This is a genomic window from Rhodococcus sp. 5A-K4, assembly GCF_046097995.1.
Lineage (GTDB): Bacteria > Actinomycetota > Actinomycetes > Mycobacteriales > Mycobacteriaceae > Rhodococcus_F > Rhodococcus_F erythropolis.
On sequence record NZ_JBJURM010000022.1, the window covers coordinates 53,598 to 110,553 of the forward strand.

The window sequence follows — 56,956 nt, forward strand, 5'->3', positions numbered from 1 at the left end:
CGGCGACGGCGAAGAGTCGGCCGAGCTGTACGGCATCGCGCTCGACAAAGAGCAAGCCGGTCTGTGCTTCGACGTTGCAGCGCAAATGATTCGCCTGTCGCCGCCCCTCGCGAAGCTCATCAAGATCACGCCACACAATCGGCGCGCGAACTACATTCGCAAAAACTCGATCTATCGCGTCATCGCGTCCGACGCTGGCGGTGCGCTCGGCTCGAACCCGTCCGGTGTCGCGGCCGACGAAATTCTCGCGTGGAAAAACGGCGATATGTGGACGGCGCTACGAACCGGCATGGGTTCCGGCGCGCGTAAACAGCCGATGTTCATCGCGGCGACGACGGCCGGTAACGACTCCGAGTCGTTCGGTGGGCTGCAGCACGCCGAGATGGTCAGGATCGCCGACGACCCGACCCGGTCACCTCACATCTTCGTCTATCTGCGTAACACGCCGAAAGACGCTGACCCGTGGGATGAAAAGAACTGGTACTTCGCGAATCCGGCTCTCGGTTCGTTCCTCTCGCTCGACGGAATGCGCAAGCAGGCCAACGAAGCTCGGAACGATCCGACGAAAGAAAACGCATTCCGTCAGTTCAAGCTGAATCAGTGGGTGAATCAGGCTTTCCGGTGGATGCCGTTGCATCTCTACGACGAGAACATCGGCGACGTGTACGAGACAGCCAAGGAAGCCCGCGAAGTGTTCGCAGGCCGCGAATGCTGGCTCGGAATGGACCTCGCCGCCCGTCAAGACCTCACCGCTTGGTGCCTGATCTTCCCGATCGACGAGAACTCGTGTGATGTCCTATGGCGGTTCTGGCTGCCCGAGAGCGCATTCGAGCGACTGAATCAGCTGAACGACGGGAAACTCACCGACTGGGTCAAAAACGGGTGGCTGACCGTCACCGAGGGTGACGTACTGGACTTCGAGAAAGTCTATGAGGACATCGAAGCCGACGCCGACCTGTTCACGATCCTCGGCGGCGATGCCGATCAGTGGTCGTCCGACCCCGTCATTCAGCAGGTGCAGAACCGCACCGACATTCAAGAGATATTCACCTACAAGAACGACTTTTCACACATGTCACCCGGCATGAAACGAATTATGGATCTGGTGAAGCTCAAAGGCTTCAACCATCACGGAAACCCTGTCGCGCGTTGGTGCTTCGACTCCGTCGAGGCGAAGTCAGCAGCCTACGACCCCGACATCATCCGTCCGATGAAGCCGAACCGTCAGACACAAGCAAAACGAATCGACGGCGTACCCGCCGCGATCATGGCCGTCAACGCGTGGGAACAACGCGGCGATGAGGCGGTCTCTTACTACGAGGACAACGACCTTCTAGTTCTCTGACCGAAAGGACTCACGATGTTCGGTCGAAAGACTCTTCTGCAGCGTTCGATTCGCCGCAGATTCGCAGTCACCCTCGCGCAAGGCGAAGGCGAATTCATTGGCGTACTAGTCGAATCCGACGCAGATATGTACGTATTCGATGACTGCTACCTGATCGAACGCGAAGGCCGATCGAAGATCAGCGGCCGAGTGTACGTCGACCGAATCTCGGTCGCCTACTTACAGGAACTGGCAGGGGGCTAAGCGATGCTGCTTTCGGATGGTCGAACAACATCGCTTGCACCGCAGGCTTATTCAGAAACCTCGCCGGTCTCGAATCAGGGCTACTTCGTCGCCAAAGGCGGCCTGTCCCTCGAAATGCAGTACGCGACTTACGCTCACCTGTACAAGGTGCAGCCGTGGGTCGCCGTCGTCGTCAACAAGATCGCGAATCTGATTGCCCGACTCGGTGTCGGCGTCTGGAATGAACCTGACGAAGGCGGCAAGTCGGTCGACACTGCAGGCCCGTACGCGAAACTGATCGCGAAGCCGTGCCCGACGATGGACCCCTATTCGTTCTGGCTTTGGGTAGCAGCGACATTCGAGATCTACGGCGAAGCATTCGTACTGAAGCAGCGCGACGACAACGGACGCACGACCGGCCTGATCCCGATGCATCCCTCGCTCACCGAGATCATTCGGGACACTGACGGTCGTCTGAAGTACCGATTTATGGGTCAGCCGAACGAAACCTTCGACGAGTCCGAGGTAATCCCCTTCCGCTCATACAATCCCGACGGCTCGACTCGTGGATGGTCGCGGCTCGAACCGCTGCGCTCGACGCTGATGAACGAAGACTCGTCGCGGCGAGCTACGTCGTCGTGGTGGAAGAACATGGGCCGTCCGTCGATGGTTCTGTCGACCGACAAAAAGCTCGAAAAGCCTGCAAAGGATCGACTGAGGGAATCGTTCGACTCGGTTCACGCGGGATCAGGCAAAGTCGGCGGCACCGTCGTACTCTCCGACGGCGTCACAGCTACTCAGATGCAGCTGAACGCCGAAGAGATGCAGTACATCGAATCGCGCAAGCTGAACCGCGAAGAGGTCTGCGCCGTCTACGACATCTCGCCGTCGGCGGTTCATATCCTCGACAACGCAACGTATTCCAACATCACTGAGGGACTGCGAAGCGTCTACCGCGACACAATGATGCCGCGGCTCGAGTTCATCGAATCGGTACTCGACACGTACCTCGGGTCGGAGTTCAACGGCGCACGGTATGCCCGGTTCAACGTCGCCGCCGTCCTGCGTGGCGACTTCGAGGCTCGGGCCGTCGCGATTGCACCGCTGGTGCAGTCCGGTGTATTCAAGCCGTCCGAGGCGCGCGAACTCTTCGATCTGAACGATGCCGGTGAGGTCGCCGACCGACTGTACGCAAACGCGGCGATCCAGCCGCTCGGAAATCCGGCCGAACGACTGTCGGGAACATTCGCGGTCGGTGGCACCACAACACCCGACGGCGTGCCGATCACGCAGGTTCCGTCGACGATCCCCGGAGCCCCGCCGACGGCCGTCCCTGCAGCTCTCCCGACCGCCCTGCCGGTGCACGGCGCCCCGCTCCCTGACCCGAAGGTGCAGAAGCACATTCGGTCGCTGAACGGCGCGATCGGCAGCGGCAAGACCATGCAAGACGCCGGATTTGCGCTCGCGCAGAAGTACCCCGACGAACTCGAACAGATCCAAGCGGCCTGCCTGCAGGTTCTGGGAAGGAAACTCTGATGCCTGACATCATCCGCAAGGCGCTCGCCGAGGTCTCGCCCGTCGCCGACACCGACGACGAGCCGAACGGTTCATTCGACGTAATTCTGTCGGCGCAAACCCTCGACCGCGACGGCGACACACTCACCACCGACGGGTGGCAGCTGCCGCTACCGGATCACATCACGTTCGATTCCGACCACGGCATGTCCGTCGAGACGACCGTCGGCAGCGGTAAGCCGTTCATCAACGACGACGGCGACCTGCAGGTGCGGGGCACCTACGCATCTACCCCGCACGCGCAGAACGTGCGCACGCTCGTCAAAGAGGGACACATTCGTACGACCTCGGTTGCGTTCATGCCTGCCCCGAATACCGAGAAGGATGCAAGCCCGAAACGCGAACTGCTGAACGGCGCGTTCGTGGCGATCCCGTCGAATCGAGATGCCGTCGTTCTCTCATCGAAAGCTTTTGGCGCCCAAGGGTTCCATATAGATCAGAAGCTCGGCGCTCGGACCAACGAAGACGACGCATCAATGATTCAGGCGATCCACGATGCCGCACATCACCTCGGCGCCTCATGCGCTGGCGCGGCGCCGGCCGAAGCGGCTGCCGACGAGAAAAAGTCGTTCACCGTCGTCGCAAAAGGGTTGACCGGCAGCGTCGAAGATCTCCGCGAACGGGTCTCGTGTGCACTGCGTGCAACGACCGGCCCGAACGAATATCCGTGGATTCGCGCAACTTTCCTGACCTCCGATACGGCCGGTTCGATCGTCTATGAACTCAACGACGACAACCTGTCGCGATCGTTCACCGACGACGGCACGACCGTCACTCTCGGCGCCGAAGTCACAGCCGTTCGGCTCGTGACAAGCGTTGCCCCGGTATCGAAATCGGTCGAACCGACCGATCTGCGTACCCGCTTCGAGGACTTCCTGAAGTCCCTCGACACCACTACCACCGGCAGCACTGCCGGTCAGTCGCAAGATTCCGCGACCACTTCTGCCACGACCGCCGCCCCAACAGGGACCGCCGCCGTGACCGACGCGACCGCCGATGACGTGGCACTGCGAGCGAAAGCGCTCGAAATCCAGCTTGGCGCAACGGCGCTCGGCACACCATCGACGAAGGATCACGAATGACCACCGAAAACGAACTCAAGTCCCGCGCGCTCTCGCTGCAGGCTGAAGTGTCGGCGAAAATGGCCGACCCGAACCTGACCGGCGCACAGAAGGCCGAGTTCCTCGACAAGGCCGAGAAGGAAAACGGCGAGATCGCAACGGGGATGAAGAACCTCGAGCGTGCCCGTCACTTCGCGGCCGGTAACGACCTCACCCGAGGCGACGGCACGCCCGTCGAGACCCGCGACAACGGCGAAGCGCACTACGCGCAGCTGAACGACACCTTCGCACAGATGAAGGCGCACGCTGCAGGAAAGAAGCAGGGTAACTTCACCTTCGAGCTGAAGGCGCAGGGAACGACCGGCCTGATGGGTGAGGCCGCTGCAGGCACCACGGCGCCCGGTGCGCTCGGCGCCGGTAACTACTTCCTCGGCGGCGCAGCTGGCGCGTCGATCGCCCCGCAGTTCCTTCCCGGCATCGTCGAGCAGCAGTTCTATCAGCTGACCGTTGCGGATCTCTTCTCTTCGACTCCGGTCGATTCCCCGGTCGTGACCTACGTCCGTGAAACGGCGTGGGCGAACGGCGCGAAGGCGACCAACGAAGGCGAGACCTACGGTCAGTCGACCAACGGTGTCGGTCGCCTCACCGAGCAGGTCGGCAAGGTCACGAACTCGGCGAAGGTCACCGACGAAATGATCCAGGATGCTCCCTACTTCTGGTCGCTCGTGCAGCGTCGTCTGCCCGAGGGTCTGAAGCGTCAGGAAGAGGTGCAGCTGATCGCCGGTTCGGGCATGCCCGGTGTCAACGGCCTCCTGAACCGCACTGCTGGCTTCACACAGGGGACGGCTGGACTCACCGCAGTCACGAACGTCGCCTTCCCCGCTGCAGCGACCGCAGGGGCCGGTACCAACTCGGGCACCGTTGCGAGCCTGACGCCCGGTCGTCAGATCAAGGGCACCGGAACCACGGGCACCGCCCCGACCGGCGTACAGATCGCCGAAGGAATCTTCGCCGGTCTGAACGACATCCGGTTCAAGACGTTCTTCGAGCCTGACGCGATCCTGATGAACCCGCTCGACTGGGCGACGATCCGGCTCGCGAAGGACTCGAACGGTCAGTACCTCGGCGGTTCGTTCTTCGGCACCAACTACGGCAACTCGCAGAGCATCGCCTCGGGCGGCGCCGTCGACACCGGCCTCACCCTGTGGGGCAAGCGCGTACTGACGACTCCGGTCATCCCGCAGAGCTTCATCCTGCCCGGTGCCTTCCACACAGGTGGAACCGTCCTGCGTCGTGGTGGCCTCACCGTCAGCTCGACCAACACGAACGGCACCGAGTTCGATCAGGGCATCTGGAGCGTCAAGGCAGATGAGCGTATCGGTCTGCTCGTCGAGCGCCCGGAACTGTTCGAGCTGATCCAGCTCGCCAACTCCTGACCCGCCCCGAGGGCGCCCCCAATTCCACGGGGGCGCCCTCGGTTCGACCGAAAGGATCGACATGTACGTCAGCTATTGCAACCCGTACGACTTCGAGCGCGCGCACGGATACAAGCCCGGCGAAGAGCCGAACACAGATATCCCGCAGGCGGTCGACGACGGCACACGGCAAGTCATGACCACCGACGGCGACGGCGGCTCGAAGGTTGTCACCGCGAAGGTCGTGACTCCCGACGACACGGGCGTGAAGACGAAGTGACCGGCTTCGCGACACCGGCCGAACTCGACGAGTTCACCTCGGGATCGCCCGATGCCGCGATTGCCTGGGCGACCGGATTCATTCGGGACTACACGCACCAAACACTCACACTCGTCGAAGACGATGTTGAGATCTGTACGGCGCGGCCCGACAACACGATTCAGCTGCGAGAAATGCCCGTCGGCAATATCTCGCTCGTCGAAGCGTGGACCGTCGACGGGTACATGCCCGTCACCGGCTACCGATGGAACCCTCACGGGATGCTCGACTGCCTCGGCTGGCACGTGCACGGCAATCAATTCCGAGTGACCTACACGCACGGCTATGCCGACCTTCCCGACGGTCTGAAGCAGGTCGCCCTCGAACTCGCCGCGATCGAGCAGTCGAACCCGACTGGCCTCGCATCGCGGCGAGTAGGGGAGAAGCAACAGACCTACGTCACGCGGGGCGCAGGGATCGGACTCACTGAGTTTCAGAAAGCAGTGCTCGATCGGTACGCAATCGAGGAGGTCTCGTGAGTCGGCTCGGCGGCGACACCGTCACCGTTGTGTCCGAGCTGCCGGTGCTCGACGATGCCGGTGACCCGGTCGTCGACGGCCTCGGCATCGCCGTCACCGCCGAGCATCGTGTGCTGTACGAAAAGCGCTGCTCGTGGGAATACACGGGCGGCACCGAGACGAACTCGAACGTGAATCCGACGGAGATCGACGGCCGAGTGTTCATGCCGCCGGATGCCGTTGTAACCGAGTCGGACCGGATCGAATACCGCGGCCTGTCTCACGCGGTGCAGACACCGCCGAGGCTGTGGACGGACGAACTCGGGCGCCCTGATTATCTGCACGTGGTCGTCCGATACTCGAAGGGCTAATCATGGTTGGACTCGACCCTATGCAGGTTCGTACGCAACTCGAACTGCAGGCAGAAGGATTCCTTGCAACTTCGCTGACCACACAGGCCGCTGCGCTCGCATACGCCAAAGAGGGCGCAGAGTACGCGAAAGGCATTGCGCCGGTCGCTAAAGCACCTCACACGCTCCCATCTGGCTATGTCGACAATCCCGGCGACTATCGAGATTCGATCGAAGGTGTCGCGATGTTCAAAAACGGTCGGTGGATCGGCCGAGTCATCGCCCGCGACTACAAGGCATTTTGGATCGAGTTCGGCACGAAGCGATGGGCGAAACACGCTGTGCTGCGTCGTACCCGTGAATATGTCGACGGTCGGACGGTCTGATGACAACGCACTACGCATCAGCCGAGCAGGTTCTCGTCGCCTACCTGTCGACCGTTCCCGGTGTGGGCGGCTGCAGCGTCGAGATGCCGGCCAATCCGGCGTATCCGTTCATCCTGGTCACGAAGGTGCCGGGTACGGGAACGGACAACGGAATCACACAGTCGGCGATGGTCGACATCGAAGTGTTTCACCCCAATCGGGCTGCAGCAGAAGCATTTACCCGCCCGGTGCATCACTTCATGCTTCACCTTCGGCACACACACATAGGCGGTGTGCTGATCGACAACGTGCGCCCGAACGGTGCCGGTTTCGGCTGGCTCGACTACCAGGACGCAGACGTAAACCGCTACCTCGCGATTTACACCATCGACTCCCGCATCACCGCCCAACCACTCTGAAAGGCTTGACAATGCCCACGACACAGACATGGGATTCCATGTTCGGCGGCAACCCGCAGAACATCTTCAAAGGGCTGTACGGTTCGTTCCTGGTCAAGGATTACGACCCGAATTTCTCCCTCGCGAACTACACCCCGTTCGACTCGCTGACGGGTCAGCTGAAGTCGACGATCCTCACGACCGACGGGTGGATCGACACGGGATATCTCGACGAGAACGGCGTCGAGTTCTCGCCGAACTTCGCGACCGCCGACACGAAGGCATGGCAGTCCCGTCAGTCGCTTCGCACCGACTGCACCGACGACAGCGAATCTTGCTCGCTGACGGCCCTCGAATCGAAGCCGCTGATCGACGCGCTCGAGAACAACCTGCCGATTGCTTCGATGGGCGGTATCGGACAGGTCGGATACCAGTTCACGAAGTCTCGTGTGCCGGTCGTTCGTGATCGTCAGATCCTGTTCATCGGCGTCGATTACACACTCGGACAGCCGAACATGATCTCGAAGATCTATTCGCGTGCGCAGATGACGAAGCCTGATAAGAAGGCTTTCCAGGCGAAGACCGAGGTGCAGTCAAAGCTCATGTTCAACGCGCTGCCCGATGCACTTTCCGGCTTCGCTGTCCGCACCTTCCGTGAGGGCGCCGGTTGGCGCGCGCTCGGTGGTACCACCTCGGCACCCGGCACCCCGGTCGCAACGGCGCTCGCGGGCGCAAAGGCGACCCTCGCCTTCACGGCACCCGATTCCCCGAACGGTCCGTTCACGTACAACGTCTTCCAGAACGGTTCTGTCGTTCCCGTCGTGTCGTCGAACGTCACCGTCGGCGGCACCTCTGCCGCACCTGTCCTGACCATCTCGGGACTGACAGCGTCCACTGCCTACACGTTCACCGTGCAGGCAGTCGGCGGCAACCTGTCCGGTTCCGTCCCCTCGGCTGTGTCGAACTCCGTCACAGCCATCGCGTAACACCCTCTGAACGCCCGCTCGCGTGTCTGGGCTGGACACGCGAGCGGGATTCCAGCCCACCGGCCCAATCACATCGAAGGAAAAACCATGACTGCAGCATTGCCTACTACACCGATGTCCCTCGAAGCTCTGCGTGCGCAGGGCGTCGAATCGCTCGGCGGCGAGCCTGGCATCGAAATCCAGATCGTCGAGGGCGGCGAGATCTTCACCGTCCCGAATCCGCTTCTCGTCGACGACACCGTGCAGGAAGCTCTTCCCGACGCGAAGACTGCGATTCAGATCGCTACCGCGATCCTCGGCGAAGAGACTCACGCCCGATTCATCGCTGCCGGTGGTCATTCCAACGATGTGATGCTCGCGTGGCGCATGCTCACCGAGCACATGAATTCCCCAAAACTTCCGAGGTAGCTCATGTGCTGCGTCGAGTGTGCAACAAGCTCGAGGCAGATCTTCAGCACTATTACCCCGGTCGCCGGATAGCCGAGTATTGGCGAACGATGTTTCGCGGTACTCGCGAGATGACATCTCGTGAGCTTTGGGTCTTGTTCGACGAGCTACCCGAGGACTCTCGATCCAAGGCTGCGCTATCTGGCGACCCGTGGGGAATCGACCGGCATCTGCTGGCGACCGTTGTCGACACCATCAACGCGCACCGTTACGACGGCAGCGAAGAGTCGGCGCCGCAGATCGAACGGCCCGGTCGTACAACGGCAAAGGCTCAGGCTCGTGAAATGAGCAGGCGCGCACACGATGCCGTCATGTCGCTGCTACGCGGCGATGTTCAGCTCGAAGGTTTGGAGCTGATCGAAACAACTGAATAAGGGGTACATCTATGTCCGGTACCGGTCCCGTCTGGTTCGATATTCTGCCCCGAATCGTCGGTATGGGCGAAGCCTCGGGCAACATCGTCCGCGAATCCGTCAAGGCCGGTGAACAATCGGGCAAGGGGTTCGCTGACGCTTTCGCTCAGATGGTTACCGGCTCGACGGGTGAAGTCACGGGCGCCGCTGAAGCGCAGATCAAGTCCCTGCAGGCGGTGCTCGAAAAATCGTCGATGCAAATCGCTGCAGCGAAAGACAAAGTCGCTGCAGCATCGGGCCGAGTGCTCGTCGCCGAAACGAAAGAGGCTGAGGCGCGCGCGAAGTACGCGGCCGAATCCTCTCAGGTCGTCGCAGCGTCTGTCCGCACCGAGGAAGCGAAGCGTCGTGAGGCTGCAGCGTCTGCTGCAGTCACAGCGGCCGTCGCCGACGAGACAGCAGCGCAGGAAGCTCTCGCAACTGCGCAGACACGGGTCGCCGAAACCTCGGTGACCTCTGGCGCGAAGCTCGGCAAGGCTGCCGGTCTCATGACGGCAGGTTACGTCGTCGCGATCGGCGCAGCAGTGAACGCTGCCGGTGACTTCGAGCAGACACAGGAACGTCTCGTCACGACGGCCGGTGAGTCTCGGGACAACCTCGACATGGTTTCCGAGGGAATCCTGAACATGGCCGGTCAGGTCGGCTATTCGGCCGGTGAGATGTCGAAAGGCATGTACACGATCGAATCGGCCGGCTACCACGGCGCCGACGGTCTGAAAGTCATGCAGGCAGCTGCACAGGGCGCACGCGCTGAAGGTGCTGATCTCACCGAGGTCACCGACGCCGTCACGACCGCCCTGCACGACTACCACCTAGAGGCCGATCAATCGGGTCTCATCACATCGAAGATGGTCACCGCAGTCGGTGAGGGCAAGACGACGTTCGGCGAGTTCGCATCGTCGCTGTCGTCCGTTCAGCCTCTCGCGGGTGCGGCCGGTATCTCGATCGACGATCTGTACGGATCTCTCGCGGCTATGACCGCGTCGGGCATGTCGGCAGACCAGGCAACACAGAACATGGCTGACGCGATCCGACACCTGATGTCGCCCACGCAGACGATGACTACAGAACTCGCGCAGCTCGGCATCAACTCAGCGGATCTCTCGGCGAACCTCGGGAAGAACGGCCTCGCGGGGTCGATGCAGGAAATCTCCGAGGCGATTCTGAAGCAGATGGACCCGTCGGGTAAGGCGCTGCTCGGCACATTCAACGAGTCGAAGCAGGCAACTGAAGCCGCTACCAAGATGTTTCAGAATCTGTCACCCGAGGTGCAGAAGGTGGCGGCACAGTACCGCGACGGCTCGATCACGTCGAAGCAGTGGACCTCGGCGATTCGAGGGATGACTCAGGAAAACAAGACTCAGGCCGGTCAGTGGGCGACCACGCAGGCAAAAACCGAGTCGTTCAACAACGCCCTGAAGTCGGGATCGACTGACGCGCAGACCTTTACGCAAGCTCTGTACAAGGCAACCGGCGACAGTGCATCACTCGGTGTCGCACTGATGCTCACGGGTGAGAACGCCGAGAAGACAAACGACAACATTGCCAACGTCGCCAACACGACGACCGAAGCCGACGGCTCGGTGAAGGGCTGGCACGACACACAGGAAACCTTCAATCAGAAGCTGAACGAATTCAAAGACGGCCTCGGTGCAATCGGCATCAAGATCGGAACTGACTTCCTTCCCGCGGTTTCCGACCTCATGGGTGGACTCGTCAGCGTCGGAACGTGGCTGACGGATAACAAGTGGGCGCTCGACGCAATCGTGATCTCGATCGGCGCCATCGCAACAGGATTCGTCGCATGGAAGATCGCAAGCGGCGTCATGGCGGTCATCAATATCAGCACGCTCGCCGCATCGGCAGCGATGGGAATGTTCGCCGTCGCAGAGGAAGGCGCAACGGTCGCAGCCGACGAGCTGGCTGTCGCTATGGCAGCTACGGGATTCTCCGAGATCGTCATCGGCATCACGGCGATCATCGTCGGACTGGCGGCACTCGTCGCGGGCGTCATGTACGCCTACAACCATTGGGCATGGTTCCACGACTCGGTTCAAGCCGTGTGGGAAACCATGAAGAGCTTCGGCTCATGGGTCGCCACGACCGCATCGAATATCTGGGAAAAGCTCACGCACGCCTTCGGCAACGTCGAGCATGCGATGGGCAATGTCGGGCATGCCTTCGGCAACGTCGGGCATGCCTTCGAGAACGTCGGTCACGCGATCGGCAACGTCCTCAATTTCATCGACAAACTGATTCGTGTTGTCACGGCCGTCATTCTTACGGTGCTGATCGCGCCGATCGTCATCGCCCTTCACCTGATGGGCGATACGTGGAACTGGCTGTACGAGCACGCAGTTAAGCCGGTCATCGACCTGATTAAGCTCGAGATTCAGGCGCTCGGCGTCGTCGTCCGGTGGATCAACGACGAGATCTTCCAGCCTGTTCTACATGCGATCGGCGATATCTGGAATTGGATATGGGCGGCAATCATTCAGCCCGTCATCGACCTGATCAAGCTGGAAATTCAAGGTCTGGGCATCGTCGTTCGCTGGCTGAACGACGAGATCTTCCAGCCGGTCATACACGCGATCGGTGACATCTGGAATTGGATATGGGATCATGTCATCTCGCCCGTGATCGAGTCGATCAAGTCCGGCATTCAGTCGTGGGGCGACAAGATGAATTGGATTCACGAGCATGTGATCCAACCCGTTTCCGACGGAATTCACACGGCGATGTCGAGCATCAGTGACGCCTTCAAAAACACTGTCGATTGGATCGAAAAGCAGTGGGGGCGTGTCGAAGGGATCGTCAAGACTCCCGCAAAGTTCATCATCGACACGGTCTATAACCAAGGGATCGCGCCGGTATGGAACGGGATAGCCGGTGTCTTCGGACTCGGCGACATCAAGACGGTCGACGTGTCGAACTGGGCTGGTGGCGGTATCTACTCCGGTCCCGGCATCATCCCCGGTTACGCGCCGGGGCAGGACACCGTCAACGCGAAACTGTCGCCGGGTGAGTCGGTTCTGACTCCCGAAGCGACACGCTTACTCGGTCCCGAGTTCATTCTCGGAATCAACGGCATGTCTGGTCGGCCGGGCGGCAACATCACCAACGGTATGCCGATACATGCATCCGGTGGATTCTTCGGTGACATCGGCAATGCCGTCTCGGGTGTGTGGTCGGACTTGAAAGACATCGGCAGTGTCATGGTCAAGATCCTCAAAGATCCTGCAGCTGCGCTGAAAGATCTCTTCTCGAACGCCACCGGACAGGCTGAAGGTTCGCCGGGCGATCCGTCGCTCTGGCGAACTGCATTGGTCGATGTTCCGGGAAAGTTCGTGGATTCTGCGATTGACAAAGTCAAGTCGTGGGTTACCGGTCATTCGGGTTCCGGTAGTAAGGGTTTCGGTATTCCATACGTCGGATCTCCGGATCTTGACGCCTGGATTATGGCGGCAATTGTTGATACGGGCGTCGATCCAGATCATTGGTCGCCTGGGCTGCATACGCTCATCGGTAGGGAATCGGGTGGAAACCCGAATGCCATCAACCTGACTGATAGCAACGCGCAGGCCGGGTACCCGTCGCAGGGTCTGATGCAGACGATTCCGCAGACCTTTGAGGCATACCGAGATCCGGGACTGCCGGACAACATCACGGACCCCGTGGCGAACATCGTCGCCGGAATCAACTACATCAAGGCCACCTACGGGGACATCTCGAATGTTCAACAGGCCGATGCGAATGCGGCCCCGATGGGCTACGCGGGCGGCGTCGTCAATTACGGCTTGTACGACGGCGGCGGCACGATCGTTCCCGGGACGACACTCGTGCAGAACGACACCGGACAAAACGAGTACACGCTCGATGCCGGGGCAACTCAAGCGCTGAAGACGATCGTCGCGGCGATCACCGGCAGCTCGCAAGGGATCTCCGATCAGGTGTCGTTCTCGCCGCCGAGCATGCAGGCGCCGGGAACGCAGGCGGTCGTCGATTCGGGCGGTGCGGCGACGATCACGAAGCCTCGCACGCTCGACGACGTGAACAACGAATATGCGGGCAAGTTCGCACAGTTCTTCCAGGACAACGCGAAGGACATATTCGGTTCTGCTGCAGCAGGGTTCGGTGGTCTGTTCATCAAGGACTACCACGACAACACGGGTCGTAACGGCCTGGAAAACGCGCGCAACATCGTTCGCGAAATGAATGCTCACGCGGGAAGCGGGTCACGATGACAGAACTCGCTCTGACGGCTGCTGCGTCCGTATGGGCGCAGCAGTCGCTGCTGCATGACGGCCTCTCGGTCGTCACGTGGGTCGGGTCGGATGGGGTGCGTTGGCCGCTTTCGGGTGGCCTCGCTCCCATCCCGCCCGCCTCGGGCGTACTGCTTCAGACAATCAAAGGACTCGGTGCGCCGTTCACGCACATCGACCAACAGGGCGCACATCAGGACGGTGTCGACTATCTCGACACTGCCTTCGACAAAGCAATGATCGACATGAAGATCAGCGTGCAGGCGTCCGACCCGAAGGGCTACCGGCGTACGTTCCGTCAGTGGCTCGCCGGATGGGACCCGCACAAGCAGGGCAAGCTGTCGTGGTACACGCAAGAGTGCGGCGAATGGTGGATCAAACTGCGTGCAGCGCAGGACGTATCCGATTCGCTGTCGGCCGGTGCAGTGTCTGCAGCGGAATTCAATTGGTCTGCACGCGCCGACTTTCCGTTCTGGTCTAGCTTCGACTCGACCTCGAAGACGTTCATCGCGTCGGCATCGACCGACCAAGGATTCCTGTCACTGTGGAATCGCGGCACCGAGGACGGTTGGCCCCGGTACATCTTGCAAGGTCCGGGGATCTTCACCTTCGGCGACAACGGCGGTCCCCGAGTCCTGAAAATGACTCTGCTCGCCGGTCAGAAGGTGCTGATGACATCACTCCCGAACCGTCGCACGGTTCGCGAGCTCAACACCAACACCAACCTGTATCCGAATCTCGTCGGCAGGTTCTCGACGCCCGTGCACGCGGGCAAAGAGGTTCACGTGCCGGTCACCATTACCGGCGCAACTCCCGGTGTCTCGTCGATCGCTGCTGCTCTCACACCGCTTCGGAGGTGGCCTGAATGACAACTCTTGCACCGGATCTCACCACAACCGACCCGTGGGAAGCGTTCGTACTCGCCGATCAATTGCTCGAAGAGGAAAAGAACGCGCTCGCGTTGCCTCTCTTCAACGTGACGATGTTCAACCCGATCTATGGTGCGATCGGCGAAGCGAACGACTACGTGTCGGCGACAGTGACGTTCAAGCGCAATGCAGTCGGCACAGGGACGCTCGTGTTTAAGGGTTCCGACGATCTCGCCAACTACGCGGCGCAGAACTGTAAAGACACCGTCGTCGGCATCACCGTCGAAGCGAACGGCACCCGATGGTCCGGCCGCGTCGACACTGCCGACGATGACACAGTCGACGGCGTCAACACGATTACGTTGCAACTCGTTTCGGACTGGAACTGGTTCAACAAGATCATGGTTTGGCCGACATGGTGGGCACCTATTCAATTCCAGCCGATCAAGGAAGCGATCTACATCGGACCGGCGAAGACGGTCATCCTGACCATGATCGCCGAGCAGCTGATCCGGCTGCAAACAGGCATGTGGGAACTCGTCAACAACATCACCGACCCGACAGCATGGTTCGGAACGATGCTACAGAAAGAGGGGCTACTCACCCCGTGTGCGATAGTGCCGCCCGACTGGCTGCACGACACATCGAAATGGGTCGCGATCACCGGTCGCATGGATTCCGTTGCGGCACTGACGCAGCAGATCCTGAAAGACGAAGGTCTCGTACTCTCTGCCGAACTCTGGCTACCCGGCGACCCGCAACCGGCACCGAATCACTACACGCTCACCGAACCGACGATCGTCATGGACGTCAAGGATTACTCGACGGTCGCAGGACTGACGGGCACATTCCTCGACGGCCTGATCCACGATGTCGTCGACATCGCCGACACGGTGATCGGTGAGATCGTCGGCGCGATCAATCACGCCGACTCAGGGTCGAACCTGACCCTGTCGAGTTTGCTCGGATTCGACTCGAAACCGTCGTGGGTACTGTTCGAGGACGGTCCGAAGTCGGGCATCCGCGAATCGCACCTTTCGGCGCATCATCCGTTGGCGTACACCGTGATCGGTGGCGGCAAGAGCCCCCAATGGGTGAACAAACTGATCGACCTCAGTGTGGAATATCTACTCTCCGCGATACTGACGGCGATCGGCGGCTCGGGCATCGCGAGCACGCTACTCGACGGAATGTTCGACGACATCGTTCTAGCGTTCCAACTCGTCGAGAACTATCCGAGACGCGCCAAACTGGGCCGGTTCGGGTACCCGGAGTTCTTCGCCGCGACCGGCTCGGCGGCATACACCGTCGACGAACTCATGGCACTCGAATCGGCGATGTGGGACTCACGCGGCTATCTGGCGTATTCGCTTGTCGTACAAGACGGTTACCCGTACTCGTATGGCCGTGACTACGTCATCGGATCGGCTGTGTCGTGGATCTACAAGGGCAAGTTGTACACCGACTACTGCACCGAGGCGACACTCGTCGACGACCGCACGAACCGCATCACCTGCACGCCGAAGATCGGCGACGGTTCGGCGCAAGAGTCCCCGTTCGCGAAGCTCGCCCGCAAAGAGCAGCAGTTCGCGAACGCATTCAAAGCCGCGTCAATGCGGTCGAACTGAGAGGCCCAAAGTGGCAACGTATCTCGTCAATACCGACGGCTCGATCACGTGGACCGGAACGGTCACGTTCTCGGGCGCAACCGATGCACTGGCGACGGGTGTCGCAACACTCACGCTCACACCCTCGGGCGGTGTCTCGTCGCTGCCCGCACTGGTGACCGGCGACCCCGGTCTGCCGCCTGTATTCCGAAACGTCACAGTCACCGAGGTCGCGGCCGGGGCGGCACTACCCGCCCCGGCCTGGACTCTCGTCTCACCCGGTGGCCCCGGTGTCGCATCGGTGTACGACCTGACGGTCTCGGTGCACGCCGGGGCGAAAGGCGATCCCGGCACGAACGCGTCGATCTCTGCCGCGTCCGACGTGTCGGGCACCCTCGCCGACGGCACGGTGCTCGTGTACAACGCGAGCACATCGAAGTGGGCGGTATCGGCGCCGAAACGAACCATCGGCCCGTACACGATCGCGTCAGCATCGTTCACCGCTTACTCGGGCACAGCAGCTCGGGCGCAACTCGCCGCGATGACGATGCCTGCGCAGCCGTGGGACTGGCGCCCTCGGGTCTCAGGTCACTTCTACGCGATCGGATCGGCGTCTGCGCACATCGACGCCGAAGTACGCATCGGCGATGCAGCGACGGGCGATCTCGTCGGGTACGGCCTGGGACTCACGTCCCCGACTGCCTTCCCGATCTCGATCGACCCGCACTTCGGTTCGGCTGTCCCGTCGAGCGCGACGTACGGCAAGGTCGCGGCCGGGGCGACGGCGACGATCACACTGTCGGCGGTGCGTACGACGGCGTCGATCGACGCATGGCAGACGCTCGCGGATAACGGTCAGTTCGTCGTCGAGATCGTCCCGGTCTGATGGCACTCGATCCCCGACTCATCAAGGGTTTCAGTACCGCGATCTTCGACACCGTCCTCGCGAATCTCGGTGACACCATTACCGGCGTCTCAGGTGGACTCATCAACCTGTCTGCGTGGTCGGCGAGCTTGCGTGCCGATGCGACTGCAGCGCTGAACAACGCTGCTGCAGCGACCGCGCAAGCCGTCACCGCACAGACCACGGCGTCGACCGCGTACGGCATCGCCACATCGGCGACGACGCTCGCGACGACAGCTCAGGCGACCGGCACGAATGCGCAAGCATCGGCCGACACGGCGGCGAGCCAAGCGGCGGCGAATGAGTCAGCGATCATCGCCGCACAGAATCAGCTGTCGACGACGGCGCTCGCACTCATCACGAAGGCGAACGCGTCCGATGTCCCGAAGAACGTGCCGTCGTGGTTCAGTCTGAATCCGCTCGAAGATGTGTCGTTTCCGCGCATGGACATCGACAACGCGATCGCCAACGTCAAAGTGGGAACTTACGCGGCGGCTGGCGGCGATTTGTTCGGCGGGGCACTGCAATCCGGTGCGGGTGGTCAGGACGGTTACGACACATACATGGGTTTCTATGCCGGTGGCACGTTCACGCCGGCCTCTGGCGCTCAACAGTTCGTTTTCATCAATGCCACCCGTGACCGGATTTACAACACGGTGGGCGTACTGACCGGTGTCGGTAGCGTTGCATCGCCTGCAGCGCTTTATATCTCAGTTTTCAAGATGGACAAAGACGCAACGACGGGACTGCCGAACGGGAACCTGACTCGGCTGTATCTCTCGCCCGATCAGTCGTCGCTCGTCACCTCGGCGGCGCAGGACGTACGAATCAACCTGCCGTCCGACATCGTTGCGAAGGCAGGCGATTGGTTCGCGGTGGGAATCCTTCAGGTCACTGCCGCAGGCAAGACACTGCGATCACTCAGCTGCAAGGTGACGAAGGCCCTGTCGGCAGTGCCCGGCCTCAACCCGTCGAAGCCTGTCATGACGATCACCGGCCTGACGAGCACGCCCTCGACGGTGGCGAAGGCTTCACTCGACACATCGTCGACGACGGTGCCGTGGGTATGCCTCGGTCAGACATCGGGTCTCGTCAAGGCTGACTATCCGGATCTGTTCGATCGCGCCGACGGTGCGACTCTCGGGCCGAACTGGGCGAACTACGGTCCCGGCACAATCGGCATCAAGTCGAATGATGCCGCACCGGGCGTCAACCCGCCGTCGACTGGGGGCGGGTCGACAAACGTGTGGCCTGAAGGTGCGATCTGGTCGACACCGCTCGCAACGGATTCGATGTCGGTCGCGTCGTCGCTGGCAGGTCTCACGAACCCGCAAGCCTCGTACCTCGTCGCGCGCTGTAACGGCGCGATGACGAGCTATGTCGCGGTCGGGATCGCGCCGAGCACACTGACGATCGTCACGGGTGCCGGTATCAACGACAGCGATCGAACCGTGAGGGCGACCCTGTCGACGACAATCCTGACCGGCGATCTGATCGACCTGCACGCCGTCGGCAACACATACACCGTCTACCAGAACGGCACACCCGTTCTCACGTGGACGGACAGCGGTGGCATCGTCCCCATCGGCGCATCGAACCGATACGCCGGAATGGTCATAAACGCCGTCTGCTACGACCCCAATTTCTTTAGGCCCTACCAATATTGGTCGTCGGTCTGGTTCCGCGACTGGGAAGCGAAGGATCTGTAATGACACTCTTCGGAATTGACATCTCCAACAACAACGGCCCGAATCTGAACCTCGCGCAGGTGAAGGCCGAAGACTTCGACTTCGTGTTCTGCAAGGTCACCGAAGGCTCGTACTTCCGAGATCAGACGTGGCCCGCCTACCGCGATGCCGCGAAGTCTGCAGGGCTGATCGTCGCCGGATACCACTACCTCACAACTGATCCCATCGACGCGCAGGCCGATCTCTTTCTCGACCAGCTCGGCGACCCGAACGGCGAAGTCGGCATCATGGTCGACTTCGAGATGAACGGTGGCGGGCAAGAAAACTACTGGGCATTCGTCCGAGCGATCAACGCCCGAGGCCGCGAAGTGAACCTGTCGTACGAACCTCGGTGGTACTGGCAACGCATCGGCTCGCCGCAGCTCGGCGACCTGCCCGGACTCATCCAATCGTCATACGTCAGCGGGGGCGGCTACGCATCGGCTCTCTACCCCGGCGATGACTCGACGTACTGGGCTGGCTTCGGCGGCGACAACGTCGACATTCTGCAGTTCTCCGACCAAGGCAGCGTTGCGGGAAATTCCCTCGACGTGAACGCATTCCGTGGCACACGCGACGAACTCGCCGCACTCGTGTACGGAAAAACTGAAGGGGCGAAAGTGGCTGTACCGGAAGAACAAACACCCGTTGCGACTGAGAAATTTGTCGCTGACTTCATCAAAGGCTTCGACGGTCCGATCTACGCGACCGCAGCTGCCGTCCTGAAAGAGCTGACCGGCTCGACGATCGTCGGCGAATTCCCCGGCTTCGAGAACGAACTCGGCGGTCGCACCGTCGTCGGTTTCCTCGGCGCCCTCGGCGAAAAGCTCGGCATCGAAGGCTGCCATGACCCGAAGGCTGGTGCCTGATGGTCAAGCTCGCACCCTACGCGAAAGCAGTATCGGCCGGGGTCGGCGAAGCCGTCACCGTCGGCACGGTAGCCGTGTCGCTTATCAGCCTCGCACCGCCCAACCTCAAGCCCGTCGCCGTGGCACTGTCCGGTCTCGTGTTTCTCCTCGGAATCCTGAAGACGTTTCACATCTGGCTCGTGAAGAACGAACCCGTCATCGAATCGGCTGCAGCGGCCGTCGACGAACTGATACCCGAGATCGAAGAGAGCATCGGAAAGCACGAACGTCTCAGTGTCGAACCGATCGGCGGTAGCAGCTCGACGACTGCGACTGTCGCGACCCCATCGCAAGGCGCAGGCTTCGTCCCCGGCCCGTTCTCCCAATCGACAGTATCTGCAGTGCAGTCAGCGATCACAGCGGCGACAGGCGTCGTATCCGACGCCGAGCGGGCAGGGGCAGAGGCGGCACGGGAGTGGCGTGGATGAGCGCACAGGACATCGCGTCAGAGATCGGTGCCGGAGTCCTCATCCTCGGCGCGCTCGTCGGCGCCTACACGGCACTTACAACGAGATGGAAGGCGATGCTCGACGCGCAACGTGAAGCTTTCGAGGCGATCACCCGGCCGATGCAGGATCGACTGCACGAGTTGGAATTACAGGTAGCTGAAGTGAAAATCGAAGCGCGTACCGAGCGGCATCAGAAGCTGTCTGCGTTCGAATACATTCGCCAACTCTTCACCTGGGGTCGAAGCCTCGACCCGGCCGCGATACCACCTCCACCACCACCCATCATCGCTCAAGAACTATGACAGGGGTCGAGTCGTGACTGATGTTCTGATCGTTCAAGACCTGATCGACTCACTCGGCCGGGCATATGTCTCACAAGGGCACTTCGTCGACTCGGCTGACCTTCCGGCGTGGCTCGCACGCGGCTACAGGCTCGACCTCGGCACAGCCGTCCCGAGGCAGATCGCGCCGTACATTCTCCCTGCCGGGGGAGTGCCCCGAAACGATCTGTCGGCCGACGTGCAAGCGACTCTCGCCGCTGCCGACCACAATGCAGCAGTGTCGGTCGTGTCGGTGGCCGGCCGAATCGGCGCCGTCACCCTTGCCGTCACCGATGTCGCCGGGGCGGCACCAACGGCGTCACCGACATTCACGGGTGTCGTCACGGTCCCCGGCCTGACATTGGCCGGTGCAACACCCGCGACGGGGCAGGTACTCACTGCCGACTCATCGGGTGTCGGACGGTGGGCATCGCCTGCAGCGGCGACGACCGTGACGTTCGGCGCCGTGCAGCTGGCGGGGGATCTCGGCGGCACCGCAGCAGCGCCGACCGTCCCCGGCCTCGCGAGTAAGGCGCCGACCGCATCGCCGACATTCACCGGCACAGCGACATTCGCAGTCGTGAAGGTGACGACGGGTGCAGCGGCCGGAAAGGTGCTCACGTCCGACTCGTCGGGTGTCGCGTCGTGGGCCAACCCGGCGACTGCGACATCGTCGACACCGGGCACCGTGCAGCTGGCGGGGGATCTCGGCGGCACAGCGACGGCACCGACCGTTCCCGCGCTCGCCACGAAGGCAGATCTCGTCGGCGGCATAATCCCGCAGGCGCAGCTGCCTGCGATCGCCGTGACTGACTTCCTCGGCGCACCCGCGACACAGACTGCGATGCTTGCGCTCGTCGGACAACGCGGCGATTGGTGCACGCGCACCGACAAAGGCACCGACTGGCAAGTCATCGCCGAACCATCATCGGTCCTCGCGAACTGGCGAGAGAAGACGTACCCGGCGAGTCCGGTGTCGAGCGTGGCGGGCCGCGTCGGTGCCGTCACTCTGTCCGTCGCCGACGTATCCGGCGCCGCGCCGACCGCATCGCCGACGTTCACGGGCGTCGTCACCACCCCGGCCGTGAAGGTCACAGGCGGCACACCCGCCGTGGGCAGTGTCCTCACCTCGGACGCTTCGGGCAATGGCACGTGGACCGCACCGGCTGCCGGAACCTCCGACGCCACCACGACATCGAAGGGCGTCGTGCAGCTGGCGGGCGACCTCGGCGGCACAGCAGCAGCGCCGACCGTTCCAGGCCTCGCGGGTAAAGCGCCGACCGCATCGCCGACATTCACGGGCGTAGTCACCACCCCGGCGGTGAAGGTCACGGGCGGTACACCGGCAGTCGGCAGTGTCCTCACCTCGGACGCTTCAGGAAACGGCACGTGGGCAGCACCTTCGTTAGCTGTGCCAGTCACAAGAATTCTCGCCTACACAAACGGCGGGCAAGGGGGGAACGGGGTCTTCACCACGCCCACATCGGGCACGATCACCCAACTCGGGCTACGGCACGTCGTTCACATTCCCGTCGCAACCAATCGCTGGCGAATCAAGATTCGGAACTACTCGACCTTTGACGCTGCAGCAGGCGCGCAGCCGCTCACGGGCCAAGGGATCATTTTCGGGGATCATGCGCCCGACTCGCTCGGACAAAACACGGGGAACTTCGCCGGAAGTACCGCGAGCACGATCGTTTCGGGCACATTCACGGTCCCTAACTCGACTTCGTTTTATGTCGGGCCGTGGGTCACCGATCCGGCACTGCAGTTCACTCCTACTCGGACCGCCGTCGTCGGTTGGGGATTCACGTGTACCGCACAAACGCTGACAGGTGGCGTGGGTGAAGTCTTCCAACTCTCCACCTCCGCAGCGGGCATTAACCCGGCAACCACGGGCGGCGCCTCCGGTTCAGGCTCCAGCTACAAAGGTTGCCCGGTCGACTTTCAGATCGAATACGAATCGACCTCGACGAAAGGCGCATGGCTGGTCATCGCGGATTCAATCGGGGAGGGCGGAACCGGCGTCAAAGGGACGAGCTATTCGACGACGTGCCGTCCATGTCCACCGCACCTCACCTACCCCGCACGATGGGCGGCGAGCGCAGGCACTTTGGTGCACAACATTGCACAGTTCAACACCACGACCGCCCAATGGGCTGCCACGTCGGACGACAGATGGACGCGAACGGACATGTCGAACGCGAATTTCACGGGCGCGATCATCGCCCTCGGATCAAACGACATGGCAAACGGTTCAGGTGTTTCACTCGCGACATATCAAACGAACATGGCAACAATCGTTGCGAAGGTCCGCACGATCATCGGGTCGACGGCACCGATCTACGGCGTCAACGTCATGGGCCGAGTGTCGCTCGGTACCGCGAATCAGACACTGAGGCAGGCATACAACGATTGGTTGGGGTCAGTGCCACTCGGAATGACGGACGTAATCGACATGGATTCGGCGATGACGAACGCTGGAACGTACACACTCGATGCCAACCTGACGATGGACGGCGTGCACCCGTCGTACACGGGCATTAGCGCTATGGCGTCGAAGCTCCGATCGGTGATCCAAACCTGACCGACCGACGGCGCAAATAGATTCCCCCACACTCATTCGTGAGTGTGGGGGAATTTTCTCGTTTACGGGGTAAGAACAGGCGCCCCACCTTCCTGCGAGTGACCAGCGAGCCGATGGGCGCCTGTCCTGCGACTCACCCGAACCGTTCGCCGCGCACTGTTCATACCTCGGCGGCGACGGCGCCAAACATCAGTCAGCCGAGAGCGGCTCGGTTCACTTCCTTGCAGAACTCTTGAACCGTGCGTACGTGCGAATCCGAGTACCCGGCGAGCACTGTGCCGTCGGCGAGCGTCACCGTCACGACATAGCCTTTCGAGTTCGGCATGCCGACGATCGCCGCGACGGGGCCAACCGGCAAAACGATCGCCCCGGCCCTCGCGCGCGCAACTGGCACGTAGGTCGCATGAGCGCCGCGCACGTCATGCACAGTCGGGCGCATGTAGTCAGCTTTTTGCTCGGCAGTGACCAGCACGGCATAGTCGGGCGAAGCGGCCGATCGGTGCGTCGTCAGCACGCCGTCTGTGATGCGTAGGCCGGTCACTCGGCGGTTCCGGCTGACCGCTTTCACATTGCTGAAGAATCCCATCGCACCATCATCGCACCGCGCCGACCGTGTGACCAGGGGAGACCTGACCATGTGTATTGCGGATTAAGCAGTAGAGCCAGCCCATCACGAAGCCGGCCCACTCGCCGATCCCCAGGCGCGCGTAGTGAGAGAAGGAACCGCTCGCCGGGATCGCAGCTCCCATCTCACCGAGCATGCGCATCACGAACACCACGACGGCGCCCGCAAGGATGTAGGAGATCAGGACGGCCGGGCCGGCCTTGGCGATACCGACGCCGGTTCCGAGGAACAGGCCGGCGCCGATGGCCGAGCCCAGGCCCATCATCGTCAGATGGCGGACCTTGAGACCGTGGCCGAGAGCAGTGGTTGTTCCGTCGGAGACGTCGGTGTCAGTCATCAGTCGTTGGCGTGCAAAGCAGCGTTCAGTTCGACGCCGGTGCCCTTCCACGGCACGACCTCGACGGCACCCGAGACCGAGTTACGACGGAAGAGAAGGTTCGACTTGCCGCTGAGTTCCTTGGCCTTGACGACGGTGCCGTCCGGGCCGGTGACCTTGGTGCCCGCGGTGACATAGAGGCCCGCTTCGAGGACGCAGTCGTCGCCGAGCGAAATGCCGAGGCCGGCGTTTGCGCCGAGGAGGCAGCGCTTGCCGAGGGAGATGGTTTCCTTGCCGCCGCCGGAGAGGGTGCCCATGATCGAGGCGCCGCCGCCAACATCGGATCCGTCGTCGACGACGACGCCCGCGGAGATGCGGCCTTCGACCATGGAGTTACCGAGGGTGCCGGCGTTGAAGTTGACGAAGCCTTCGTGCATGACGGTCGTTCCGCTGGCGAGGTGCGCACCGAGTCGGACACGGTCCGCGTCACCGATACGCACTCCGGACGGCACGACGTAGTCGACCATGCGGGGGAACTTGTCGACGCTGAACACGGTCACGACGCCGCGGATGCGCAGACGTGAGCGAACTTGCTCGAAGCCTTCGACGGCGCACGGGCCGAAGTTGGTCCACACGACGTTGCTGAGCAGGCCGAACTGGCCGTCGAGGTTGACGCCGTGGGGTGCGACGAGACGGTGCGAGAGGAGGTGGAGGCGCAGGTAGACGTCGTGTGCGTCGACCGGTGCCTTGGAGAGATCGGCGATGGTGGTGCGGACGACGACCTGCGAGACCTCGCGAGCGTCGTCAGTGCCTGCCAGCAGTGCAAGATCGGAAGGAATGTCTGTTCCCTCGACGTTCTCGGTACCGGTCTTGTCGAATGTTCCCAGCTCCGGTGCCGGGAACCAGGTGTCGAGGACGGTTCCGTCCGCGGTCACGTTGGCGATACCTACTGCTGTTGCTCCCTGTGCGCTCACGGGACTAGAGATTACTGGGTGGTGGGTGCACCGGCCTAGGCTGGTGCGTGTGAGCATCCTCGATCTTGCTTCGGACCCCATCGACTTGACGGCCGCCCTGGTCGACATCCCCAGCGTCTCGCACGACGAATCCGTCATCGCGCAGGCCGTCGAGGATGCGCTGCGTGAGCAGACTTCGGGCTTCGAGATCATCCGCAACGGCAATGCCGTGTTGGCGCGTACGTCGCGTGGTTTGCCCAGTCGCGTCATGCTCGCCGGACATCTGGATACGGTGCCCATCGCGGACAACGTTCCTTCGCGGCGTGACGGCGACATCCTGCACGGCTGCGGGACCGTCGACATGAAGTCGGGCGATGCGGTCTTTCTGCACCTGGCGGCCACCATCGAGAACCTGGCCCACGATCTGACCCTGGTTTTCTACGACTGCGAAGAGATCGCCGCAACCTTCAACGGCCTGGGACGGATCGAACGCGAGATCCCGGAATGGCTCGCGGCCGACGTCGCAATTCTCGGTGAGCCGACGGCCGGTTTCATCGAGGCCGGGTGCCAGGGCACGATGCGGGTTCGGTTGACGGCTTCGGGAACTCGCGCACATTCGGCCAGGTCCTGGCTGGGGGACAACGCCATTCACAAGTTCGGCGGTGCGTTGGAGCGGTTGTCGAGTTACCAGCCGCGCTCGGTCGACATCGACGGTTGCGGCTACCGCGAAGGTTTGTCGGCGGTGCGGATTTCTGGCGGGGTCGCCGGAAACGTCGTCCCGGACGAAGCCGAGATGGACGTCAACTTCCGATTCGCGCCCGATCGCAGCGAGGCGCAAGCCGAGGCGCATGTGCGCGAAGTGTTCGACGGTCTGGGCCTCGGATTCGAGGTCACCGACTCCTCACCCGGCGCGCTGCCTGGCTTGGCGAACCCGTCCGCTGCCGCCCTGATCGAGGCGGCCGGTGGTCAGTTCCGCGCGAAGTACGGGTGGACCGACGTGTCCAGGTTCTCGGCGCTCGGCATTCCTGCCGTGAACTACGGACCGGGTGATCCGAACCTCGCACACAAGCGCGACGAGCACGTTCCGGTGCAGCAGATCACCGACGTCGCGGCCGTGCTGAGGAAGTATCTGTCGGCCTGACCGTTAGCCTTGCCGCATGGCACCAGAGAAGAATTCGGCTTCGAAGAAGCAGAGCTCGTCGATCAAGCACCGCGGGCCCGTTCAGCTTCGACGCAAGCGCAAAGACGAGAAGACCACGACCGATCAGCGCTTGCTCGACAAGCGCGGACCCACGGACTGGGTACACACCGATCCGTGGCGTGTGCTGCGTATCCAGAGCGAATTCATCGAAGGTTTCGGCGCACTCGCCGAGGTTCCGCGTGCGGTGACAGTGTTCGGTTCGGCACGCACCACGGTCGATCATCCCGAGTACCAATCCGGCCGTGAGCTGGGAACGGCGTTGGCCGAAGCCGGATACGCCGTCATCACCGGCGGTGGACCGGGAGTCATGGAAGCTGCCAACCGCGGTTGCAGCGAGGCCGGCGGATACTCGATCGGTCTCGGCATCGAGCTGCCGTTCGAGCAGGGTCTCAACGAGTGGGTGGATCTCGGAATCAACTTCCGGTACTTCTTCGCACGCAAGACGATGTTCGTGAAGTACTCCCAGGCATTCATCTGCCTGCCGGGTGGCTTCGGAACACTCGACGAGCTGTTCGAGGCACTGACCCTGGTGCAGACCCACAAGGTCACGCGCTTCCCGATCGTCCTGTTCGGTACCGAGTACTGGTCCGGACTCGTCGACTGGATTCGCGGCACCCTCGAGCGTGACGGCAAGATTTCCGAGGGCGACGTGAACTTGCTGCACGTCACCGACAGTGTGGAAGAAGCAGTACGAATCGTCCTCAACGCCGACAAGGGCGTCGACGAGGCCGCAGATCTGGGGAAAGAAGAAGAATGGTGACCGATTCCGACAAGAAGTACTCGATCTGCGTCTACTGCGCGTCGGGTCCGGTGGACGAATCGTTCCTGGCATTGGCTGCCGAGGTGGGAACCGCGATCGGTCGACGCGGATGGCAGTTGGTCTCGGGCGGTGGCAACGTCTCGATGATGGGCGCTGTCGCCGAGTCCGCTCGCGCGGCGGGCGCCTGGACCGTCGGCGTCATTCCGAAGGCCCTGGTGCACAAGGAAGTAGCCGACGTCGATGCCGACGAGCTGATCGTCACGGACACCATGCGCGAGCGCAAGAAGCTGATGGAAGATCACGCCGACGCGTTCATCACGCTGCCGGGCGGAATCGGGACGCTGGAGGAGCTGTTCGAGACGTGGACCGCCGGCTACCTCGGAATGCACGAGAAGCCAGTGGTGATGCTCGATCCCGTCGGGCACTTCACCGGCCTGCTCGAGTGGTTGAACAAGCTCGACGGGACCGGCTTCGTCGGGCGTCAGGCTTTGGACACTCTGTTGGTGCGGACGGACGTCGAGGCTGCGCTCGACGCGTGCGTCAGATCCTGATCAGACGCCTGCGTGAAACCCTGACCTGGGGCATGGCGGGCTTTATTACCGTGCAGTAAGGTGGCCGCAGACTGGGCGGCCGAATGGGCGCCGGATACGTGTTAGGGGAGCCATGAGTTCGGAAGCCCGTTCGACCGTCGGCCTGCTGGATCTGGCGGCAAAACTGCCGTCGATGATCACCGAGGTGCCGATCCTGGCGCGGGGGGCCGCCGGGCTCACCCGCAAGCCTTCGGCCAAGGAATCGATCGGGTTGATCTTCCAGAAGGCCGCGCACGCGCACCCGTCGCGCCCGTTCATCCGGTTCGAGGGCCACGCGACCAGTTACGCGGAGGCCAACGAACTGGTGAACCGCTACGCCGACGTCCTCCGCGGACGAGGAGTCGATCGCGGAGACGTCGTCGGAGTGCTGGCAAAGAACACCCCCGAAGCCCTGCTGATCGCGTTGGCCGCCGTCAAACTCGGCGCGGCTGCGGGCATGTTGAACTACAACCAGCGCGACGACGTTCTGGCACACAGCCTTACGCTGCTCGACGCGCGCGTCCTGGTGGTCGCCGACGAGTGCGAAGAGGCCCTCGAATCCTTGCCGGCGGGGTTTACCGGACCGAAGCAACTTCTCGTCAGTGAACTCGCGGATCTGGCGAAGACGGCTGATGCCGCCAACCCCGCGGTCACCGCCGAGGTGCTCGCGAAGGAGAAGGCGTTCTACATCTTCACCTCGGGTACCACGGGAATGCCCAAGGCCAGCTTGATGACTCACTTCCGTTGGCTGAAGTCGATGTCGGGCCTCGGGTTGATGGGCGTGCGCTTGCGCGGCTCGGACACTCTGTACTGCTGCCTGCCGCTCTACCACAACAACGCGTTGACGGTCTCGTTGTCCTCGGTGCTCGCGTCCGGTGCGACAATCGCGATCGGACGTCAGTTCTCCGCCTCGCGGTTCTGGGACGACATCGCACTCAACAAGGCGACCGCGTTCACCTACATCGGCGAACTGTGCCGCTATCTGCTCAACCAACCGGTCAAGCCGACCGACAGCGACAATGCTGTTCGGCTGATGGTGGGTAACGGTCTGCGCCCGGAGATCTGGGCCGAATTCACCCAGCGCTTCGGCATTCCCCGCGTCGCCGAGTTCTACGGTGCGAGCGAATGCAACATCGCGTTCGTCAACGCACTCAACGTCGACAAGACGGCCGGCATCTGTCCGTTGCCGCACGCCGTCGTGGAGTTCGACGAGGACACCGGAAAAGCGTTGCGTGGAGCCGACGGTCGCCTTCGCAAGGTGTCCACGGGTCAGGTCGGGCTCCTGCTGTCGAAGGTCACCGACCGAGCGCCTTTCGACGGTTACACCGACGAAGCCGCGAGCAACAGCAAGCTGGTGCGCGGCGGATTCAAGGACGACGACACCTGGTTCGATACCGGAGACCTGGTGCGCAAGCAGGGATGGGGCCACGTCGCCTTCGTCGACCGTCTCGGCGACACCTTCCGTTGGAAGGGCGAGAACGTTGCCACCACGGAGGTCGAGGGCGCGCTGAGTTCGCACCCGGCCGTCGAGGAAGCAGTTGTCTACGGCGTCGAGATCCCGGGCACCGACGGTCGCGCGGGAATGGCGGCGGTCAAGCTGCGGGACGGGCAGAGCTTCGAGGGAAGCGAAGTTGCAGCTCACCTCTACGGCAAGCTCCCCAACTACGCGGTCCCGCTGTTCATCCGCATCGTCGACTCACTCGAACACACCAGCACTTTCAAGTCGCGCAAGGTGGAATTGCGCAACGAGGGTTACGACGTCGGCGCCGACACTCTGCACGTTCTCGAAGGCCGCGAGGGTGGTTACGTGGACTCGTACGACGAATACGTCGGAAAGGTCGCGGCGGGCTCGGTACCCAAGGGCTAGACCGAGTTCCGTCATGCCAGTATGAGTGGCATGTCTTCACTCTCCGGTTCGACCGCGCAGCCAGGTCCGGCGCCCACCCTGTGTGGGCGTCCGGTCGCGGTCGACCGTGCATTGGTGATGGCGATCGTCAACCGCACTCCCGATTCCTTCTACGACCAGGGCGCGACGTTCTCGGATTCGGCAGCGATGGCCGCCGTCGACAGGGCCGTCGACGAGGGCGCCGATCTGGTGGACATCGGGGGAGTGAAAGCCGGGCCAGGTGACCTCGTCGACGCCGACGAAGAGGTCAGGCGGGTGGTTCCGTTTGTCGCCGCGATCAGAGCCAAGTACCCCGAGCTGATCATCAGCGTCGACACCTGGCGGAGCGGCGTCGCGCGGTTGGCACGCGGCGAAGGCGCCGACCTGATCAACGACACGTGGGCGGGTGCGGATCCCGACCTCGTTGTGGTTGCCGCCGAGACTGGTGCCGGCATCGTCTGCTCGCACACGGGTGGCGCGGTTCCGCGCACCCGCCCGCACCGTGTCCGCTACGACGACGTCGTCGCAGATGTGGTCACCGAGGTCGTGTCGGCGGCAGAACGCGCCCTGGCACTCGGAGTGCCGCGTGACGCGATTCTGATCGATCCCACTCACGATTTCGGTAAGAACACCTTCCACGGGCTCGAGTTGTTGCGAAAAGTGGACGTTCTTGTAAACACCGGGTGGCCAGTGCTGATGGCGCTGAGCAATAAGGACTTCATCGGGGAGACTCTTGGTGTGGAGCTTTCCGAGAGGTTGGAGGGAACATTGGCAGCGACAGCAATGGCCGCGGCTGGCGGCGCCCGGGTGTTCCGTGTTCACGAGGTGGCGTCCACCCGTCGAGTAATCGACATGGTGGCCGCGATCCAAGGACGCCGTGCCCCGGTACGTACGGTTCGAGGTCTGGCATGAGCATCACCGGTGCGGGCCCGACCCGCGTATGGGCAGAAGCCAACAGTTGGGACCATCCGAGTTGGACGGTCGCCGAACTCGAACGGGCGAAGGGTGGCCGAACCGTCTCGGTGGTGTTGCCCGCGCTCAACGAAGAGGACACCGTTGCTGCGGTGGTCGACACCATTCATCCGTTGCTCGGTGGTTTGGTCGACGAGTTGATCGTTCTCGATTCCGGTTCGACCGACCGTACCGCCGAGCGTGCTCGCGCGGCGGGGGCGACGGTGATCAGTCGTGAGAGCGCAGTCCCGTCCATCCCGCCGACCGCGGGCAAGGGTGAGGTGCTGTGGCGTTCGGTCGCCGCAACGACCGGCGATCTGATCGCATTCGTCGACTCCGATCTCATCAATCCCGATCCGGCGTTCGTGCCCAAACTGCTGGGGCCGCTGCTCACGGTGGACGGCATCCATCTGGTGAAGGGCTACTACCGCCGTCCGCTGCGCGTGAGCGGCACGGAGGACGCCAACGGCGGCGGACGAGTCACGGAATTGGTTGCGCGGCCCATGTTGGCTGCGCTGCGGCCCGAACTCACGTCGGTACTGCAACCATTGGGCGGTGAATACGCGGGCACCCGTGAGCTGCTGTCGGCTGTTCCGTTTGCGCCCGGCTACGGCGTCGAGATCGGCCTTCTGCTCGACACGTACGACACGTTGGGGCTGGCGGCGATCGGTCAGGTCAATCTCGGTGTGCGCAAGCATCGCAACCGGCCGCTCGCCGACCTCGGCGTGATGAGCCGGCAGATCATCGGAACGATGCTCCGGCGGTGCGGGATCGAGGATTCGGGTGCCGGGTTGACCCAATTCCTGGTCGACGGCGATTCTTTCGTGCCCGAGACCACTGAGGTTTCGCTACTCGATCGACCCCCGATGAATTCGATAGTGCGCACCGCGGGGGTCTGACCGCTCACACTCGGGTATGGGAGTATCGGTTCATGATGACGATCCTCCTGTACCTGATTGTCATGGCACTGGTCGGCGCGATGATCTTCCTCGCCGCCAGCGCTGTGTTCGGGCGCTCGGAAGAGCTGCCGCCGCTGCCTCCTGGCACGACGGCGACCGTACTCCCGGCAGAGGACGTCACCGGGGCGGATGTCGACGCTCTGCGTTTTCAGCAGGTGTTGCGTGGATACAAGGCGAGTGAAGTGGATTGGGCCCTGCATCGCCTCGGGTTGGAAATCGATTCTCTGCGTGCGCAACTGGGCCGTGACGAGAAGTCCGAGGTTCTGGTGAAGGCGGATGCTCCGGCCAAGGCCGAAGCAACGCAGGAGGCGCCTGAGACCGAATCCGAAGCGAAGGATTCCCAGGGCTGATGGCAGACGGACTGGTTCGGTGCGGCTGGGTGGTCGAGACGCCCGGTGACTCGCTGTACCGCGACTATCACGACGAGGAGTGGGGGCGTCCGCTGCACGGGCGCGACGAACTGTTCGAGCGGCTCGCCCTCGAAGCATTCCAATCGGGGCTTTCTTGGATCACGATTCTGCGCAAACGCGAGGCGTTCCGCGAAGCCTTCGACGGGTTCGATCCGGACAAGGTCGCAGCGTACGGAGTTGCGGATGTGGAGAGATTGCTCTCCGATGCCGCGATCGTCCGCAATCGCGCGAAGATCGAGGCGACGATTTCCAACGCCCGAGTGCTCGTGAATTCACCCGATCTGGACCTCGATTCGTTACTCTGGTCGTTCTCGCCGCCTCGACGCACCAGACGACTGACATCAATTGCAGAGGTTCCGGCGGTCACTCCCGAGTCGACTGCCATGGCTAAGGAACTCAAGCGACGCGGGTTCAAGTTTGTGGGTCCTACCACGGCTTATGCGCTCATGCAGGCTACCGGAATGGTCGACGATCACGTGGCTGATTGCTGGGTTCCGGCGCAGGTGTGACGGTCGACTGAACACCCCTAAATGTGACTCAGATTCCCGGTTCCTGCATCCATAGGGAACAATGGAGGGTACGAGCCTCGCTGATTGTTGGCGGGGCGCACCGTTAGTCGAGGCGCAGAGCAATGCAGCGCAGATCTGGAGGGAGCAGAGGATGGCGGCCATGAAGCCCCGGACCGGGGACGGTCCCCTCGAAGCAACCAAAGAGGGACGAGGAATCGTCATGCGGGTTCCACTCGAGGGTGGCGGACGCCTCGTCGTCGAGCTGACCCCGGATGAAGCTGCAGCGCTCGGTGTGGAACTCACGAACGTCACCAGCTAGTCGGGTCCAGGTTGTAGCAGTACGAACAACAGCACGTGATTGCACGCAGGCTCCGTATCCGTTTCGGTACGGGGCCTGAAGTGTGCGCACCGCCGGTAGCCGAAAGGACGGATCAATGCTTGCCGCCGTGGTCGATCTACTGTCCTGCCCGCAGTGCGCCGCAGAGCTGGAATTGGTGGACGGCGCCGCCGAGTGCGATCGCGGACATCGATTCGACGTCGCTCGCCAGGGTTACGTGAGCCTGATCAGTGGCGGTGCCACGAAGTTCACCGGCGACAGTGCCGAGATGATCGCCGCGCGTGCACGACTTCTCGGCGCCGGCCACTTCGGCCCGCTGATGGATGCCGTTTCCCGGGCCTGCGCGACGACGGCAGGGGCGGATCCTGCGCGGATCGTCGAAATCGGTGCAGGCACAGGACAATACCTCGCACACATCGTGGATTCGCTGCCTGATTCTCGGGCAATAGCCTTGGACGTGTCCAAGTTCGCGGCACGGCGAGCGGCGAAGATCCACGAAAGGATCGGCTCGATCGTCGCGGACGTCTGGCAACCACTTCCGATTCGAGACGGAGTGCTCTCCCACGTGCTCTGTGTGTTCGCTCCACGCAACGGTCCGCAGTCCCATCGAGTTCTCGCCGATGACGGCGTTCTGGTGGTCCTGACGCCCACCGACAGGCATCTGCGCGAGCTGATCGACATTCTCGAGATGGTCAAGGTCGACGATCGCAAGGTGGAACGTCTCGAATCGTCGATGGCCGGCTTGTTCGAGCGCGTGAGCAGCGACGAGGTCGAGTTCACGATGTCACTCTCACACCAGGACGTCCTCGACTTGGTGGGGATGGGACCGTCGGCGAGGCACCTGACGCCCGCCGATCTGGCTGCCGCCGTGGCGAAGCTGCCGCAGCCGAGCACCGTCACTGCGTCGGCGACGGTCTCGACCTATCGCAAGATCTGACGCGGATCAGCGTCTCGTGACGGCGTCCGCGTAGACCTCGAGCGTCTGCTTGGCGATTTCGGCCCAGGAGAACTCGTCGATAGCACGGATTCTGCCCGCACGACCCATCGCGTCGGCGCCTTCTCGGTCGGCGACAACGGCATTGACGGTGGCAGCGAGTGATTCCTCGAATGCGTTCGGCTCGTAGGCGTTGTAGTGCACGAGTCGTCCGGTGACGCCGTCGGCGACCACCTCGGGGATACCGCCGACATCGGAAGCGACCACGGCGGTCTCACACGCCATGGCTTCGAGATTGACGATTCCGAGGGGCTCGTACACCGAAGGGCAGACGAATACCGTTGCTGCCGAGAGTATTTCCCTGATCTGCTCGGTCGGGAGCATCTCGCGTACCCAGTAGACATTGCCCCGATGTCCGGCGAGTTCGGCCACTGCCTTCTCCGTTTCGGCGGCGATCTCCGGCGTATCGGGAGCGCCGGCGCACAGCACGAGCTGAATCTCCGGGTCGAAGTGGTGTGCTGCCGCGACGAGGTGCCCGACGCCCTTCTGCCTCGTGATCCGTCCGACAAAGGCCACGATGGGTTTTGCGGGGTCGACGCCGATCGACGCGAGTGCGGACGGCGCTCCCGGCGCAGATCCCCCGGGATGCCATACCTCGGTGTCGATTCCGTTGCGCACTACGTGAACGCGACTCGGATCGACGGCGGGGTACGCGTCGAGGACGTCGAGTCGCATACCTGAACTGACGGCGATGATCGCGTCTGCGTGCTCGACGGCGTTGCGTTCGGACCACGACGAGATCCGATAGCCGCCGCCTAGCTGTTCGGCCTTCCACGGGCGTCTGGGCTCGAGTGAGTGCGCGGTGAGGATGTGCGGCACGTCGTAGAGAGCCGACGCGAGATGCCCGGCCAGTCCGGTGTACCAGGTGTGGGAGTGGACGATGTCGACACCGGCCGCGGCGTCCGCCATCCGCAGCTCGGTGGAGAGCGTCGTCAAGGCTGGGTTGGATCCGGCGAGAGCGGGGTCGGGAGAGTGGACGATCGCGCCTTCGCGCGGGGCGCCCATGCAGTGCACGTCGACTTCGCACAACCGCTTCATCTGAGCGACGAGCTCGGTTACGTGTACTCCTGCGCCGCCGTAGATCTCCGGCGGGTATTCCTTGGTCATCATTGCGACTCGCACGCGCTAAACCTAACCGCCCGTGGTCGATCCGGCTACCGATCGCGTCATCCCCGACCGTTCGGAGGGGGACACGATCGGACCTCTCGGACTGCTTCGCTAGCGGGAGTTCACCAGTGCGGATAGGTTAGCGGTGTGAGAAGCCAGCCGCATGTGCTTGGAATCGTGCTCGCCGGGGGCGAGGGCAAACGCTTGTATCCGCTGACCGCGGACAGAGCGAAGCCCGCAGTGCCCTTCGGAGGTGCATATCGACTTATCGACTTCGTGTTGAGCAACCTTGTCAACGCGGGATATCTGCGTATTTGTGTGTTGACGCAATACAAGTCACATTCACTCGACCGTCACATTTCGCAGACGTGGCGATTGTCCGGGTTCGCGGGTGAGTACATCACTCCGGTCCCGGCCCAGCAGCGGCTCGGGCCGCGCTGGTACACCGGCAGCGCCGACGCAATCCTGCAGTCGCTCAATCTCGTTTACGACGAGGACCCCGAGTACATCGTGGTTTTCGGTGCCGACCACGTGTACCGGATGGATCCGGAACAGATGGTGCAGCACCACATCGAATCCGGGGCAGGCGTGACGGTCGCGGGTATTCGTGTACCGCGAAGTGAGGCTTTCGCTTTCGGCTGCATCGACAGTGACGAGTCCGGACGCATCACGCAGTTCCTGGAAAAGCCCGCCCATCCTCCCGGCACACCGGACGACCCAAATTCCACGTTCGCGTCCATGGGTAACTATGTGTTCACCACCAAGGTGCTCGTGGACGCCATCCGCGCTGATTCCGAGAACTCCGATTCCGACCACGACATGGGCGGAGACATCATTCCCGCCTTGGTCGCGGCGGGTGAGGCGTCGGTCTACGACTTCAAGGACAACGTCGTTCCCGGCGCTACCGATCGAGACCGCGGTTACTGGCGTGACGTCGGTACCCTGGACGCCTTCTACGACGCTCACATGGACCTCGTGTCGGTGCACCCGATTTTCAATCTCTACAACCGTCGCTGGCCCATCCGCGGCGCCACCGAGAATCTCGCGCCCGCCAAGTTCGTGAAGGGCGGACTCGCTCAGGAATCAGTGGTCGGTGCGGGGTCGATCCTGTCCGCGGCGACCGTGCGCAATTCGGTACTCAGTTCCAACGTGATGATCGAGGACGGTGCGACCGTCGAGGGCAGCGTGCTGATGCCGGGTGTGCGCATCGGCAAGGGCGCCGTCGTGCGGCGCGCGATCCTCGACAAGAACGTCGTGGTCGGTGACGGCGAAATCATCGGCGTCGATCTCGAACGTGACCGCGAACGATTTGCCGTCAGTCAGGGTGGCGTCGTCGCCATCGGTAAGGGCGTCTGGATCTAGAGCTTGCTCGCGCAGAGGAGGCCGTCGCCGAGGGGGAGGAGGACTCGAATGAGTCGCTCGTCCTCGGTCACGGCCTTTGCTGCTTCTCGGACCGCAACCGTTGTCGCGTCGCGAGCGGAGCTGTCGGCAACGCGGCCGTCGGCCAGGGCGTTGTGCAGAACGATGACACCGCCGGAGCGCAGCAGGCGGACACCTTCGCGGACGTAGTGGGGGTGGTCGATCGCGGCGCAGTCGACGAACACCAGGTCGTAGCCGCCGTCTGCGAGCCGGGGAAGTACGTCGAGAGCCCGTCCGTTGATCAGGCGAGTGCGTGCCGGAGCGATTCCGCTTTCGCGGAAGGTCAGCTTGGCCGCCCGCTGGTGTTCGGGTTCACTGTCGATCGTGGTGAGGACGCCGTCGTCGCGCATTCCGTGCAGAAGCCACAGGCTGCTCACGCCGGCTCCGGTACCCACCTCGACGGCCGTCTTCGCGTCGAGCATCCTCGCGAACATCGCGAGCGTCGCACCGACGGCGGGCGTCACCGGATGGGCTCCGAGATCCAGCGCTCGATCGCGCGCCGCGGTCAAAATCTCGTCCTCGGAAACTACGTCCTCGACGTGGCGGAGTATCTGTTCGGCGTGGGTCACGCTCATGAGGTTATCGGGCGGTTCGGATTGTCGCTGCAAGGCGCGCAGTCACCAGGATTCTCAGGAATCCCTCAGGCTCCTCATATGGCGTGCACACCGCGATGAGAAAAGGTGTATACATCGCCGGATCGAAGATCGCACGGCGGTATCGATTTTTACCAAGTTGGTCTTTCGCAGCTCGGTGATCGGGAACAAATCACAGCAACGGCTGGTTCTCCCGAATATCGCGCACTACGTGATTCGGACAACGCGGTGATCGAACTACGCGATCCCGAGCAGGAGGATCAACTTATTTACCAGGTCAACGACGAGCCTCGCCCTCGAGAGTCGGAAGTTTTGACGACGGAATCGGCTGTGGATTCCGAATTGATCGGCACTGCTGTGTTCGATGCAACTGGTGAGAAGTCCTCCATGCCGTCTTGGGACGAACTCGTGCGTCAGCACGGTGACCGGGTGTACCGCCTGGCCTACCGGTTGTCAGGCGATGCCCAGGACGCCGAGGACTTGACGCAGGACACATTCATTCGGGTGTTCCGCTCGCTCTCCGATTATCAGCCCGGAACTTTCGAGGGCTGGCTGCACCGCATCACCACAAACCTGTTCCTCGACATGGTTCGCCGACGCAACCGTATCCGTATGGAAGCGCTGCCCGAGGACTACGACCGCGTTCCCTCGCCCGGTCCGGACCCCGAGCAGATCTACCACGACGCGCGCCTCGACGCAGGTCTGCAGGCCGCACTTGACTCACTCGCACCTGAATTTCGCGCCGCTGTTGTGCTCTGTGACATCGAAGGTCTGTCGTACGAGGAAATCGGTGCCACACTGGGAGTGAAGCTCGGAACGGTTCGTAGCCGTATCCATCGTGGGCGACAGGCGATTCGTGATCATCTGGCAGCGCAGCGCGCAGCCGAATCCGAACTCGTCGGTTTCTGACGGTCGGGTTCGAGCTACAGAGCGGGACGTGGTCAATCACCTGGAGGGACGAATGACGGAGGCGCGGGCACATCGCCAGTTCGGTTCGACCGAACATCTGGCCAGCGAGGCAATCGCTGCCTACGTCGACGGAGAACTCCGAATGCAGGCCTACTTGCGGGCCTCGCATCACATCTCGATCTGCGCCGAGTGCGCTGCGGCCGTCGATGCTCAGCAGCAGGCACGTGGTGCGCTGCGTCGAAGCGGCGAGATGATGATGCCGTTGTCCCTGGTTGGACTTCTCAGTCAGATTCCCTCGTGCAACAGTCCGACCACCGGACCCAATTCGGAAAACGCCGACGGTTCCGTCGGCAATCAGCCCGCAGGCTTTTCCACCATCAGCAAGCGGTTGTCCCGTCGCTGGCGCAAATGACGCCGCGCGCCAGCTTCCCGGCACGGATCAGTGATACTGGACAACGTGACTGACGGAAAGAGGGGGCATTCCGGAGTGAGCTCGGATTCTTCGGCAAGCGGTTCGGCGGATCGACCGGCAGATGCGCCGGTGCTCGACCCCCGGCCGGTGTACCGACCTCAGATCGATCCGGCCTCGCGCCAGGTGTTCGGTCGACCGAGTGGAGTCGAGGGCTCGTTCACTCCGATTGCCACGCGATCGACCCCGTCTTCCGATGTCGTGATCGGGAATCCGGACCCAGTTCTGGCCGAAGCGTTCGGTCGACCCGCTGACGCCACCGAGTCGATCGGTCGCGATCCCGAGGCGTCGGCGAACAACACACCCGACGAAGAACCCCCGCGTGATCCGTGGCGCGATCCTGAATCCGAGGTTTCGCTGGGCAAGCCTGCAGAGTCCGAGGCGCCGGTGCAGTTGCCTCCCGCCCAGAAGCTCGACGTGCGTGAGCTGCTGTTCGGTCGCAAGGTCGCCCCCTCGGCACTGGCCGCGCTCGCGGGCATGGCACTTGTCATCGCTCTTGTCGGCGGCTTGCTCGCCACTGTCATCACCGCCGATCGCAGTTCACTCACCAGCTCACGTGTCACGCTCGTTCAATCCGGCGGCGGTGAACAGCCGGAGTCGCAGGTGGCGAAGGTCGCCGACGCAGTGTTGCCTTCCGTGGTGTCGATTCAGGTCGCCGTCGGTGACCAGGGCAGTACGGGTTCCGGTGTGGTCATCGACGGCGCCGGATACATCGTCACCAACAACCACGTGATCTCCTCGGCCGTACCGCCTGCTCAGGACGCGAAGATCCAGGTGATCTTCTCCGACGGAACCAAGACCGACGCCCAGATCGTCGGACGTGACGTCAAGACAGACCTCGCGGTGCTCAAGGTGTCGGCCAACAATCTGACGGTCGCTCAGCTCGGAAAATCCGAGGATGTTCAGGTCGGCGACGACGTCGTCGCCGTCGGCTCACCGCTCGGATTGAGCAAGACCGTCACCCGCGGGATCGTCAGTGCGCTGAACCGGCCTCTGCGTTTGTCGGGTGAAGGCACCGACACCAACGCCGTCATCGACGCCGTCCAGACCGATGCGGCGATCAACCACGGCAACTCGGGTGGTGCACTCGTCGACGACGAAGCCCGCGTCATCGGTATCAACACGGCCATGCTCAGCGAGTCCGGTGGTTCGGTCGGGCTCGGCTTCGCGATTCCGATCGATACGGTCACCGAGGTGGCGCAGACCATCATTCGCGACGGCAAGGTTCATCACCCCGACATCGGCGTGAATGCCCGCACCGCGGTCAACGACGCGACCAGCGGTGCTGCGGTGGCCAACGTCCGCGACGGCAGCCCAGCTCAACGTGCGGGGATCGTCGAGGGTGACGTCATCGTCAAGGTCGGTGACCGACCGGTGACGAGTGCCGACGAACTGGTGGTTGCGGTCAACGCGACGACCGTCGATCAGCCGGTCAACGTCCAGTTGATCCGCGACGGACGGCAGGTCGACATTTCGGTCACGCCGGTGTCCGACTGATCGGACCCTGCGATCTTCCTGTGAGGTTGATCCGGACATGCGCGCACCGAGCGAGCACACAGTAGGCTGACCCTGTGTTTGGCAACATCGGTTGGGGCGAGTTCATGATCCTCCTCGTAGCGGCTCTGGTCATCTTGGGACCTGAGCGGCTTCCTGGTGCGGTCTCCTGGGTCACGAAGTCCCTGAGGCAGGTGCGCGAATATGCTTCGGGCGCTTCCAATCAGCTCAAGGAAGAACTGGGCACCGATTTCGAGGATCTGCGTAAACCACTCGCAGATCTGAACAAGCTGCGCGGAATGACGCCGCGCGCTGTGATCACCCAGCACCTTCTCGACGGCGACGACTCCATCTTCACGGGCAACTTCGACAAGAAGCCGCAGAGCGGAGTGCAGGAGCCGAAGACGCTGTCGAAGGACAAGCCACTCACCGCGGGCGAACGTCCTCCTGTGGACTTCGACGCAACCTAGATTCGACATACGAAAGGGCGCCTGTCACCGATCGGTGACAGGCGCCCTTTCGCATGCGGGGTTCTACAAGTTGCGAACCGTATTGATACCGAGCGACATTCCGGCCAGACCGCGCTGACGGACGGCCAACTTGTCGGCGATGTCCTTGAGTGCGATGGCCGCGGGTGAATCGGGAGCGCTGAGGACGATCGGCGTCCCGGCGTCGCCTGCCTCGCGGACGGACGGGTCCAGCGGAATCTGTCCGAGAAGCGGAACCTTGGCGCCGACGGCCTTCGTGAGGCGATCGGAGACGGTCTGCCCGCCGCCTTCGCCGAAGACGTCCATGCGGGTGCCGTCGGGAAGTTCGAGCCACGACATGTTCTCGACGACGCCGGCGACGCGCTGGCGGGTCTGCAGGGCGATGGCGCCCGCTCGCTCGGCGACCTCGGCAGCGGCCTGCTGCGGTGTGGTGACGACCAGGATCTCGGCGCTCGGGATGAGCTGAGCCACCGAGATGGCGATGTCACCGGTGCCTGGCGGCAGATCGAGCAGCAGCACGTCCAGATCGCCCCAGAACACGTCGGCGAGGAACTGCTGGAGTGCGCGGTGAAGCATCGGTCCGCGCCAGACGACAGGAGTGTTGCCCTGGGTGAACTGCGCGATGGAGATCATCTTCACGTCGTGTGCAACCGGCGGCATGATCATGCGCTCGACCTGAGTGGGCTTGGCGTCGGTGCCGAGCATGCGGGGGATCGAGTGACCGTAGATATCCGCGTCGAGTACGCCGACAGACAGTCCGCGCGCGGCCATTGCTGCCGCGAGATTGACTGTCACACTGGACTTTCCGACGCCACCCTTGCCGGAGGCTACGGCGTAGACGCGGGTGAGTGAACCCGGCTGGGCGAACGGGATGACGGGTTCGGCGGAATCGCCGCGAAGCGACTTGCGGAGCTCGGTCCGCTGGGCGTCGTCCATGACGTCGAGTTCGACGCGGATCGCACCGACCCCGGCGACGTCGGCGACGGCCTTGGTGACGCGTTCGGTGATCTCGGTGCGCATCGGGCAACCGGCGGTCGTGAGATAGATGCCGATGTCGACGCTGTTGTCACTGGAGAGGGAGATCCCCTTGACCATCCCCAGCTCGGTGATGGGTTTGCGGATCTCTGGGTCCAGAACTCGCGCGAGCGCGGAGCGAACGTCGGACTCGGTCAGTACAGACATGACTCCATGGTAAGTCCAGGTAGGTCAGTGGATGCGCGGCAGGTCCGATGCGGCGGGCACGATGCCGGTGGAGTACCCGAGCGACCAGGCCAGAACATTGGCAACGTAGGCGGCCGAGTTGTTGTAGCGGTGGATCGCGGAGGCAACCTGGGTGACGTCCTGCATGTTGAGTCCGCCGTCGCACAGGTACTTGCCGGTGGTCAGTGCGGAGTCGAAAAGGTTCTGGGGGTCGGCGATTCCGTCACCGTTGCCGTCGCCGGCGTACTGGTTCCAGGTGGACGGGATGAACTGCATCGGGCCGACCGCGCGGTCGTAGACGGTGTCGCCGTCGAGGGCGCCGCCGTCGGTGTCCATAATGACGGCCTGGCCGGGAAGGCTGCCGTTGAGTGGCAGGCCGATCACGGGCTTGTAGAGGTTGCCGTTCGCGTCGGCGTCCTTGCCGTCGTTGGCGTGGCCGGATTCGACGCGGCCGATACCGGCCAGGAGTGTCCAGTGCATGTTGCAGTTGGGCTTCTCGACGGCGAGGATCCGCTCGGCGTTCTGGTATGCGGCGACGCTCACGCTCGGGATTCCGAGTGCGCCCTCGGCCATGGAGGCTGGGAGCGGGGGAGTCGCCTGCACGGGAGCCAACGGCGCGGGTTCCGGCGCGGGGGCGGGAGCGGGCTCGGCGATTGCTTCGACGGCGGGCAGAATCTGCGCTTGCGGTTCCTGCGTGGCTTGCGCGGCAGTGTCCACCGTTTCGGCGGAGCTGGTGTTGAAGAACGGAACCTTGGGAGCGGCGCCGGCCGTGTTGGCTGCGGTGACGAGTCCGATAGGGATGAGTCCGGTGAGCGCGATGACCGAATTTCGACGGATGTGCGAATCTGTCTTCTTGCTGTGCCGACCCACTGTGTATGCCTCCTGAACCTCCGCGAGGAGGTTTTCCGTTCAACTGACGGAGTCGAGGCTACCTGATTTGTTGCGTTTCCGTTATTCAACCGTGATCTAGAAGGGCAGTTTGGGGCATATGCACTGTTCTTTCGTGATTTTTTGGTTACAGAGCGGGCATGCCGGGCAGGCCCGGGAAGAACGGCGCGAATGCCGGAGCCGGGGCCGGGGCAGGTTCCGGTGCGGGGGCCGGTGCGGGTGACGGAGCGGGCTCAGGCGACGGGGCAGCCGGCGGCGAAGATTCCGCGGGCGCTGCGTCGGTGGTGGCGGGTGCCGTGGCGGCTACTGCCATTCCTGGGACCGTGCACGGCAGAAGGATGCCGTCCTGCAAGGCGTCGAGTGCTGCTGGATCCGGAAGGATCACGCACATGTCGTCGGGCCAGCGCCATCCCTCAGCCGTCAGAATCGGCCAGACGAGACCCCGTGAGGTGAGGACGGGGAGCGGGATGATCGGACCGGGAGTCGCGTTCCGGGCGGCGTTGGGTCCCGGAGTGGGGCTGGTCGGCGTTACTCCCGGCGGGATCAGTGCCTGGATCTCGGGTGAGAGCGCGGGCATGTCGGGCAGACCTGGGAAGAGAGGGGTGGTGGTCGGAGCCGGCGTCGTCGACGCAGATTCCTTGTCGCCTGCCGCCGGGTCGGTAGCTGCAGCAGCGGCGAGAACGGCCGAAGCGGCGGAGTCTGCCGAGGCGGCGGCGTTGATCGCCGAGCTGCCGGTGTTGATGCCGGTGGTGTACGGGAGCTGGCCGGAAGGAATGACACCGTTCTTGTATGCCGTCGACCACATGATCACGTTTGCCGCGTAGGCGGCCGAGTTGTTGTACCGCAGAACAGCTTTGGTCTCCTGGGCGACATCGCGCAGGTTGAGGCCGCCGCTGCAGAGGTACTTCGCTGCCGAGAGCGCCGCATCGAAGACGTTGTTGGGGTCCTTGATTCCGTCCCCGTTGCCGTCGCTGGCATAACCGGCCCAGGTGGCCGGAATGAACTGCATCGGCCCGACAGCGCGGTCGTGGGTCGGGTCTCCGTCGATCGCGCCCTTGTCGGTGTCCCGAATGACTTCGTTGCCTGCCAGCCGTCCGTCGAGGACAGGGCCGAGGATCGGGGTGACCGTCGTACCCACCGACGTCGTCTTGCCGCCGTTGGCGTGACCGGATTCGATGCGTCCGATGCCGGCCAGGAGATGCCAGGGGATGCCGCAACCTGGCGCCTCGGTCATCATCACCAGTTCTGCGGAGCGGTACGCGTTCAGAACGATCTCGGGGATGCCCAGAGAGGTGAGGACGACGGCCGCAGCGTTGGGCGCTGCCGGAGCGCCGGCGACCGTATCGCTGGGTGGGGCCGATCGTTGCGTTCGGACGGTGCGGGGCGTCGGGAGGAAGTCGACAGAGTCCGGCTGCGCAACGGAGGCGGAGCCTGCGAGGGCGATGGGGACCTGCGACCCGCCGGATGGTGCGCTTCCGGCCGTGAGGGCTGCTGGACCTGTTACGACAAGCAGTCCCCCCACCAGTGTGGATGCTGCAATCATTCCGCGTACTCGCACGATTCCCCTTTGCTGGTGCTCCCGCCTCGGAGTACCCACCGTGATAATCCATCCTGCTGTGACTTACGTTACATATCGGTCACGGTGCGTGCAGCAAAACTCAGCGAACGCTCAGCTAGTTGTGACTTTGTTTCGCAGTATTCGAGTCACGGTGCTTCTTCTTCGGGGTCGGTTCGCCGTCGGCGGCAAGGATCGACTTGATCTCCTCGAGCTCCCGCCGCAGGTAGTCGCGGGTGGCGACCTCGCCGACGGCGATGCGCAACGCTGCGAGTTCGCGAGCGAGGAATTCAGTGTCCGCTTTGGTTTGCTCGGCGCGTGAGCGGTCCTCCTCGAGCGAGACCCGGTCGCGATTCTCCTGACGATTCTGGGCCAGGAGGATCAGCGGCGCCGCGTAGGCAGCCTGGGTGGAGAAGGCGAGGTTGAGCAGGATGAACGGATACGGGTCCCACTGCAGAGCCACCGCGAACACGTTGATCAGGATCCAGACGATCACGATGATCGTCTGGATCGCGAGATAACGCCCGGTACCGAGGAAGCGGGCGATGCGTTCACTGACGCGTCCGACAGCTTCGACGTCGAAATCGAGATTGAACCGGCGGCTTCCGCGAGGCGTTTCCAGTCGTTGCCGTGCGGTCGTGCTCGACGCCCGTTCGCTCATCGGAGTAGTTCCTCGTCGTCGGAGTAATCCTCACGCCAGTCTTCCGGCAGGAGGTGATCGAGCACGTCGTCGACTGTCACGGCCCCGATCAGGTGGTTCTCGTCGTCCACGACCGGCCCGCACACCAAGTTGTAGGTCGCGAAGTATCGGGTGACCGACGCCAGCGAGTCGTCCGGCGCCAACCGGGGCATGTCGGTGTCGAGTATTCCGCCCACCAGGCTGGCGGGAGGCTCGCGGAGAAGCTTCTGCAAGTGGACGCAGCCGAGATACCGCCCGGTCGGAGTCGCCGTCGGCGGACGTACGACGAAGACCATGCTCGACAGCGCCGGGGTCACGTCGTAGTTGCGGGCGCGGGCAAGGGCCTCGGCGACGGTCGTCGAGGCCGTCAGTACCACCGGTTCGGGCGTCATCAGACCACCGGCAGTGTCCGGGGAGTGCTCGAGCAGGCGTCGAACAGGTTCGGAATCCTGCGGGTCCATCAACTGCAACAGTGATTCGGCTTCGGTCTCGGGCAGCTCGCCCAACAGGTCGGCGGCGTCGTCGGGATCCATCGCTTCGAGTAGATCGGCGGCACGTTCGACTTCCAGGTGCATCAGCAGATCGGTCTGGTCGTCCGCCGGCAGTTCCTGCACGACGTCGGCGAGGCGTTCGTCGTCGAGCGCCACGGCCAGTTCGTGGCGGCGCTTCTCCGGCAGTTCGCGCATGGCGTTGGCCACATCGGCGGGTCGCATCCCTTCGTACTGCAGAAGGAGGTGAGCTACGCCCTGGCCGGGGAGCGAGAGATCGCTCTGGGTGAGGCCGGCGACGTGCTGCCAGTCGACGATGTGAATCGCCGCGCGTCGACCGAGGCGTCCGCGATGGCCGCGAACCGCGACCTTCGAGACGACCCAGTCTCGCGTTCGCGTCGATTCGATCCCGAGGTCGACGACTATCGTGTCGACGCCGTGAAGTTCCTCGAGTTCCGGGTCGTCCACGCGCACATGCGAATCGAGTACCTGCGCCAGCGCGAGTACTTCACCCGGCCGCTGGTTGAAGCGCCGCAAACTGACGTTGCCCGTGGTCAGGGTGACCGCACTCGGCTCGATGGCTGTCACGCGGAGCATCGGAACGAAAATGCGTTTGCGCGTGAACATTTCGATCACCAGACCGAGAACCCGCGGTTGCTGGCGTCCGATACGGACCGTGATGACGACGTCGCGCACACGACCGATCGATTCGCCGTCCGGGCCGAGTACAACCAGGCCGGCAAGCCTGGCTGCAAATACCTTGCCTGCTGCTGCCATGATTGCAAGGCTAATTCGTCCAGCGTCAAAATCTGCAACGGCGCCACCGAAAATCGAGAAGGGCAGTCCGCAATGACTTCACGCAACCGTTCCCGTCGATCGGTATTGGCAGTTCCCGGCAGCAGTCGGAAGATGATCGACAAGGCGAAGGGATTGCCCGCCGACGAGATCTTCCTCGACCTCGAAGACGCGGTGGCGCCGTTGGCGAAGCAGGCGGCACGAGAGTCGATCGGCGACGCGCTGGCCGAGGACGGGTGGGGCAAACAGGTCAAGGTCGTCCGGGTCAACGACTGGACCACCGAATGGACGTATGCCGACGTAGTGGAGGTGGTCGGACGCGCCGGAGCGCATCTGGACGCCATTCTGCTGCCCAAGGTTCCCGACGCGAGTCACGTCCAGGCACTCGATTTGTTGTTGACGCAGGTCGAGAAGGCCAACGGTCTCGAGGTCGGCAAGATCGGAATCGAGCCGCAGATCGAGAACGCGATCGGCTTGACCAACATCGACGCGATCGCCACCGCGAGTCCCCGCGTCGAGGCACTCGTGTTCGGCCCGGCCGACTTCATGGCGAGCTTGAACATGCGAACTCTGGTCGTCGGTGAGCAACCGGACGGCTACGACCGCGGTGACGCGTATCACCACATCTTGATGACCATCTTGATGGCCGCACGTGCACACGGCGTCCAGGCGATCGACGGTCCGTACCTCCAGATTCGCGACGTCGAGGCTTTCACTCGGTCGGCGGCGCGGACGGCAGCGCTCGGCTTCGACGGCAAGTGGGTTCTGCATCCCACGCAGATCGAGGCGGCCAACGAGGTGTTCAGTCCGCGCCAATCCGATTACGACCGTGCAGAACTCATCTTGGACGCGTACGCGTTCCACACCTCGGCCGCCGGAGGAGGGCGGGGCGCCGTCATGCTCGGCGACGAGATGATCGACGAGGCGAGTCGCAAGATGGCACTGGTGATTTCGGCCAAGGGCCGCGCAGCGGGGATGACGCGCACGTCGGAATTCACGCCGCCCGAACACGCCTGACGCTCGCATAGCCGAACGAATCAGGTCTGTAAAGGGCACAATAGGGGTAGATGTACTTGCGTCGTCCGCGTGGATGACGTGCCCGAAAAGAGGAGCGCAGCCAGCCATGTCCAATCCGCTCGGTCAATCGTCGAATGGGTCGCGCCGTGGAGCGTTGCCGACACCGCCTTCGGGATGGCCCATCGGGTCGTACCCCACCTACGCCGAGGCGCAGCGCGCAGTCGATTACCTCTCCGATCAAGAATTCCCGGTTCAGGACGTCACGATCGTCGGCGTGAACCTGATGCAGGTCGAGCGAGTTCTCGGCCGGTTGACGTGGGCCAAGGTGATCGGTGGTGGCATCGTCTCCGGTGCCTGGCTGGGTGTCTTCTTCGGCCTGGTGCTCGGAATCGTCACCGGCGGGTTCCTCGCTCCGCTGATCGCGGGCATCGTGGGCGGCATCATCTTCGGTGTCATCTCCACGACCATCCCGTACGCCGCGACGCGTGGGCAGCGGGACTTCGCCTCGACGATGCAGTTGGTCGCCGGACGTTACGACGTACTGTGTGAGCCCAAGACGGCGGAGTCTGCGCGCGACCTGCTCGCCAAGCTCGCCATCTGACATTCTCGCTCGGGCTGCCAACTTGTGTGATCTCGGTTACTTTATGTACACGCGGGCGAGGTAGTACTCGCTTCCCGTGACCGTTTGCCGGACAAGGAAATAGGTCCCTTCTCCGGGAAAAGTGCCGATGTGTGGTGCGTCGGCCAGCCGAATCGACTGTGCCGTCTCGCCGCCCGAGGAGGACGGCTGTGCAGAACAAGAGATTGCAGGCGGGGCAGAAGAAGAAATTGAGGGTGGGGCTGCTCGGCGCGGCGACATTGTTGTTGGCGCCCTTGCTCAGTGCGTGTGGATCAGACAATGACGACGGCGTGGTGCTGTCCTTCTACACCGCCGCCGACGGCGCCGAGCAGTATGCGGAGGCCGCCGCCAATTGTTCGGCGGCGTCGAACGGCGCGTACCGGGTCGAGCAGAAAACGCTGCCCAAGGGTGCCGACGACCAGCGACTTCAGTTGGCTCGGCGTCTGACCGGTAATGACAAGTCGCTCGATCTGATGACGCTCGACGTGGTGTGGACTGCCGAATTCGCCGAAGCCGGATGGGCATTGCCGCTTCCTGACGACGTGGCGGCCGAGGTCAGCAACGGGACTCTCGAGGGTCCGCTGGAGTCGGCGAAGTGGCAGGACCAACTCTATGCGGCGCCATTGAACACCAACACCCAATTGCTCTGGTATCGAAAGGATTTGATGCCGGACGGGCAACCACCCCAAACCTGGGATCAGATGATCGACGTCTCCGAAGGCCTGGCCGCGGAGGGGCGCCCCAGCTGGATCGGTGTGCAGGGCAAGCAATACGAAGGATTGATGGTCTGGTTCAACACCCTTCTCGCCAGTGCCGGCGGATCGGTGGTGGGGCCGGACGGAACAACCGTGACGGTGGCCGACGGTGATGCTGCCCAGCAGGCGCTGACCGTCATGAAGCGCGTCGCTACCGCGAAGGGTGCGGATCCCTCGATCTCGCAGGGGGATGAAGCGTCGTCGCGATTGGGTATGGAGAGCGGCAAATCTGCCTTCCAGGTCAACTGGCCGTTCGTGCTGCCCGGCATCATGGAGAACGCCGAGAAGGGCGATCTGCCGTACATCGACGACAAGGGCAACGTCACCAGTGAGAACACCGGAAACACGGTGCTCACGGTGAACGGAGAACGGAATTTCCTTGCCGCTCCGTATCCCTCGGTGATCGAGGGTAAGCCGGCCGAGGTCACGATCGGTGGCTTCAACGTAGCGGTGGCCAAGACCAGCCAGCATCCGGACCTCGCGTTCGAGGCGCTCACCTGTCTGCGTAACGAGGAGAATCAGCGCAACAATGCGGTAGCCGGTGGCGTTCCGCCGACTCTCGAGAGCCTGTACGACGACCCGGCGTTCCAGGAGGCGTACCCGGCGTGGCGTGAGGTTCGCGACAGCCTGGACACCGCTTCGGTTCGTCCGGTTTCTCCTGCCTATCAGAGTATTTCGACGCTCATCACTGCCACGCTGAACCCTGTAGGAAACATCGATCCGGAATCGACCGTGAACGATCTTGCCGAGCAGGTACGCAAGGCAGTCAATTCCGAGGGGCTGATTCCGTGACGATCGACAGCGAAAATTCGGGAGCTGCACCAACAGTCGCGACGCCCTCGCCGGAGCCGAAGCACTCCGCGAAGTCGAAGATGTCGGACGGAAAGGCGGCCGAGCGTCGCCTCGGTCTCTGGCTGGTGGCCCCGGCCGCGATTCTCATGATCGCGGTGACCGCATATCCGGTGGTCTACGCCGTTTGGCTGAGTTTGCAGCGCTACGACCTGCGCTTCCCGGATCAACGAAAGTTCGTGTGGTTCGACAACTACGTGTCGGTGCTGACCGACGGTTACTGGTGGCAAGCGTTCGCGGTGACGACGTCGATCACTGTCGTCTCGGTCGTCATCGAGTTCGTTCTCGGACTGACCATCGCACTGGTGATGCACCGAACGATCGTGGGCAAGGGGCTCGTCCGCACCGTTGTGCTCATCCCGTACGGCATCGTCACCGTCGCGGCGGCATACAGCTGGTACTACGCGTGGACGCCGGGGACCGGCTACCTCGCCAATCTCCTGCCCGACGGCAGTGCGCCGCTCACCGACCAGATCCCGTCGCTCGCGATCATCGTCCTTGCCGAGGTCTGGAAGACGACGCCGTTCATGGCGCTGCTCCTGCTGGCCGGCTTGGCGCTCGTGCCCGATGACCTTCTCAAGGCGGCTCAGGTGGACGGCGCCGGCGCGTGGACCCGGTTGGTACGCATCATCCTTCCGCTGATGAAGCCCGCCATCCTCGTCGCTCTGCTGTTCCGCACACTCGACGCGTTCCGCATCTTCGACAACATCTACGTGCTGACGAAGGGAGCGAACGACACCGGGTCGGTGTCGATTCTGGGTTACGACAATCTGTTCAAAGCGTTCAACCTGGGCATCGGATCCGCGATCAGCGTGCTGATCTTCGTGTGTGTGGCCGTGATCGCGTTCATCTTCATCAAACTTTTCGGTGCTTCGGCTCCCGGATCCGATACGGAAGGACGCTGACATGACCGTGACTCCCAGACTCAAGATCAGCTGGTCCGTCGTCAACCTTCTGGTCTTGCTGTACGCGCTGGTTCCCGTCCTGTGGATCGCCAGCCTGTCCTTCAAACCGGCCGGAACGATCAAGGACGGCAAGTTCATTCCGGAGAAGTGGACCCTGGACAACTACCGAGGAATCTTCGACACCAGCGCCTTCACCAGTGCTCTGATCAACTCCATCGGTATCGGACTCATCTCGACGGTCATCGCCGTGGTGATCGGGACCATGGCGGCGTACGCCATTGCGCGCCTGGATTTTCCGGGCAAGAAGCTGCTGGTGGGTGTTGCACTGCTGATCGCGATGTTCCCGCAGATTTCATTGGTGAGCCCGCTGTTCGACATTGAACGACGGCTCGGACTCTTCGACACCTGGGCCGGACTCATCTTGCCGTACATCACCTTTGCGTTGCCGTTGGCGATCTATACGCTCTCGGCGTTCTTCAAAGAGATTCCGTGGGAACTCGAGAAGGCGGCTCAGATGGACGGCGCGACGCCGGGTCAGGCGTTCCGGAAGGTGGTGGCTCCACTGGCCGCGCCCGGTATCGTCACTGCGGGCATCTTGGTTTTCATCTTCTGCTGGAACGATCTGTTGTTCGCGATCTCGTTGACGTCGACCGAACGCTCCATCACCGCCCCTGCGGCCATCGCGAACTTCACCGGCGCTTCACAATTCGAGGAGCCCACCGGGTCGATCGCCGCGGCCGCCATGGTCATCACCATTCCGATCATCATCTTTGTTCTGTTCTTCCAACGTCGTATCGTGGCCGGGCTTACTTCCGGCGCAGTGAAGGGATAAGCCTGTGGCCGAGATCGTGCTGGACAAGGTGACCAAGCTGTACCCGGACGGAGCCAAGGCGGTCAGTGATGTCGACATCACCATCGCCGACGGAGAATTCATCATTCTCGTGGGCCCGTCCGGTTGTGGAAAATCCACGACCCTCAACATGATTGCCGGGCTGGAAGACATTTCGACCGGCGAGCTGAGGATTGCGGGTGAACGCGTCAACGAACGCGCCCCCAAGGACCGCGACATCGCGATGGTGTTCCAGTCGTATGCTCTGTATCCGCACATGACGGTGCGCCAGAACATCGCGTTCCCACTGACATTGGCGAAGATGTCCAAGGACGAGATCAACGCCAAGGTCGACGACGCGGCGCGGGTGCTCGACCTCACCCAGCATCTCGATCGCAAACCGGCGAACCTGTCGGGCGGTCAGCGTCAGCGTGTCGCGATGGGACGCGCAATCGTGCGCAGCCCGAAGGCGTTTCTCATGGACGAGCCGCTTTCCAACCTGGACGCCAAACTGCGCGTGCAGATGAGGACGGAGATCGCCCGACTGCAGCAGCGACTCGGTACGACAACGATTTACGTGACCCACGACCAGACCGAGGCGATGACGCTCGGCGATCGGGTAGTCGTGCTGCGCGGCGGGATCGTGCAACAGATCGGTGCGCCGCAGGAACTCTACGATCGTCCGAACAATCTGTTCGTGGCGGGGTTCATCGGGTCCCCGTCCATGAACTTCTTCCCCGGACAGTTGACGGCCGACGGTGTGAGCACGCCGATCGGCGATGTTCGCCTGCCCGCGGCGGCGCAGTCGAAGATCTCGAGCAGCGGCTCGGGCAAGGACGTGGTGGTCGGAATCAGGCCGGAACATTTCGAGGACGTGGCGCTGGTCGATGCAGCGCAGAAGCCACACGGTGGGACGTTCACCGTCGACGTCGACGTGCTGGAATCGATGGGTTCCGACAAGTACGCGTATTTCCTCGCTGGTGGCCCCGCCGTCAATTCTCGTGAACTCGAGGAACTCGCCGCCGATTCGGGAACGGCCGTCGCTGGTGGCGGTCAACTGGTTGCCAGGCTCTCGTCCGAGTCCACGGTGGCCCAGGGCAGGTCTATCGATCTGTGGTTCGATCCCGCCAAGATCGCAGTGTTCGACGGCGGTACGGGAGCCAATCTGCTGCTGTGACCGTTACCCGGGCAACGTGACCGAATACGTCGCGCCCCAGGGGAGCGGTACCTGTTCGGGGCCGGGCGCAGCGTCGGCCGGCTCGGGTAGGGGGACCAGGCGGCCGAATTGTTCGTGATGGGTGGAGGCCGGGGCGGCTTGCGCTGTCCCGGCCACCACGGCGATCGGCGCCGCTGCCAGGGCGCCGGCGACGGCAAATCGAGTGGCGATGCGGCGCTTGCTTGCTCGGGTCGAGATCATGAGCACTCCTGCGTGGTTTCGAGGTTCGGTGAATGCTGTGCCATTCACGGTATTGCGGGTTGATTGTGAAATCTCGTGTGCGAAGCTCATTCACAGGGAACTGGGATGGGCGGCACAGGAGGACAGATGAACGAATCCTCGGTACGAACCGAGCACCTGCCCGGCGGCCCGGACCTCGAACGGATCATGCGCGAACACGCCTACCGCGGTGCGTACCTCCAACTGACGGTGCGCGGCGCTCTGGTGCTGTTCATCGCCCTGACACTGATCTTCGTCCCGCCGATGAACGACGCGGGATGGTGTTTCGCGATTCTGGGCGCCTATGCCCTCTGGTCGGCAGCCGTGGCGCTGTGGATCCGCAGAGGCGGCACCGGCCCGGTGACGATGATCTGGCTCGGCTTGTTCGTCGACCTCGCCGTGCTCGCAACTCTGACATTGCTGACCGGTCTCGCAGCCGAGCAGAGTTGGACCGCCGACATCTTGAGCAACGGGCTCTTCGTCATTCCGGTTCTTGCGTGTACGCAACTGCGGACGGACGTGTGTGTCGGCGTCGTTGCGTGCACGATCGGTGTGTTTTTTGCTTCCAGTTGGGCAACGATGACTTCGAATTCCGAGCCGTGGCCGTCGATCCTGCTGAGTACCATGGCCTTGGCCGGGGTGGGTGCGGGCGCAATCGGATTGACTCGGATTCAAAGGTCGCGAGTGTTGACCATCGGGCACCTCGTCGGGCATCGCACGAGCCTTCTGGCCGAACTCATGGGGCTCGAGCAGCGTGAGCGCACAGAACTGTCCGAGCAATTGCACGACGGGGCGCTCCAGTACGTTCTCGCGGCGCGGATGGATCTCGACGAATTGGCAGGCAGTGCGGAACCCGTCGCGTTGGCGCGAGCCGGGAAAGCGCTCGGTGAAGCGACAACGCTGCTGAGATCGTCCGTCTCGGAACTGCATCCCACAGTTCTCGTCCACGTGGGTCTTGCCCGCGCGATCGGGGACCTCGCGCGCTCGGCGCAGGGACGCGGCGGAGTGGTGGTCGACGTCGACACTTCGGGCTGGAACGACGATTTACGCACGTCCGCGGACGAGGTCTTGTTCGGCGCCACCCGAGAGCTTCTGGGCAACGTCGTCAAACATGCCGGCGCGCAGAGCGTCCGGATCGAGCTTGCGCGGCTGGACCACCGTGCGGTGCTCGTTGTCTCGGACGACGGTCGGGGCATCAGCGCCGATCGGATTGCCCAACGACGGGCCGCCGGGCACATCGGACTGCTCTCGCACGAACTGCGTGTGGTTGCCGCTGGTGGCTCGTTCTCGGTCGGACCGGGTGAAGAGTCCGGAACCCTCGCGCGAGTCGAGATACCGTTCGAGATCGTCACCGCCCCTGACCACGATCGTTGAGGAGTTGTCGATGGCTGCACTGATCACCGATCGCGAGCTCAACCTGGCGACTCTGGCGCGGCAGTTCCTGCTGCGGCGGGCCGAGGTCAGCGCGTTGGATGCGATCGAGCATCTGGCAGGTCTGCAGGCCCAGGCGCCGAATCCGCCCTACCTGGCACTGTGGGCACGGCTGAAGAACTTTGCGGCAGAAGACCTCTCAACCCTTGTCGAGAAGCGCCAGGTGGTGCGGCTGGTTGCCATGCGGGGCACGGTCTTTGCCCTCTCGGCCGCCGATGCGGGTCCCTTCCGTGCCACGGTTCAGACGATCATGGAACGCGACCTCCACACCAACAGCACTCAGCGTGCGGCGCTCACCGGGTTGGATCTCGACGCGCTGGCGCAGGCGGGGCGTGACCTGGTAGCGGACGGGCCGCTCACTCAGATGCAGATGAGACCGATACTGGCAGAGCGCTTTCCCGGCCACGCGGCCGAGGGACTGGCGCACGGAGTTCGAGGGCTTCTGCCGATGGTGCAGGTGCCACCGCGAGGTCTGTGGGGACGATCCGGAGCGCCGGCACTGACGACCTTGGAGAATTGGCTTGGCGCAGAAGTGAGTTCATCTGCAGATCCCGACGCGATGGTGCTGCGCTATCTGGCTGCCTTCGGGCCCGCGAGCGTGAAGGATGCGCAAGCATGGTCGGGGCTCACGAGACTCTCCGAAGTCTTCGAGAGGCTACGTCCCGGCCTGATCACTTTTGTCAACGCGAAAGGGGCCGAGGTGTTCGACCTGCCGGATGCGCCACGACCGAACTCCGGAACACCGCCGGTCAGAATCCTTGCTCCGTTCGACAACATCCTGCTCTCGCACGCCGACCGCTCGCGAATCATGGACGAGCAGTATCGAACTCGCGTCTTCACCGTCAACGGCATCATCAAGCCCGCCATCCTGGTGCGCGGAAAGGTGGTGGGATTCGCGACGGTGACGCCGGCCAAGGAGACGGTCGAGTTGAGCGCGACTCTGTTTGCGCAGCAACCGAAGACCGCACTCGCGTCCATCGAGAAAGAAGCGCGTTCGTTGCTGAAGTTCGTGCACCCGAAGATCCCGACCCGAGAGGTGCGGTTCGCTGTCGCTACGTAGCAGGCTTGTGCTTTCGCGGTGCTCGATCGCGTAGTTCGGCCACGATCTCGTCATTCCACATGTGCCGACGCACCAGTCGGTACCGCTCCCGGGCGATCCACAAGTACGCTTCGGCGTCGGTGTGCTCGGGCAACATGTCGGCGCCCCTCAGCATTCGCACGACGGGGAGAAACTCCTCGCCGAACCAGCGCCGGGCGACCGTGTCTCGGCCGAGGAACTCACCCTTTTCCTGCATGAGCCGAAAACCCCACGCCTCCACGCACTCACTGAGTTCGGCGTACTCCCACGGGTCGGTGACCTGGACAGCTTCGCGTTGTGAACCCTGCAGCGGAACGCGAGTGAGGAAGAGTCGGCGATGGTCCTTGATGAGCAGATCGGCGCGCTGAGTGATGCCTTCCGGCGAGATGCGCGTGATGATCTCGGTGACGTACGCGTCGATTGTCTTCTGGTGCATCGCACACGCAATGGACACTCGGTGGTGTCCGTCGATCACGAAATGCATGGAGCCGACACGGTACAACTGAACGGGTGGCACCGATTCGCCGCGTCGTTGCGCCACCGCAAGTCGCTCCCAACGAGCGCGCGAATGAGTGGACGTCGGACGGAAGTACCTGTCGAAATCACCTGTGCGGTCGACACTTCCGACTATCGATTCGATGGTGACGACCTGTAGACCCAGAGACTTCTCACCAACCTTGCCGAGCGCTGCGACAACCTCGTCGAACGGCAGGATCGCGTTGACGTCGTCCGGTTCGCGTCGTAGCCAACTGACCAGACGGGCAACGTCGGCGCGTCGACGCTGACGAGCGAAGTCGTTTTCCGCGTCGGCTGTGGGAAATCCGGTGTCACGAGCCATGTCGGCGCCTCACGATCGTCGGCGGAGTACCTGGGGAAATCTCCATCAGCGTGAAGCCGACGGTATTGAGCACGATAGTCCGGCCTACCTCCAGATCGAGAGGTGTTCGCCCGTGCGGGTGGATGTGTCCGTGAATCATGACCGTCGGATCGAGGGTGCGGATCAAGGGGGTGAAGCATTCGAACCCACGATGTGGCCGATCCTCGGCGTCGCCGACGCCGCGGGCGGGGCTGTGGGTGAGCAGCACATCCACGCCCGCCCGGCCGCCGGGAAGCCGCGATTGCCAGGCGTTTCGCCAGGTGAGCGAGCGGGCGCGTCGGCTCTGCTGGCGCTCGGACCACTGATTGGGACCCGTGTTGTATCGGATGGAACCACCGAGGCCCGCGATCCGCAGACCGGCGACGGTCACGATGCGTCCGTCGGCGTTGACTGCGCCGGTCGGGCCGGGCCACTGCGCCGGCATACCTGCCCGCATCCAACCGGATCTCTTGTTCGAATATCCGGACAGATCGACGTCGTGGTTTCCGGGAACGAACACGCACGGCGCATTCAGTTGGTCAGACAGGTACTCCAGATACGCAAACGGCAGGTCGCCCGCGCCGAGGATCACGTCGACTCCGAGTGAACGAACTTGACTGCTCCACAGGAATTCGACGGTCTCGTCGCTGACAGCGAGAACGGAGACCATTTCGACGACGCTACCGCCACCGCGAGGTATCTGCGCTGCGAACCTCGCGGGCACGGTGTTTAGATGGACGAGTGTCAGACAGCGTCGTATCTTCCGTCCGGGCCCATCTCGTCAGCAGCATCGAGGGGCCGGACCCCACCGCGGCCTCAGTGACGTTCCTCGGTGTCGAACCGCTGGACGTGCTGCGTTTCGAATCACCCGACGGCCTGGTCCGCTACGTCACACTGGGGTGCTCGCGTCATCCGATGGGCGACCCCAACGAACTGGTCGCAGACCCCACACGCGGTCCTCGCGCCGAGTTGGTGCTCACCCTGCGCGGTGGCACGGGTGTCGCGTCGGGTGTGGCCAGGACGCTCGCGGTGCTGGCTGCGGCGCCGTCCGTCGAAGGCGTCGTGCTGCTCGAGGACGCACTGTTGGACCTGGGCGAGCCGCTGTGGAAGGACACTGCGTTCACGGCGGTGCTTCTCGGTGACAGCGGGATCGCCGACCTGACGCTGCCGGAGCCGTTCGATCCGGTGCGCTTCCTTGGCGTGGTCCCCCTGACCGGTACCGAAGCCGCCTGGGTGCGTCTGCGCGGCGCGGAGGCCCTGCGGGAAGCGTGGACCGAGGCGGGGATCGACATTCGCGATCCGCACCGTTCCGCTGCCTCGCTCTAGCTGCGCCGGCGCTTTGTCCGTCAGATCATTCGGCGTGCACGAGGATGTCCGCCAAGTTCTCGAGACTTACCCGAACGGTCCGTGAAAATGCTTTCGTCACGATCGGGTCTGCCATCTTGCCGAATACGCCGCCGAGTCCGCTTTCGCTGTCGAGTCGGTAGGTGACCCGAGTGCCGTCACCGACTTCTTCGCAGGTCGTGGTCTGCGAGAAGCTGACCGGACTTTCGACGGACGTCGATTTCGACGATCTCGGTGGGTCGTACTCGGTGAATTCGGATGTCCACTCGAGACGCTTGCCCAGGATTCTCGAGACACCGTG

At 63.0% G+C, this 56,956-nt stretch carries 59 protein-coding genes and 1 pseudogene (2 of these 60 only partly in view); 46 read left to right on the forward strand and 14 right to left on the reverse strand.

Translation table 11 applies throughout. From position 1 onward, the window contains the following. From ACKAMS_RS24815 to ACKAMS_RS24920, 22 genes are all read left to right on the forward strand, one after another. On the forward strand, positions 1–1,345 hold the 3' portion of the coding sequence (locus ACKAMS_RS24815; protein WP_408989711.1) for a terminase large subunit. It extends 335 nt beyond the left edge of the window; the window shows 1,345 of its 1,680 coding nt (coding positions 336–1,680); its start codon lies off the left edge, out of view; the stop codon is at positions 1,343–1,345. 15 nt (positions 1,346–1,360) lie between these two features. Further along, on the forward strand, positions 1,361–1,588 hold the full coding sequence (locus ACKAMS_RS24820; RefSeq protein ID WP_102999489.1) for a hypothetical protein: 228 nt from the start codon (positions 1,361–1,363) through the stop codon (positions 1,586–1,588). A 3-nt stretch (positions 1,589–1,591) separates the two neighbouring features. Next, positions 1,592–3,103, forward strand: coding sequence for a phage portal protein (locus tag ACKAMS_RS24825; RefSeq protein WP_408989712.1), 1,512 nt, complete (start codon positions 1,592–1,594; stop codon positions 3,101–3,103). After that, positions 3,103–4,224 carry a hypothetical protein gene (locus tag ACKAMS_RS24830; RefSeq protein WP_408989713.1) on the forward strand — a complete coding sequence of 374 codons (1,122 nt, stop codon included), beginning with the start codon at positions 3,103–3,105 and terminating at the stop codon, positions 4,222–4,224. The genes ACKAMS_RS24825 and ACKAMS_RS24830 overlap by 1 nt, the downstream gene beginning before the upstream one ends. Next, on the forward strand, positions 4,221–5,639 hold the full coding sequence (locus ACKAMS_RS24835; RefSeq protein ID WP_102999486.1) for a phage major capsid protein: 1,419 nt from the start codon (positions 4,221–4,223) through the stop codon (positions 5,637–5,639). Before ACKAMS_RS24830 ends, ACKAMS_RS24835 begins: the two co-directional genes overlap by 4 nt. Before the next feature lie 61 nt (positions 5,640–5,700). Further along, entirely contained in the window at positions 5,701–5,898 is a 198-nt protein-coding gene (locus ACKAMS_RS24840; protein WP_102999485.1) for a hypothetical protein, read from the forward strand. Next, on the forward strand, positions 5,895–6,416 hold the full coding sequence (locus tag ACKAMS_RS24845; protein WP_408989714.1) for a hypothetical protein: 522 nt from the start codon (positions 5,895–5,897) through the stop codon (positions 6,414–6,416). The genes ACKAMS_RS24840 and ACKAMS_RS24845 overlap by 4 nt, the downstream gene beginning before the upstream one ends. Continuing rightward, on the forward strand, positions 6,413–6,766 hold the full coding sequence (locus ACKAMS_RS24850; protein WP_408989715.1) for a hypothetical protein: 354 nt from the start codon (positions 6,413–6,415) through the stop codon (positions 6,764–6,766). Before ACKAMS_RS24845 ends, ACKAMS_RS24850 begins: the two co-directional genes overlap by 4 nt. Positions 6,767–6,768: 2 nt before the next feature. Further along, positions 6,769–7,131 (forward strand): hypothetical protein, encoded by a 363-nt coding sequence (locus ACKAMS_RS24855; RefSeq protein WP_408989716.1) that lies wholly within the window; start codon positions 6,769–6,771, stop codon positions 7,129–7,131. Further along, positions 7,131–7,529 carry a hypothetical protein gene (locus ACKAMS_RS24860; RefSeq protein ID WP_408989717.1) on the forward strand — a complete coding sequence of 133 codons (399 nt, stop codon included), beginning with the start codon at positions 7,131–7,133 and terminating at the stop codon, positions 7,527–7,529. Before ACKAMS_RS24855 ends, ACKAMS_RS24860 begins: the two co-directional genes overlap by 1 nt. Before the next feature lie 11 nt (positions 7,530–7,540). After that, positions 7,541–8,494, forward strand: coding sequence for a fibronectin type III domain-containing protein (locus ACKAMS_RS24865; RefSeq protein ID WP_408989718.1), 954 nt, complete (start codon positions 7,541–7,543; stop codon positions 8,492–8,494). 87 nt (positions 8,495–8,581) lie between these two features. Further along, a complete protein-coding gene (locus ACKAMS_RS24870; protein WP_408989719.1) occupies positions 8,582–8,902 on the forward strand; it encodes a hypothetical protein in 321 nt (106 codons plus the stop codon). 5 nt (positions 8,903–8,907) lie between these two features. Further along, positions 8,908–9,315, forward strand: coding sequence for a hypothetical protein (locus ACKAMS_RS24875; RefSeq protein WP_158656621.1), 408 nt, complete (start codon positions 8,908–8,910; stop codon positions 9,313–9,315). A gap of 11 nt (positions 9,316–9,326) precedes the next feature. Further along, the gene (locus ACKAMS_RS24880) at positions 9,327–13,595 is read left to right on the forward strand and encodes a phage tail tape measure protein (RefSeq protein WP_408989720.1); all 4,269 of its coding nucleotides are present in this window, start codon (positions 9,327–9,329) and stop codon (positions 13,593–13,595) included. After that, positions 13,592–14,482 (forward strand): hypothetical protein, encoded by an 891-nt coding sequence (locus tag ACKAMS_RS24885; protein WP_408989721.1) that lies wholly within the window; start codon positions 13,592–13,594, stop codon positions 14,480–14,482. The genes ACKAMS_RS24880 and ACKAMS_RS24885 overlap by 4 nt, the downstream gene beginning before the upstream one ends. Beyond that, entirely contained in the window at positions 14,479–16,110 is a 1,632-nt protein-coding gene (locus ACKAMS_RS24890) for a hypothetical protein (protein ID WP_408989722.1), read from the forward strand. The genes ACKAMS_RS24885 and ACKAMS_RS24890 overlap by 4 nt, the downstream gene beginning before the upstream one ends. 10 nt (positions 16,111–16,120) lie before the next feature. Next, positions 16,121–16,975: a hypothetical protein gene (locus ACKAMS_RS24895; protein WP_408989723.1), complete on the forward strand. Its 855-nt coding sequence runs from the start codon at positions 16,121–16,123 to the stop codon at positions 16,973–16,975. Next, a complete protein-coding gene (locus ACKAMS_RS24900) occupies positions 16,975–18,702 on the forward strand; it encodes a hypothetical protein (RefSeq protein ID WP_408989724.1) in 1,728 nt (575 codons plus the stop codon). Before ACKAMS_RS24895 ends, ACKAMS_RS24900 begins: the two co-directional genes overlap by 1 nt. Continuing rightward, positions 18,702–19,589: a glycoside hydrolase family 25 protein gene (locus tag ACKAMS_RS24905; protein ID WP_408989725.1), complete on the forward strand. Its 888-nt coding sequence runs from the start codon at positions 18,702–18,704 to the stop codon at positions 19,587–19,589. Before ACKAMS_RS24900 ends, ACKAMS_RS24905 begins: the two co-directional genes overlap by 1 nt. Continuing rightward, positions 19,589–20,056, forward strand: coding sequence for a hypothetical protein (locus tag ACKAMS_RS24910; protein ID WP_408989726.1), 468 nt, complete (start codon positions 19,589–19,591; stop codon positions 20,054–20,056). Before ACKAMS_RS24905 ends, ACKAMS_RS24910 begins: the two co-directional genes overlap by 1 nt. Next, on the forward strand, positions 20,053–20,379 hold the full coding sequence (locus ACKAMS_RS24915) for a hypothetical protein (RefSeq protein WP_408989727.1): 327 nt from the start codon (positions 20,053–20,055) through the stop codon (positions 20,377–20,379). The genes ACKAMS_RS24910 and ACKAMS_RS24915 overlap by 4 nt, the downstream gene beginning before the upstream one ends. Before the next feature lie 13 nt (positions 20,380–20,392). Next, entirely contained in the window at positions 20,393–22,984 is a 2,592-nt protein-coding gene (locus tag ACKAMS_RS24920; protein ID WP_408989728.1) for a hypothetical protein, read from the forward strand. Positions 22,985–23,177: 193 nt separating this feature from the next. Here ACKAMS_RS24920 and ACKAMS_RS24925 read toward each other — a convergent pair whose 3' ends face one another. The 3 genes and pseudogenes from ACKAMS_RS24925 to dapD form a co-directional block, all read right to left on the reverse strand. Beyond that, on the reverse strand, positions 23,178–23,570 hold the full coding sequence (locus ACKAMS_RS24925; protein ID WP_408989729.1) for a hypothetical protein: 393 nt from the start codon (positions 23,568–23,570) through the stop codon (positions 23,178–23,180). Between the two features lie 70 nt (positions 23,571–23,640). Continuing rightward, positions 23,641–23,946 (reverse strand): annotated as a pseudogene (locus tag ACKAMS_RS24930) (amino acid permease); the annotation flags it as partial. Next, positions 23,946–24,899 carry a 2,3,4,5-tetrahydropyridine-2,6-dicarboxylate N-succinyltransferase gene (gene dapD, locus ACKAMS_RS24935; RefSeq protein ID WP_019749368.1) on the reverse strand — a complete coding sequence of 318 codons (954 nt, stop codon included), beginning with the start codon at positions 24,897–24,899 and terminating at the stop codon, positions 23,946–23,948. The gene dapD and the pseudogene ACKAMS_RS24930, both read right to left, overlap by 1 nt. A gap of 49 nt (positions 24,900–24,948) precedes the next feature. Between dapD and dapE the strand changes: the two genes are divergently transcribed. The 10 genes from dapE to ACKAMS_RS24985 all read left to right on the forward strand — a co-directional run bounded on the left by dapE (position 24,949) and on the right by ACKAMS_RS24985 (position 33,396). Beyond that, positions 24,949–26,019, forward strand: a complete 1,071-nt coding sequence (dapE, locus tag ACKAMS_RS24940) for a succinyl-diaminopimelate desuccinylase (RefSeq protein WP_179154702.1) — start codon at positions 24,949–24,951, stop codon at positions 26,017–26,019. Between the two features lie 16 nt (positions 26,020–26,035). Continuing rightward, the gene (locus ACKAMS_RS24945; RefSeq protein ID WP_003945176.1) at positions 26,036–26,839 is read left to right on the forward strand and encodes a TIGR00730 family Rossman fold protein; all 804 of its coding nucleotides are present in this window, start codon (positions 26,036–26,038) and stop codon (positions 26,837–26,839) included. Next, positions 26,833–27,390, forward strand: coding sequence for a TIGR00730 family Rossman fold protein (locus ACKAMS_RS24950; protein ID WP_020908470.1), 558 nt, complete (start codon positions 26,833–26,835; stop codon positions 27,388–27,390). The genes ACKAMS_RS24945 and ACKAMS_RS24950 overlap by 7 nt, the downstream gene beginning before the upstream one ends. Before the next feature lie 112 nt (positions 27,391–27,502). Next, a complete protein-coding gene (locus tag ACKAMS_RS24955; protein ID WP_019749365.1) occupies positions 27,503–29,275 on the forward strand; it encodes a long-chain-acyl-CoA synthetase in 1,773 nt (590 codons plus the stop codon). A 30-nt stretch (positions 29,276–29,305) separates the two neighbouring features. Continuing rightward, positions 29,306–30,205, forward strand: coding sequence for a dihydropteroate synthase (gene folP, locus ACKAMS_RS24960; RefSeq protein ID WP_408989730.1), 900 nt, complete (start codon positions 29,306–29,308; stop codon positions 30,203–30,205). Further along, on the forward strand, positions 30,202–31,143 hold the full coding sequence (locus tag ACKAMS_RS24965) for a glucosyl-3-phosphoglycerate synthase (protein WP_019749363.1): 942 nt from the start codon (positions 30,202–30,204) through the stop codon (positions 31,141–31,143). Before folP ends, ACKAMS_RS24965 begins: the two co-directional genes overlap by 4 nt. 32 nt (positions 31,144–31,175) lie before the next feature. Beyond that, the gene (locus ACKAMS_RS24970) at positions 31,176–31,553 is read left to right on the forward strand and encodes a DivIVA domain-containing protein (protein ID WP_019749362.1); all 378 of its coding nucleotides are present in this window, start codon (positions 31,176–31,178) and stop codon (positions 31,551–31,553) included. Beyond that, a complete protein-coding gene (locus tag ACKAMS_RS24975; RefSeq protein ID WP_019749361.1) occupies positions 31,553–32,122 on the forward strand; it encodes a DNA-3-methyladenine glycosylase I in 570 nt (189 codons plus the stop codon). Before ACKAMS_RS24970 ends, ACKAMS_RS24975 begins: the two co-directional genes overlap by 1 nt. Positions 32,123–32,273: 151 nt before the next feature. Then, positions 32,274–32,441: a DUF3117 domain-containing protein gene (locus ACKAMS_RS24980; RefSeq protein WP_003945169.1), complete on the forward strand. Its 168-nt coding sequence runs from the start codon at positions 32,274–32,276 to the stop codon at positions 32,439–32,441. A 115-nt stretch (positions 32,442–32,556) separates the two neighbouring features. Continuing rightward, a complete protein-coding gene (locus tag ACKAMS_RS24985) occupies positions 32,557–33,396 on the forward strand; it encodes a putative RNA methyltransferase (protein ID WP_408989731.1) in 840 nt (279 codons plus the stop codon). 6 nt (positions 33,397–33,402) lie between these two features. On the opposite strand, the gene glgA is transcribed toward ACKAMS_RS24985, so the two are convergent. After that, positions 33,403–34,575: a glycogen synthase gene (gene glgA / locus ACKAMS_RS24990; RefSeq protein ID WP_019749359.1), complete on the reverse strand. Its 1,173-nt coding sequence runs from the start codon at positions 34,573–34,575 to the stop codon at positions 33,403–33,405. Positions 34,576–34,707: 132 nt separating this feature from the next. Here glgA and glgC point away from each other — a divergent pair, with 132 nt between their 5' ends. Continuing rightward, complete coding sequence (gene glgC / locus ACKAMS_RS24995) at positions 34,708–35,922, forward strand: glucose-1-phosphate adenylyltransferase (RefSeq protein WP_003945185.1); 1,215 nt, start codon at positions 34,708–34,710, stop codon at positions 35,920–35,922. Here glgC and ACKAMS_RS25000 read toward each other — a convergent pair. Beyond that, positions 35,919–36,554: an O-methyltransferase gene (locus tag ACKAMS_RS25000; RefSeq protein WP_007736091.1), complete on the reverse strand. Its 636-nt coding sequence runs from the start codon at positions 36,552–36,554 to the stop codon at positions 35,919–35,921. The two genes, glgC and ACKAMS_RS25000, sit on opposite strands and share 4 nt — an antisense overlap. Before the next feature lie 330 nt (positions 36,555–36,884). Between ACKAMS_RS25000 and sigE the strand changes: the two genes are divergently transcribed. The 4 genes from sigE to tatB all read left to right on the forward strand — a co-directional run bounded on the left by sigE (position 36,885) and on the right by tatB (position 39,914). Beyond that, entirely contained in the window at positions 36,885–37,481 is a 597-nt protein-coding gene (gene sigE, locus ACKAMS_RS25005) for an RNA polymerase sigma factor SigE (protein WP_029255812.1), read from the forward strand. Between the two features lie 52 nt (positions 37,482–37,533). Continuing rightward, on the forward strand, positions 37,534–37,893 hold the full coding sequence (locus tag ACKAMS_RS25010; protein WP_408989732.1) for an RNA polymerase subunit sigma-70: 360 nt from the start codon (positions 37,534–37,536) through the stop codon (positions 37,891–37,893). Between the two features lie 75 nt (positions 37,894–37,968). Beyond that, positions 37,969–39,447 carry a S1C family serine protease gene (locus tag ACKAMS_RS25015; protein WP_047889716.1) on the forward strand — a complete coding sequence of 493 codons (1,479 nt, stop codon included), beginning with the start codon at positions 37,969–37,971 and terminating at the stop codon, positions 39,445–39,447. Positions 39,448–39,521: 74 nt separating this feature from the next. Continuing rightward, complete coding sequence (gene tatB / locus ACKAMS_RS25020) at positions 39,522–39,914, forward strand: Sec-independent protein translocase protein TatB (protein WP_003945177.1); 393 nt, start codon at positions 39,522–39,524, stop codon at positions 39,912–39,914. Positions 39,915–39,977: 63 nt separating this feature from the next. Here tatB and ACKAMS_RS25025 read toward each other — a convergent pair whose 3' ends face one another. The 5 genes from ACKAMS_RS25025 to ACKAMS_RS25045 form a co-directional block, all read right to left on the reverse strand. After that, a complete protein-coding gene (locus ACKAMS_RS25025; protein ID WP_003945178.1) occupies positions 39,978–41,114 on the reverse strand; it encodes an Mrp/NBP35 family ATP-binding protein in 1,137 nt (378 codons plus the stop codon). Between the two features lie 24 nt (positions 41,115–41,138). Beyond that, on the reverse strand, positions 41,139–42,002 hold the full coding sequence (locus ACKAMS_RS25030) for a lytic transglycosylase domain-containing protein (RefSeq protein ID WP_003945171.1): 864 nt from the start codon (positions 42,000–42,002) through the stop codon (positions 41,139–41,141). A gap of 145 nt (positions 42,003–42,147) precedes the next feature. Then, positions 42,148–43,578 carry a lytic transglycosylase domain-containing protein gene (locus tag ACKAMS_RS25035; protein ID WP_408989733.1) on the reverse strand — a complete coding sequence of 477 codons (1,431 nt, stop codon included), beginning with the start codon at positions 43,576–43,578 and terminating at the stop codon, positions 42,148–42,150. Between the two features lie 115 nt (positions 43,579–43,693). Continuing rightward, positions 43,694–44,236 (reverse strand): DUF1003 domain-containing protein, encoded by a 543-nt coding sequence (locus ACKAMS_RS25040; protein ID WP_003945067.1) that lies wholly within the window; start codon positions 44,234–44,236, stop codon positions 43,694–43,696. Continuing rightward, complete coding sequence (locus ACKAMS_RS25045; protein WP_019749352.1) at positions 44,233–45,519, reverse strand: magnesium transporter MgtE N-terminal domain-containing protein; 1,287 nt, start codon at positions 45,517–45,519, stop codon at positions 44,233–44,235. Before ACKAMS_RS25045 ends, ACKAMS_RS25040 begins: the two co-directional genes overlap by 4 nt. Positions 45,520–45,591: 72 nt before the next feature. On the opposite strand from ACKAMS_RS25045, the gene ACKAMS_RS25050 reads away from it, so the two are divergent. The 6 genes from ACKAMS_RS25050 (at position 45,592) to ACKAMS_RS25075 (ending at position 51,688) form a co-directional block, all read left to right on the forward strand. Beyond that, a complete protein-coding gene (locus ACKAMS_RS25050; RefSeq protein WP_020908461.1) occupies positions 45,592–46,554 on the forward strand; it encodes a CoA ester lyase in 963 nt (320 codons plus the stop codon). 106 nt (positions 46,555–46,660) lie between these two features. Continuing rightward, positions 46,661–47,155: a general stress protein gene (locus ACKAMS_RS25055; RefSeq protein WP_003945065.1), complete on the forward strand. Its 495-nt coding sequence runs from the start codon at positions 46,661–46,663 to the stop codon at positions 47,153–47,155. A 227-nt stretch (positions 47,156–47,382) separates the two neighbouring features. Continuing rightward, entirely contained in the window at positions 47,383–48,720 is a 1,338-nt protein-coding gene (locus ACKAMS_RS25060) for an ABC transporter substrate-binding protein (protein WP_070797636.1), read from the forward strand. A gap of 80 nt (positions 48,721–48,800) precedes the next feature. Continuing rightward, the gene (locus tag ACKAMS_RS25065; RefSeq protein ID WP_044480569.1) at positions 48,801–49,682 is read left to right on the forward strand and encodes a carbohydrate ABC transporter permease; all 882 of its coding nucleotides are present in this window, start codon (positions 48,801–48,803) and stop codon (positions 49,680–49,682) included. Between the two features lies 1 nt (position 49,683). Further along, positions 49,684–50,514, forward strand: coding sequence for a carbohydrate ABC transporter permease (locus ACKAMS_RS25070; RefSeq protein WP_019749348.1), 831 nt, complete (start codon positions 49,684–49,686; stop codon positions 50,512–50,514). Between the two features lie 4 nt (positions 50,515–50,518). Further along, positions 50,519–51,688: an ABC transporter ATP-binding protein gene (locus ACKAMS_RS25075; RefSeq protein WP_397510350.1), complete on the forward strand. Its 1,170-nt coding sequence runs from the start codon at positions 50,519–50,521 to the stop codon at positions 51,686–51,688. A 3-nt stretch (positions 51,689–51,691) separates the two neighbouring features. On the opposite strand, the gene ACKAMS_RS25080 is transcribed toward ACKAMS_RS25075, so the two are convergent. Next, positions 51,692–51,928 (reverse strand): hypothetical protein, encoded by a 237-nt coding sequence (locus ACKAMS_RS25080; RefSeq protein WP_007736112.1) that lies wholly within the window; start codon positions 51,926–51,928, stop codon positions 51,692–51,694. A 126-nt stretch (positions 51,929–52,054) separates the two neighbouring features. Between ACKAMS_RS25080 and ACKAMS_RS25085 the strand changes: the two genes are divergently transcribed. Beyond that, positions 52,055–53,320, forward strand: coding sequence for an ATP-binding protein (locus ACKAMS_RS25085; protein WP_308370918.1), 1,266 nt, complete (start codon positions 52,055–52,057; stop codon positions 53,318–53,320). A gap of 10 nt (positions 53,321–53,330) precedes the next feature. After that, positions 53,331–54,437, forward strand: a complete 1,107-nt coding sequence (locus tag ACKAMS_RS25090) for a winged helix DNA-binding domain-containing protein (RefSeq protein ID WP_408989734.1) — start codon at positions 53,331–53,333, stop codon at positions 54,435–54,437. Here ACKAMS_RS25090 and ACKAMS_RS25095 read toward each other — a convergent pair. Then, a complete protein-coding gene (locus tag ACKAMS_RS25095; protein WP_003945080.1) occupies positions 54,430–55,293 on the reverse strand; it encodes a hypothetical protein in 864 nt (287 codons plus the stop codon). The genes ACKAMS_RS25090 and ACKAMS_RS25095 overlap by 8 nt on opposite strands. After that, positions 55,283–55,981, reverse strand: a complete 699-nt coding sequence (locus ACKAMS_RS25100; protein ID WP_003945097.1) for a metallophosphoesterase — start codon at positions 55,979–55,981, stop codon at positions 55,283–55,285. The genes ACKAMS_RS25095 and ACKAMS_RS25100 overlap by 11 nt, the downstream gene beginning before the upstream one ends. 71 nt (positions 55,982–56,052) lie before the next feature. On the opposite strand from ACKAMS_RS25100, the gene ACKAMS_RS25105 reads away from it, so the two are divergent. Next, entirely contained in the window at positions 56,053–56,637 is a 585-nt protein-coding gene (locus ACKAMS_RS25105) for a suppressor of fused domain protein (RefSeq protein WP_019749342.1), read from the forward strand. A 25-nt stretch (positions 56,638–56,662) separates the two neighbouring features. Here the strand turns inward: ACKAMS_RS25105 and ACKAMS_RS25110 are convergent, their stop codons facing one another. Continuing rightward, on the reverse strand, positions 56,663–56,956 hold the 3' portion of the coding sequence (locus ACKAMS_RS25110; RefSeq protein ID WP_007736117.1) for an SRPBCC family protein. The gene runs 153 nt beyond the window's last position; the window shows 294 of its 447 coding nt (coding positions 154–447); its start codon lies off the right edge, out of view — the gene reads right to left on this strand; its stop codon occupies positions 56,663–56,665.

Bases quoted from the DNA above. Each gene is read 5' to 3' on its own strand.
- ACKAMS_RS24820 (WP_102999489.1), top strand. From the start codon at position 1,361: ATGTTCGGTCGAAAGACTCTTCTGCAGCGTTCGATTCGCCGCAGATTC.
- ACKAMS_RS24825 (WP_408989712.1), top strand. From the start codon at position 1,592: ATGCTGCTTTCGGATGGTCGAACAACATCGCTTGCACCGCAGGCTTAT.
- ACKAMS_RS24830 (WP_408989713.1), top strand. From the start codon at position 3,103: ATGCCTGACATCATCCGCAAGGCGCTCGCCGAGGTCTCGCCCGTCGCC.
- ACKAMS_RS24835 (WP_102999486.1), top strand. From the start codon at position 4,221: ATGACCACCGAAAACGAACTCAAGTCCCGCGCGCTCTCGCTGCAGGCT.
- ACKAMS_RS24840 (WP_102999485.1), top strand. From the start codon at position 5,701: ATGTACGTCAGCTATTGCAACCCGTACGACTTCGAGCGCGCGCACGGA.
- ACKAMS_RS24855 (WP_408989716.1), top strand. From the start codon at position 6,769: ATGGTTGGACTCGACCCTATGCAGGTTCGTACGCAACTCGAACTGCAG.
- ACKAMS_RS24860 (WP_408989717.1), top strand. From the start codon at position 7,131: ATGACAACGCACTACGCATCAGCCGAGCAGGTTCTCGTCGCCTACCTG.
- ACKAMS_RS24865 (WP_408989718.1), top strand. From the start codon at position 7,541: ATGCCCACGACACAGACATGGGATTCCATGTTCGGCGGCAACCCGCAG.
- ACKAMS_RS24870 (WP_408989719.1), top strand. From the start codon at position 8,582: ATGACTGCAGCATTGCCTACTACACCGATGTCCCTCGAAGCTCTGCGT.
- ACKAMS_RS24880 (WP_408989720.1), top strand. From the start codon at position 9,327: ATGTCCGGTACCGGTCCCGTCTGGTTCGATATTCTGCCCCGAATCGTC.
- ACKAMS_RS24885 (WP_408989721.1), top strand. From the start codon at position 13,592: ATGACAGAACTCGCTCTGACGGCTGCTGCGTCCGTATGGGCGCAGCAG.
- ACKAMS_RS24890 (WP_408989722.1), top strand. From the start codon at position 14,479: ATGACAACTCTTGCACCGGATCTCACCACAACCGACCCGTGGGAAGCG.
- ACKAMS_RS24900 (WP_408989724.1), top strand. From the start codon at position 16,975: ATGGCACTCGATCCCCGACTCATCAAGGGTTTCAGTACCGCGATCTTC.
- ACKAMS_RS24905 (WP_408989725.1), top strand. From the start codon at position 18,702: ATGACACTCTTCGGAATTGACATCTCCAACAACAACGGCCCGAATCTG.
- ACKAMS_RS24910 (WP_408989726.1), top strand. From the start codon at position 19,589: ATGGTCAAGCTCGCACCCTACGCGAAAGCAGTATCGGCCGGGGTCGGC.
- ACKAMS_RS24915 (WP_408989727.1), top strand. From the start codon at position 20,053: ATGAGCGCACAGGACATCGCGTCAGAGATCGGTGCCGGAGTCCTCATC.
- ACKAMS_RS24925 (WP_408989729.1), bottom strand. From the start codon at position 23,570: ATGGGATTCTTCAGCAATGTGAAAGCGGTCAGCCGGAACCGCCGAGTG.
- ACKAMS_RS24945 (WP_003945176.1), top strand. From the start codon at position 26,036: ATGGCACCAGAGAAGAATTCGGCTTCGAAGAAGCAGAGCTCGTCGATC.
- ACKAMS_RS24950 (WP_020908470.1), top strand. From the start codon at position 26,833: ATGGTGACCGATTCCGACAAGAAGTACTCGATCTGCGTCTACTGCGCG.
- ACKAMS_RS24955 (WP_019749365.1), top strand. From the start codon at position 27,503: ATGAGTTCGGAAGCCCGTTCGACCGTCGGCCTGCTGGATCTGGCGGCA.
- folP (WP_408989730.1), top strand. From the start codon at position 29,306: ATGTCTTCACTCTCCGGTTCGACCGCGCAGCCAGGTCCGGCGCCCACC.
- ACKAMS_RS24965 (WP_019749363.1), top strand. From the start codon at position 30,202: ATGAGCATCACCGGTGCGGGCCCGACCCGCGTATGGGCAGAAGCCAAC.
- ACKAMS_RS24970 (WP_019749362.1), top strand. From the start codon at position 31,176: ATGATGACGATCCTCCTGTACCTGATTGTCATGGCACTGGTCGGCGCG.
- ACKAMS_RS24975 (WP_019749361.1), top strand. From the start codon at position 31,553: ATGGCAGACGGACTGGTTCGGTGCGGCTGGGTGGTCGAGACGCCCGGT.
- ACKAMS_RS24980 (WP_003945169.1), top strand. From the start codon at position 32,274: ATGGCGGCCATGAAGCCCCGGACCGGGGACGGTCCCCTCGAAGCAACC.
- ACKAMS_RS24985 (WP_408989731.1), top strand. From the start codon at position 32,557: ATGCTTGCCGCCGTGGTCGATCTACTGTCCTGCCCGCAGTGCGCCGCA.
- ACKAMS_RS25000 (WP_007736091.1), bottom strand. From the start codon at position 36,554: ATGAGCGTGACCCACGCCGAACAGATACTCCGCCACGTCGAGGACGTA.
- ACKAMS_RS25010 (WP_408989732.1), top strand. From the start codon at position 37,534: ATGACGGAGGCGCGGGCACATCGCCAGTTCGGTTCGACCGAACATCTG.
- ACKAMS_RS25025 (WP_003945178.1), bottom strand. From the start codon at position 41,114: ATGTCTGTACTGACCGAGTCCGACGTTCGCTCCGCGCTCGCGCGAGTT.
- ACKAMS_RS25040 (WP_003945067.1), bottom strand. From the start codon at position 44,236: ATGAGCGAACGGGCGTCGAGCACGACCGCACGGCAACGACTGGAAACG.
- ACKAMS_RS25045 (WP_019749352.1), bottom strand. From the start codon at position 45,519: ATGGCAGCAGCAGGCAAGGTATTTGCAGCCAGGCTTGCCGGCCTGGTT.
- ACKAMS_RS25050 (WP_020908461.1), top strand. From the start codon at position 45,592: ATGACTTCACGCAACCGTTCCCGTCGATCGGTATTGGCAGTTCCCGGC.
- ACKAMS_RS25055 (WP_003945065.1), top strand. From the start codon at position 46,661: ATGTCCAATCCGCTCGGTCAATCGTCGAATGGGTCGCGCCGTGGAGCG.
- ACKAMS_RS25065 (WP_044480569.1), top strand. From the start codon at position 48,801: ATGTCGGACGGAAAGGCGGCCGAGCGTCGCCTCGGTCTCTGGCTGGTG.
- ACKAMS_RS25070 (WP_019749348.1), top strand. From the start codon at position 49,684: ATGACCGTGACTCCCAGACTCAAGATCAGCTGGTCCGTCGTCAACCTT.
- ACKAMS_RS25080 (WP_007736112.1), bottom strand. From the start codon at position 51,928: ATGATCTCGACCCGAGCAAGCAAGCGCCGCATCGCCACTCGATTTGCC.
- ACKAMS_RS25085 (WP_308370918.1), top strand. From the start codon at position 52,055: ATGAACGAATCCTCGGTACGAACCGAGCACCTGCCCGGCGGCCCGGAC.
- ACKAMS_RS25090 (WP_408989734.1), top strand. From the start codon at position 53,331: ATGGCTGCACTGATCACCGATCGCGAGCTCAACCTGGCGACTCTGGCG.
- ACKAMS_RS25095 (WP_003945080.1), bottom strand. From the start codon at position 55,293: ATGGCTCGTGACACCGGATTTCCCACAGCCGACGCGGAAAACGACTTC.
- ACKAMS_RS25100 (WP_003945097.1), bottom strand. From the start codon at position 55,981: ATGGTCTCCGTTCTCGCTGTCAGCGACGAGACCGTCGAATTCCTGTGG.